Below are 53480 nucleotides of genomic sequence, written 5' to 3' on the forward strand. Positions count from 1 at the left end.
TGCTTTCTTTCCGGGCCCAGCTTCGCCATGGAGGTGGGGCGCGGGTTTCCCACCGCCGTCACCATCGCCTCGCACGACGCCGACGCGGCCGTGCGCGCGCGGGACGCCTTCCAGACCGCCCGCTTTCGCGTCTACACCAGCGCCGACGTGGCCGGGGTGGAACTGGGCGGGGCGGTGAAGAACGTCATCGCCATCGCGGCGGGGACGGTGGAGGGGATGGGGTTCGGCTTCAACACGCAGGCGGCGCTGATCACCCGAGGGCTGGCGGAAATCACGCGGCTGGGGCAGGCGATGGGCGCGGACCCGCGCACGCTGGCGGGGCTGGCGGGCATCGGCGACCTGATGCTCACCTGCATGGGCGGGCTCAGCCGCAACCGCACCGTGGGCGTGGAGCTGGGCAGGGGGCGGAAGCTGGACGACATCCTGGGCGGGATGGTGATGGTGGCCGAGGGGGTGAAGACGGCTCGCTCGGCGCGCGACCTGGCGCGGCGGATGAACATCGAGATGCCCATCGTAGAGGCCGTCTACTCCATGCTGTTCGAGGAGCTGGACCCGCGCCGCGCGGTGGAGCAGCTGATGCTGCGCGAGCCCAAGGCGGAGCACCACGGATGAAGCGCCCGCAGCGCGAGTTCTATTCGATCGGCGAGGTGTGCGAGCTGTTCGACGTGAAGCCCCACGTGCTGCGCTACTGGGAAACGCAGTTCCCCGCGCTGTCGCCGCCCAAGAACCGCTCCGGAAACCGCGTGTACCGCGCGCGCGACCTGGAGCTGATCGCCCTGATCCGCCACCTGGTGCACGACGAGCGCTACACGCTGGAAGGCGCCCGCAAGCGCATCGACGAGCTGCGCCAGGAAGGCGCCGCCTCCGAAGCCGCCTCGCGCGCGCTGGAGCGCTCGTTCGTGCGCTCGCTGCGGGCGGAGCTGGAGGAGATTTTGGAACTGCTTTGAACGGCAGTGCGTGAGTGCGTGAGTGCGTGAGTGCGTGAGTGCGTGAGTGCGTGAGTGCGTGAGTGCGTGAGTGCGTGAGTGCGTGAGTGCGTGAGTGCGTGAGTGCGTGAGTGCGTGAGTGCCATCCGCCCGCTCGATGTCATCCCGACGGAGCGGCCACGGGGAACCTGCCGTCATGTCGAAGCCCGCAGCGACCGAGGGATCCGCCACACACTTCGCTCTACGCGCAGTACGACGCCCGCGCGCGGCATCCGGGCTCTCGATCCGCAAACAGGAACGCTCGTTGCTCCGGGCGGGTATCCACAACCAGCATCACGACCCTGACTTCACCGAACGCGTGGACGATAGATGATGATGAACCACCTCCGCATCCCCCTGCTCGCGCTGACGGCCGCCCTCGCGGCGTGCGGCGGCCGCGGCGAGCCGTCGACCGCCAGGACGGAGTCGCCGAAGCAGGCCCCGGCCGACGGCCAGGTCCCTGCCGCGCGCATCCAGCGGCCGGCACCCGGCACCGGCCAGCCGGTGGACGTCACGAATCCCGCGCTTGCGGCGCCCCGCCGCGATGGCACGCCGCAGCCGGCAGCGGCCCCGGGCCAGCCCGTGCCGGGACAGGCGCCCGCGCCGGCTCCCGCGGCGGCGCGGAGTTCGGACCGCGCGGCCGAGATCCTGACGCGGGTGGAGCAGGCGGCCAACGGCATCCGCTCGCTGGAAGCGGACTTCACGCAGACGCTGAACGTGCCGCTGCTGGGAAGCAACCAGCGCAGCGTGGGCAAGCTGTACCAGCGCAAGCCCGACCGCTTCCTGATGCGTTTCAGCGATCCCGACGGCGACGTGATCGTTGCCGATGGGCGGTACTTCTGGCTGTACTATCCCAGCAGCGACCGCACGCAGGTCATCCGCACCAGCATCGCCGAGGGCGGGCAGAGCGTGGACCTGCAGCAGCAGTTCCTCAGCAACCCCAACCAGCGCTTCGTCGCCACGCTGGCGGGTGACGAGTCCGTCGCGGGCCGCTCGTCCTACGTGTTGACGCTGGTGCCCCGCGGCGCCTCGGCGTACAAGATCCTCAAGATCTGGGTGGACAAGGAGGATTACCTGGTCCGCCGCTTCGAGATGACCGAGGAGAACGAGTCCGTCCGCCGCGTGGAGCTGCGGAACGTGCGCACCAACCACGCGCTGGCGAACAGCCTCTTCACCTTCACGCCCCCCGCCGGCGCGCAGATCATCCAGCAGTGACGTGATCGGCGGATGGTGAACACGAGGCCCTCTCCCGATGTCGGGAGAGGGCCTCGTCGCGCTTGCTTGACCTGCACGTACGCCACGCCTGCCGACGGGCGAACGAATTCTCCCCTCTCCGCATGCGCAGCATGCGGGGAGGGGCCGGGGGAGGGGCCACGCGCGGCATGCGCCGGCAGTCCTTCGAAGCGCTCCCATGCCTCACTGAGACGTGTCTAAGGCTTCTATGACCGCTACCGCGCCCGGGTTTGTACGTGTCTGCGGTTAGATCCTTCGGCCCGCGGGGTGTCGTCACTGGGTGAGTGCGGTGCGCTTGGGCCTCAGGATGACAGGGTTGATTGCGCGCCCCACGCCAGGCGACCGGGTGCGTGGTTCTGCGCTCTCGCCCGGTTGCTTCACGCGCGGCATCCCCGCTTGCCTCGCCCGCGCCACCCGGCCTACATTGGCGCCGAGACAATGAACTGCTACGGGGCGACTTACGCATGGCCAAGACATCCAGCTTCGACATCACCTCCAGCGTAGACCTGCAGGAGGTGGACAACGCCGTGAACCAGGCGACCAAGGAAGTCGCGCAGCGCTACGACTTCAAGGGCGCCACGGTAGAGATCGACTTCAGCAAGAAGGACGGCACGCTCAAGCTGCTGGCCGACGACGAGTACAAGATGACGGCGCTGATCGACATCATCCAGAGCAAGCTGATCAAGCGCGGCGTGCCCATCCGCAACCTGGACTACGGCGACGTGGAGCAGGCGTTCGGCGGCAAGGCGCGCCAGACGATCACCCTGGTGCAGAGCATCAGCACCGAAAAGGGCAAGGAGATCGTCAAGTCCATCAAGGAAGCGGGCTTCAAGAAGGTGAACGCGCAGATCCAGGACGAGCAGGTGCGCGTGACGGCGCCTTCCATCGACGACCTGCAGGCCGTGATCGCCCACCTGAAGAAGCAGGACTTCGGGCTGGAGCTGGCGTTCGGCAACTACCGCTAGCCGGTGCCGGGGAGAAAGCGACGCGTGCCGTCCCGAGCTCGTGGGGACGGCACGCGTTCATCCACGGGGGATGGTCAGTTCAGGCCGTCGGTGTGGTCGCCCTGCGCGGAGTCCTGGCGCGCCTCGGCCTTCTCTTCGGCGGCCTCTTCGGTGTCGCCCGAGCGGGCCTCTTCGGCCGCTTCGTTGTTGTGGTCTTCGGCGTTGTCGTTGCAGGCCGTGGCGCCCAGCGAGAGCACGGCGAGCAGCGCGGCCATCCAGAATCGGTTCTTCATTCGTACCAGTCCAGGTAGGTTTTAGATGTCTGTAACCCCGGTGGCACGAGAAGGCAATTACGCGGCCAGCGCCGCCCTCTTCCGCCGCGCGTGCGAGGTGATCCCCGGCGGCGTCAATTCGCCGGTGCGCGCGTTCCGGGCGGTGGGCGGCGAGCCGTTCTTCGTCGATCGTGCGGCGGGGTCGCGCATCTGGGACGTGGACGGCAACGAGTACATCGACTACGTGCTGTCGTGGGGTCCCATGATCCTGGGGCACGCGCACCCCGCGGTCATCCAGGCGGTGACGGAGGCGGCCCAGCGCGGCACCTCGTATGGCGCGCCCACGGAGGCCGAGGTGCAGCTGGCCGAGGCGGTGCGGGAGTTCTTTCCGTCGATGGAGCGCGTCCGCCTGGTGAACAGCGGCACGGAGGCGACGATGAGCGCCGTGCGGCTGGCGCGTGGATTCACCGGCCGCGAGATGATGCTGAAGTTCGAGGGCCACTACCACGGCCACGGCGACTCGTTCCTGGTCAAAGCCGGGTCCGGCGTGGCTACGCTGGGCCTTCCCAACTCGCCCGGCGTTCCCGCGGACCTTTCCAAGCTGACGCTGACGGCGCCGTTCAACGACCTGGAGGCGGTGGAGACCGCCTTCCGTGCGCACCCGGGGAAGATCGCCTGCGTGATCCTGGAGCCCGTCGTGGGCAACGCGGGCTTCCTGCCGCCGGACGAGGGCTTTCTCCACGGGCTGCGGCGCATCACCGAGGAGCACGGCGCGCTGCTGATCTTCGACGAGGTGATGACGGGCTTTCGCGTGGCCCCCGGCGGCGCGCAGGAGCTGTTCGGCATCCGCCCGGACGTTACCACGCTGGGCAAGGTGATCGGCGGCGGGCTGCCCGTCGGGGCGTACGGCGGGCGGGCGGACGTGATGGCGCACGTGGCGCCGGTGGGACCCGTCTACCAGGCGGGGACGCTCTCGGGCAATCCCCTGGCGATGGCGGCGGGGCTGGCCCAGTTGAAGATCCTGCGCGACGAGAACCTGTATCCCGAGCTGGAGCGGAAGACGAAGCGGCTGGTGGAGGGGCTGCTGGCGAACGGCGCCGAGATGGGCGTGCCCATGTGCGGAGGCAGCTACGGCTCCATGTGGGGCGTATTCCTTGCGGCGGGGCCGGTACGCACCTTCGAGGACGCGAAGGGTTCCGACGTGGAGACGTTTCGCCGCTTCTTCCATGCGGCGCTGCAGCGGGGCGTGTTCTTCGCGCCCTCCGCGTTCGAGGCCGGGTTCCTGTCTACCGCCCACACCGATCAGGATGTCGAAGAAACCATCTCCCGCGCCCGTGACGCACTCCGCTTTGCGCTGGCGTAAGCTGGCGGGCGCCTTGGCGCTCGCCGTCCTGGGCGCCTGCGCGCCGCGCGGGCCCCGGGTGCCCACGGTACCCGTCGTGGTCATCCGCGACACGGTAACGACGCCCACCCGTCCGCCGCGCGACACGGTGGCCATCCCCGCGACGCCCACGGCGGACACGGCCGCGTTCCCCGAGTCCCTGCTGGCGCCGCGGGTGCGCGTGGGCCTGGTGGTCGACACGGCGCGCATCGAAATCACCTCCGCCGGCGCGTTCTCCGTGCTGACGGACGCGGGGCAGCAGGTCGCGAGCCTGGGCGCCGGTGCCACGGCCACGTTCGCCGACGCCGGGGGCACCATCACGCTGACCAGCCGCACGGGTGCGGGCGGGGGTGGGCCGGGCGGCGCCGGGCTTCGCGCGCCGCTGGTCATCCGTCCCGCCGCGCCGCACGGCACGCTGTCGGTGAAGGGCCAGGCGTACCGGGGGGAACTGGTGGTGCAGGACGCGCCGCGCGGCGGGCTGACTATCGTCAATCGCCTGGACATGGAGACGTACCTGCTCGGCGTGGTGCCGCGCGAAATCGGCAACGTGCAGGCCGACGTGTTCGAGGCGGTGAAGGCGCAGGCGGTGGCGGCCCGCACCTACGCCGCCATCTACATGGGGCGGCGGTCGGCGCAGGGGTTCGACGTGTACGCCACGGTGGAGGACCAGGTGTATGGCGGGCAGGCGGCGGAGTACCCGCTGGCCTCGCGCGCCGTGCGCGAAACCGCCGGCGAAATCATCACGTACAGCGGCCAGCCGATCACCGCCTACTACCACAGCACCTGCGCCGGGCAGACGGCAGCCATCCACGAGGTGTGGAACAACGCGCCCATCCCGTACCTGGTGGCGGTCCGCGACGTGGACCCGCGCACGGGCGAGGCATACGACAAGGTGAGCAGCCGCTTCCGCTGGACGGAGCGCTGGACGCACGAGCAGCTGGTGGGCATCCTGAACCGCACGATGGCGGATTCGCTGCGCGGCCGGCGCATCACCCGCATCGACGACATGCGGGTGCTGGAGCGCACCCCGTCCGACCGCATCCGCGCGATGCGCCTGGCGACGGACGCCGGCACCTTCACGCTGGGCAAGGACCGCATCCGGTGGATCCTGACGCCCGCGTCTCGCGCCGGCATCCTGAACAGCAGCAAGTTCGACGTGAGGCTGGTGCGCGAGGGCGGGCGCGTGACGGAGATCGTGGCGGAGGGTGGCGGCTGGGGCCACGGCATCGGCATGTGCCAGGTGGGCGCCATGGGCCGCGCCCGCGCCGGGCAGGATTACCGGACCATCCTGCGCGCCTACTATCCGGGCACGCAGATCGTCGATCAGTACTGAGCCGCGGCGCAACGGTGTCATCCTGAGGCCCAGCCGAACGACACTGGCCCGCAGCACAAACGACGCGGGCCGAAGGATCTAGCCGCGGACGGGTAACAAGCTTGGGCGCGGCAGCGGTCTGTGAAGCCGAGGCCTCGGCTGCCGTGGGGCCCTCACCCGGCCGCGCTGACACGCGTGCCACCCTCTCCCACAAACAGCGTGGGAGAGGGGGTACACTTCGGGGTTGGGTGCGTCAGGTTGGGCTGGTGCTCGGGCCGGCGCCCCCCATCCCCAACCCTTCCCCCGCAAACAGCCTCGCGGGAAGGGGGCCAGTCGGGCGCGCGAGGCCGGCCGGAGCGCATTCGAATTCTCCTCTCCCCCATGGGGTTTATGGGGGAGAGGCCGGGAGAGGGGGGCGGCCGCGGCATGCACCTGCACCAGCCGAAGCGCAATTCAGGTCTCCCCCTCCCCTGCAAAGCGGGAGACGGGGGCCGGGGGGAGGGGGCCCACCGCGGCATGCGCCGACCTCAGTCGCCCCGCAATCGAAGTTCCCCCCTCTCCCGCGCGGTTTTGCGGGGGAGGGGCCGGGGGAGGGGGAACCGCAACCACACGAACGACCACGAGATGCCCCGCAGCACATCGAACTGGATCGTCCTCGCGGCGGCGCTACTCGCGTGGCCCGCACACGCACAGGACGCGGCGGACTACGACTACGAGAACCTGGTCCTGACGGGCGTGGGGGCTCACGTCAGCGTGGTGTTCCCCTCGCGATCCGAGGCCACGCTCGGGTTCAACCTGCGCGCGGACCTGGGGCTGCTGGGCCCCAACCTGCGCATCGCGCCCGGCCTCACCTACTGGCAGTCGACCTTCCGCGCGGGTGAAGTGGACCGCATCGAGGAGCGGATCGAGGCGTCGTGCGAGCGGGGTGGCAGCCCGTGCTCGGGCATCGACCTGGGGACCATCCAGATCAGCGACCTTTCCCTCGATGTCGATGCTCACTACCTGTGGACCACCGCGGTGGGAATCGAGCCGTACGCCGGGGCGGGCGTGTCGCTGCACCTGCAGAACGGGAGCGGCGAGTTCATCGAGAACACGTTCGGCGAAGAACTGCTGGACCAGGTCGCGCCGGGGCTGAACCTGGTGGCCGGCGCGGAGATGCCGCTGGCCGGCAACCTGCGCGTGCTGGCCGAAGCCCGCGGCGTGCTGACCAGCAACCTGCGATCGTTCAGCGTGGGCGTGGGGGGCAGCTGGGCGTTTCCGTCGGACATGCGCCGCCCCGTGATGCCGCCACCCGCCACGCCGCCGACCTCCACCTCGATCATTCGCTGATGGCCATCTCCCGTCCCCCCGTCCGGCTGGCCGTGCTGGGCGCCGGCTCCGTCGCCCAAGTGGTGCACCTTCCCATCCTCACGCGCATGCGGGGCGTGGAGGTGGTCGCCGTGGCCGACCGCGACGCGCACACCGCGCGCACCATCGCCAGCCGGTTCGCGATCCCCACCGTATCCACCGAGGCCGAGCAGGTGCTCACCGACGACGTGGACGGCGTGGTGGTGTGCACCCCCAGCAACCGCCACGAGGAGCAGGTTCGCGCGGCGCTCCGGGCCGGCAAGTTCGTGCTCTGCGAGAAGCCCCTTGCGCTGACCGCCGACGGCGTGGCGCGCATCATGGACGAGGAAGGCGCGCAGGGGCGGCTGATGGTGGCCATGAACCAGCGCTACCGGCCGGACACCACGGCGCTTCGCCAGTTCGTCTCCGGCGGCGAGCTGGGCGACGTGTACTACCTGAAGACGGGGTGGCTGAACCGGTACCGTCCCAAGGGCCGCACCTGGCGGGAAAGGAAGTCGACGGCGGGCGGCGGCGCGTTCATGGACCTGGGGCTGCAGATGCTGGACCTGGCCCTGTGGACGCTCGGCTATCCCAAGCCCGAGCGCGTTTCGGCGCACATGCACTCGCCCGCGGGGAGCGAGGTGGAAGACTCGGCCGCGCTGGTGCTGCGGCTGGAGGGCGACCGGCTGATCAACCTGGACTGCACCTGGAACCTGCTGGCCCGCAAGGACCGCCAGTACCTTCACGTGATGGGCACCGCCGGGTCTGCCTCGCTGTCGCCGCTGGCGGTGTTCAAGGACATGCCGGCCGGGCTGGTGGAGGTGACGCCCCCCGTGCAGGCGTCGCGCGAGAACGCGTTCACCGCCAGCTATCGCAACGAGCTGCAGGCGTTCGTCGAGCTTGTGCGCGGAGACCGCAGGGTGGACGCGCCGGGGGAACACCTTGTGCTGATGCGGCTGGTGGAGGCCGCGTACCGCTCCGCGGCCGAACGGCGCGAAGTCGCGCTGTAGGGCCGCGTACGGGCGGCCTGAAGACATCCGGAACAGGGAGGACGAACAGAATGGCGGACCTGAAGGCGTTGATCGACGGATTGAACGAGGACCTCGCGGCCGAGTACCAGGCCGTGATCATGTATCGCACCTTCGCCGCCCTGGTGACGGGGCCGTGGCGGATGGACCTGCGGCCGTTCTTCGAGAACGAGATCCCCGACGAGCTGGGGCACGCCGCGTTCCTGGCCGACAAGATCGTGGCGCTGGGCGGCATTCCCACCACGCAGGCGCAGCCGGTGCCCATCCCCCGCGACAACCGCGAGATGCTGGCCGTGGCCCTGCAGGCCGAGGTGGATACGATCGAGCGCTACACCAAGCGCATCCAGCAGGCGGAAGAGGCGGGCGAGATCAGCATCAAGCTGCAGCTGGAAAACCTGCTGGTGGACGAAAGCCAGCACCGCGACGACATCCGCCGCATGCTGGAGGGGTGGAAGGAGTAGTGCGTGAGTGCGTGAGTGCGGACCGGCCCGGGTGGTGAACCCGGGCCGGTTCGTTTTTGGAGAACCCTGGTGGGGGAGCGGATGAATCCGCCGCAGCGACCGAGGAACGTCGGCTCGCGCGGCCCCGGCACCCCCTGAGCGGGTGAACCCGCGGCTGAGAAAGCGGAAAGCCCCGGCCCGGGCCGCCGGCGCGTCCCGTCCGGGGGCTTCAACCGCACGCACGCCGAAGCTGCCGTAGCGCGATCGAATTCTCCCCTCTCCCGCTTGCGGGAGAGGGGCCGGGGGTGAGGGCAGCCGAGGAATGCGCCGGCCTCGATCCAAAACGCACCAGGGCTCGTGCGGGTCCGTCTGCCCTCGCGCCGAAGCTCGCTGGGGGCGGGTTGCCCGAATCCGCCACATCCGCTAGTTTTGATGATTCTCCGGCTGCCCGTATCGCGCGAACCGTCGCGCGGGGGCGAGCCACTGTTTCAAGCCGACGAACCGACAGGTGGTGGCGATATGAAGGCCGACATTCATCCGACGTACAACACCGCGAAGGTGCACTGCGCCTGCGGCAACACCTTCGAGACCCGCTCCACCAAGGGCGACATCGGCGTCGAAGTGTGCAGCAACTGCCACCCGTACTACACGGGCAAGCAGAAGCTGATGGACACCGCGGGACGCGTGGAGCGCTTCCGGCAGCGCTACGCCACCGCCCAGTAAGCAGACGAAAGAGAGCCGGGGCCGCGCCCCGGCTCTCCGACTATCCAGCCCCGACGAGGCGCCTCCGCGGCCGTGCGAGGACGATCCCTCCCGCACTTCCGCACTGACGCACTCACGCACTCTCCATGGAAGACCGCATCTTCGACGCGCAGCGCAGGTACGACGACCTGTCCGTTCAGCTGGCCGACCTCTCCATTCACGCAGACCCCAAGCGGCTGCGCGAGGTGTCGCGCGAGCATTCGCGCCTGTCCGCAATCGTCGAGGCCGCCGCCCGGCTGCGGCGCGCCCGCGAAGAGCTGGAAGGCGCGCAGGCCATGCTGGCCGATGCCGCGGGCGATCCCGAGATGGCCGAGATGGCCCGCGCCGAGGCCGACCACCTCACCGTCGAGGTGCGGCGGCTGGAAGGCGAGCTGAAGCTTCTGCTCATTCCCCGCGACCCGCTGGACGACCGCGACGCCGTGGTCGAGGTGCGCGCCGGCACCGGCGGCGACGAGGCCGCCCTGTTCGCGGGCGAGCTGTTCCGCATGTACTCGCGCTTCGCCGACCGGCAGGGCTGGAAGCTGGAAGTGCTCAGCGTGTCGGAGGGTACGGCCGGCGGCTACAAGGAAGCCGTCTTCATCGTCCGCGGGGGCCACGCGTACGGCGACCTTCGCTACGAGTCCGGCGTGCACCGCGTGCAGCGCGTGCCCGCGACCGAAACGCAGGGGCGCATCCACACCTCCGCCGCCACCGTGGCCGTGCTGCCCGAGGCCGAAGAGGTGGACGTGCAGATCAACCCCAACGAGCTGAAGATCGACGTCTACCGCAGCTCGGGGCCCGGCGGGCAGTCGGTGAACACCACGGACTCCGCCGTGCGCATCACGCACCTGCCGACCGGCCTCGTCGTCACCTGCCAGGACGAGAAGTCGCAGCACAAGAACAAGGACAAGGCCATGGGCGTGCTGCGCTCGCGCCTGCTGGACATGCGCATCGCCGAACAGGAGTCCGCCCGCGCGCGCGACCGCAAGTCGCAGGTGGGCACCGGCGACCGCTCGGCCAAGATCCGCACCTACAACTATCCCCAGAGCCGCGTGACCGACCACCGCATCGGCTTCACCACGCACGCGCTGCAGCAGTTCCTGGACGGCGCCATCGACGAGGTGATCGAGAACCTGAAGCTGGCCTCGCAGGAAGAGCGCGAGGACCGCGCGGCCTGACCGGCGCCGGCGCGCCGCATTGACGCCGCGGGGGGAACACACGAGTTTGCGCGCCGCGGGCCCCGATGGGTCCGCGGCGCTTTTCCGTGCCGCACACCGAGGCGAACGGCCGTTGCAGACCGAGACCAAGCGCTGGACCCTCGTGGAGATGCTCCGCTGGACGGCGGAGTACCTGGGCGGCAAGGGCTTCCACAACCCCCGGCTGAACGCCGAGCTGCTGCTGGCCGGCATGCTGGGCCTCAAGCGGCTGGACCTGTACCTTCAGTACGACCGCCCGCTCAGCCCCGAGGAGCTGGCCGAGTTCAAGGCCCGGCTGCGCAGGCGTGCGCGCCGCGAGCCGTTGCAGTACATTGACGGAACCGCCGCGTTTCGTGACCTTGTGCTCAAGGTCGATCCCCGCGTGCTGATCCCGCGGCCGGAGACGGAGCGCCTCGTCCAGGAGGTGCTGGGCTGGATGGCCGGGCGCGAGGGGCTGGAGGCCATGGACCTGGGCACCGGATCCGGCGCCATCGCCCTGGCGCTGGCGACGGAAGGGCCGTTCGCCCGGGTGGTGGCCACGGACCTGCGCGAAGACACGCTGGCCGCGGCGCGCGCCAACCACGAGGCCGCAGCTCCGGACGCGCCGGTGCAGTTCCGCGCGGGCGACCTGTTCGAGCCGGTCCGCGGCGAGGTGTTCGACGTGATCGTCTCCAACCCGCCCTACATCGGCGAAGAGGAGCGGCCCGCCCTTGACGCCGAGGTGGTTGACTGGGAGCCGCGGGCGGCGCTCTTCGCCGGGGTGGGCGGGCTGGACGTCATCCGCCCCCTCGTGGCCCAGGCTCCCGGCCACCTGCGCCCCGGCGGGCTGCTGGCGCTGGAGATCGGGGCGGGGCAGGGTGCCGCCGTGGCGGAGCTGATCGAGCAGACGGGCGCCTTCGACACGGCGCGGGTAAAGCAGGACCTGGCGGGGCGCGACCGCTTCGTGCTCGCCGAGCGACTATGACAAGGGACGTTGGGATGGAACCGATCTGGGAACGGGCGCGCGAAGTAGGCAGGCAGATCGCGCACAGCAGCGAGTACGGCGCCATGAAGCGCGCCAGCGAAACCCTGCAGAACGACCGCGAGGCCGTGACGCGCCTCAACCGGCTCCAGCAGCTGGAGGCCGGGTTCGCGCGCGCCATGCAGGGCGGCAGCGAGCCCCCGCTCGAGGAGCAGGACGAGTACGAGCGGCTGGTGGGCGAGGTGCAGACCATCCCCGCGTACCAGGCGTTCGAGACGGCACGGGCCAACCTCGACCAGCTGATGGCGCGGGTGAACGAGGAGATCGAAAAGGGGATCCAGGCGGGCGAGCAGAGCCGTATCATCCTGACCTGACCTTACACTCCGCCCCATGAAGCTTCAGCCCAGCGCGCTGCGCGACCAGGGAACCCGGCTGCTGCAGCCGGTGATGGACCTGTTCGTCCGCACGGGGCTCACGCCCAACGGAGCCACCACCATCGGCTTCGTGGTGACGGCGGGGGCGGGGATCGCCTACTTCTTCGGGCACCTGCAGCTGGGCGGGCTCCTGGTGCTGCTGGGCGGGTTCTTCGACGTCGTCGACGGCTACATCGCGCGCCGGCGGTCGATGTCCACCACCTTCGGCTCGTTCTACGACTCCACCCTGGACCGCGTGTCGGAGGTGGTGGTGCTGATGGGGGTGATGTCGCTGTACGTGGGCGACCGGCCCACTTTGGGCGTGTGGTGGATGGTGTACGTGGTGGCGGCCGCGATCGCGGGGTCGCTGCTGGTTTCGTACACCCGCGCCCGCGCCGAGGGGCTGGGGATCGACTGCAAGGTGGGATTGATGCAGCGCGCGGAGCGAATCCTGCTACTTGGAATCGCCACGCTGTTCTTTGGAAGCTGGCGCAGCGGCGTGGTGCTCACCTGGGTGATGCTGGCCATGGCCGCGCTCACCAACCTGACGGCGCTGTACCGGGTCTACTGGGTATACAAGTACACCAACGCTGCTCCGGCGGCGCGGCCGTAGGCCAAAACACCAGTCTGAAAGGGTCTGTCCGACCGTGCGGAACGAACAGTACACGCCGCGGCCCGCCGAGGGGCGCCTGGGAATTTTGCTCCCCGGGCTGGGAGCCGTGTCCACCACCTTCATCGCGGGGGTGGAGCTGGTGCGCCGCGGCATGGCGCGCCCCATCGGCAGCCTCACGCAGCTGGGCACCATTCGCCTGGGCAAGCGCACGGAGCACCGCGCGCCGGCCATCTCCGAGTTCGTTCCCCTGGCCGGGCTGGACGACATCGTGTTCGGCGCCTGGGACCCGTTCCCGGCCAACGCGTACGAGAGCGCCATGGTGTGCGGCGTGCTCAACAAGCACGAGCACGTCGAGCCCATCTCCGACTTCCTGATGGGCATCGAGCCCATGCAGGCCGTCTTCGACCAGAGCTACGTCAAGAAGCTGCAGGGCACCAACATCAAGCCCGGCAGCAGCAAGCGCGACTGGGTGGAAAGCCTTCGCGACGACATCCGCTCGTTCAAGGCGCGCAACGACTGCGACCGCCTGGTGATGGTGTGGTGCGGCAGCACCGAGGTGTACATCGTCCCCGGCGCGGTGCACCAGACGCTGGAGGGCTTCGAGCGGGCCATCGACGAGAACCACGTCGAGATCGCCCCCTCCATGCTGTACGCCTACGCCGCGCTGATGGAAGGCGTGCCGTACGCCAACGGCGCCCCCAACCTGTCGGTCGACATCCCGGCGCTGCAGGAGCTGGCCGAGGAGCGGGGCGTGCCCATCGCCGGCAAGGATTTCAAGACCGGCCAGACGCTGCTGAAGACCATCATCGCGCCGGGCCTCAAGGCGCGGATGCTGGGGCTGGACGGCTGGTTCAGCACCAACATCCTGGGCAACCGCGACGGCGAGGTGCTGGACGACCCGCAGTCGTTCCGCACCAAGGAAGAAAGCAAGCTGTCGGTGCTGGAGCACATCCTTCAGCCCGTCACCTATCCGGAGCTGTACGGCAAGTTCAGCCACGTGGTGCGGATCAACTACTATCCCCCGCGCGGCGACGCCAAGGAGGGGTGGGACAACATCGACATCCGCGGGTGGCTGGACTACCCGATGCAGATCAAGGTCGATTTCCTGTGCCGCGACAGCATCCTGGCCGCGCCCATCGTGCTGGACCTGGCGCTTTTCCTGGACCTGGCGTCGCGGGCGGGGATGGGGGGTATCCAGGAGTGGCTCTCGTTCTACTTCAAGAGCCCCATGCACGGCGAGGGGCTGTACCCGGAGCACGACCTGTTCATCCAGCAGATGAAGCTGAAGAACACGCTGCGCTGGATGATGGGCGAAGACCAGATCACGCACCTGGGGCTGGACTACTACCTGGATGAGGCGGATACGCTCGCCGGGGTGTAGGGAAGTGCGTGAGTGCGTGAGTGCGTTAGTGCGGAAGTAGGGAACCCGGTCCTCGTTGGGGACCGGGTTCTCTCGTTCGGGCCGGGCTCGCTGGGGCGACTGAAGTCGCGGCAACAACGGCCCGAAGTCCGCCTTCGCGGACTGCATCCGCAGCTGCGTGCACGACCGTAGCCGAAGCGCGGTTCAGGTCTCCCCCTCCCCTGCGCAGCGGGGGACGGGGGCCGGGGGGAGGGGGCTCCCAGAGGCATGCGCCGGCACTCGGTCGAACCCCAACCGAAGTTCCCCCTCTCCGCACAGCAGTACCGTGCGGGGAGGGGCCGGGGGTGGGGCCGCCGGGGGAGGGGGACCCGCGCCTGCTTGTTGCATCGCTCCCCGCCCACGATCCCGACGATTTCGCGTGTGCTGACGATCGACCTGAGCAGCGACCCTCACCGAGCCCGATGCCGGACCTGCCGCTGACCCTGTACCGCGCCGACTGGGTGCTTCCCGTGTGCGCCGCGCCCATCCGTGACGGCGCCGTGCTGGTGGGCACCGACGGCCGCATCGCCGCGGTCGGCCCGCGGCTGGCCATCGAGCCGCCCGAGGGCGCGGTGATCGAAGACCTGGGGCCGGTGGCGCTGATGCCCGGGCTGGTGAACGTGCACGCCCATCCCGAGCTCGCCATGTACCGCGGCGCGCTCGAAGACCTGAACTTCCGCGACTGGATCCTTCGCCTGGTGGGCTCCAAGCGCGCCGCCCTCACCGAGGCCGACTTCCACGCCGCCGCGCGCTGGACCATGGTCGAGGCGGTGCGCTCCGGCATCACCACGCTGGCCGCCACCGAGTCGTCGGGCGCCTCCGCCGCCGTGCTGTGCGAGTCGGGGCTGCGCGGCGTCGTTTACCAGGAGGTGTTCGGGCCCGATCCCGCGCAGGCGGACGAGTCCATCGCCGGCCTGCGCGCGGCCGTCGACGGTCTTCGCGCCTACGAGTGCGACCGGGTGATGATCGGCGTTTCGCCGCACGCGCCGTACACCGTGTCCGACGCGCTCTTTGCCGCCACCGCCGACTTCGCGCTGGCCGAGGGGCTGCCGATGGCGGTGCACGCGTCGGAGTCGCGCATCGAACAGATGCTGGTGCAGGCTGGCGAGGGCGACTTCGCGCCCGGGCTGCGGGCGCGGGGCATCGCCACGCCGCCGCGCGGACGGACGACGGTGGAGATGCTGGACCGCCTGGGCGTCCTTCGCGCGCGCCCCCTGCTGATCCATTGCGTCCTCCTCGACGCGGACGACATCCGTCGCGTGGCGGATACGGGCTCCGCCGTGGCCCACTGCCCGGTGGCGAACGCCCGCTTGGGCCATGGGCTGGCGCCCTATCCGGAGATGATCGAGGCCAACGTCCGCGTGGGGCTGGGCACGGACTCCGTGGGCAGCAACAACCGGCTGGACCTGCTGGAAGAAGCCCGCATCGCCTCCATCCTGCACCGCGCGCGCGTCGCCCGGCCCGACGTGCTGTCCCCCGCAGACCTGCTGAAGCTGGTGACCATCGACGGGGCGCGGGCGCTGGGGCTGGATTGGGCGATCGGCACGCTGGAGCCCGGGAAGGCGGCGGACCTGTGCGCCGTTTCCCTCGCCGCGCCCCACGTGCAGCCCGTGCACGATCCGCTCGCGGCCGTCTTTCACGCCGCCCGCGGCTGCGACGTGGTGATGACCGTCGTGGACGGGCGCGTGCTGTACCGCGACGGGCAGCTTTCCACGCTGGACCCCGCCGGGCTGGAGCCGCTGCTGGCGGATGCCGCGCGGCGGCTGCGCGAGGTGATGACGTGAGCTCGCCGGCGGGCAGCCTGGATGCGCGGGCGCGGGAGGTACGCCGCGTCCTGAACATCATGCTGGCCGTCAGCCTGGTGCTCGTCGCGGCGAAGACGGCCGCGGGGGTGGCGACCGGCTCGCTTTCCATCCTGGGCGGCGCGTTCGATTCGGGGCTGGACGTGATGACCACCTTGGCGGCCATCGCCCTGGCGCGCGTGGCCGCGGCCGAGCCCGACGAGCAGCATCCGTACGGCCACGAGAAGTTCGAGGCGCTGGGCGCGCTGGCGATGGTGGCCTTCCTCTCCATCTCCGTCTTCGAGCTGGTGCAGAGCGCCGTCGGCCGTCTGCGCGAAGGTGGGCACGAGGACGTGGATTCGTGGCTGGGCGTCGCGGTGATGAGCGGTTCGCTCGTCCTCGGTCTCGCCGCCTCCTTGTTCGAGCGGCGGAAGGGCCGGGCGCTCAATTCCGAGCTGCTCCTGGCCGATGCCGCGCACCTTCGCGCCGACGTCTACGTGACGCTGGCGGTGCTCGCCGGGCTGATGCTGGTGAAGCTGGGATGGCGGTCGGGCGACGCGTGGACGGCGCTGCTGGTGGCCGTGCTGATCCTGCGCACCGGCTGGGAGATCCTGCGCGAAACGGTGCCGGTGCTGGTGGACGAGGCCGCGGTGGAATCCACCGAGATCCGCCGCATGGCCGAGGCGATGCACGGAGTGGAGGCCGCCTACGACGTGCGCAGCCGCGGCCGCCCCGGGGCGCGGTTCGCGGAGCTGACCATCGTGGTGCCTACTGAAATCGGCCTGGAGGCCGCGCACGACATCGCCGACCTGGTGGAGGAGGAGGTGCGTCGCCGGCTGGGCGCGCGGCGCGTGGTGGTGCACGTGGAGCCCCGGTCCGCCGCGCCGGAGCCGGCGCTGAACCCGGGTGCCCACGCGTGACCTCGCTTCCGCGCGCCACCGGCGACGAACTGATGGATGAACCCGGCCAGGATGCGGCGGAACTGGCCCGCAGCCTGGCGGACCTGCGGGGCGTCAACCGCTGGCTGGGAGGCACGCGCATCGTCCTTCACCACCTTTCGCGGCTGGTCGCGGACGATGCGGGTCGAACCTGGCGCATCCTGGACGTGGGCACCGGCTCGGCGGACATCCCCCTCGCCATCGCGCACTGGGCCCGAGCGCGGGGGATCACGGTGGAAGTAGTGGCGACGGACCTTCATCCGACGACGCTGGACGTGGCGCGCGCGCGGATCGCCGCGCATCCCAACCTGCGCGCCGAATCGGCGGACGCCTTGGACCTCCACTACGCGGATTCTTCGTTCGACATCGCCCTCTGCTCCACTGCCCTCCACCACTTCAACGAGCGCGACGAGGTGCTGCGCGTGCTGCGGGAGATGGATCGCGTGGCGCGCGTGGGCGGGATCGTGAACGATCTCCGGCGGTCGCGCCCGGCGCTCGTGGGAGCGAACCTGCTCGCCGCGACCGTCTGGCGCACGCACCCCGTGACGCGGCACGACGGGCCGCTCTCCGTCCGCCGCTCCTTTACGCCCGCGGAGCTGCGCGAGCTCGCGGCGGCGGCCGGGCTGCGCGGCGCGCGCGTGCACGCCCACTTGCCGTTCCGCGTGGCGCTCGTGTGGGAAGCGGGAGGATGAGTATGGGCGAGTGGGACGTGGTGGTCGTCGGCGCGGGGCCGGCGGGGAGCGCGACGGCGGCGCGGCTGGCCCGACGCGGGCACGCCGTCCTGCTGCTGGACCGCGCCGCGTTCCCCCGCCGCAAGCCTTGTGGCGAATGCGTGAACCCCGCGGGCGTCGCGGCCCTGCGCCGGCTGGGCGCGCTCGACGCGGTCCTTGCCGCCGGCCCCGCGCCGCTGGACGGGTGGCGCATCGCCGCGGACGACCACGCGTTCGAGGGTCGCTTTCCCAAGGGCGTGCGGGGACTCGGGATCGCCCGCGACGTGCTCGACACGATTCTGCTGGAACATGCGCGCGACGCAGGCGCGGAGGTCCGCACGGGGATGAAGGTGAGGGACCTGGTCCGGCGCTCGGGGCACGTCGCGGGCGTGGTGACGGACGCGGGTGAGATCCACGCGCGCATCGTCGTGGGCGCGGACGGGCTGCGCTCGGTGGTCCTGCGGCGGCTGGACCTGCTGCGGCGGGGGCCCAGGCTGCGGAAGCTTGCGCTTACGGCCCACGTGCGGGGGATCGCGGGGCTGCGCGGGCGCGGGGAGCTGCGGGCGCGCGGGTGTGGGTGCCTGGGCGTGGCGGAGGTCGGTGGAGGGCTGGCGAACGTGACCGTCGTGGCCAGCGGACACGAGATGCACGAGGTGGGCGGCGGGCGCGAGGCGTACTTCGATGCAGCGCTCCGTAGCTACGGCCTCCGCAGCGCACAGCGCGTGGACGAGGTGCTGGCGACGGGCCCGTTCGACTGGCCGGTGCGCCGGGCGGTAGCGGACGGCGCCCTGCTGGTCGGCGACGCGGCCGGCTACTTCGACCCGTTCACCGGCCAGGGAATCTACCGCGCCCTCCGAGGCGCCGAGCTGGCGGCTCCGGTGATCGACCACGCGCTCCGTAGCGGGGACGTCTCCGCGGCCGCCCTCGGCTCGTATGAACGAGCCCGCCGCCGCGCCTTCGGGCCGGGGGAGCGGCTTCAGCACGTGATCGAAGCGTTCATCGCGCGTCCGGAACTGCTCCGGTGGGCCGCGGACCGCTTCGCCCGGCGCCCCGCGCTCGGAAACGCCATCATCCGCGCGACGGGCGACGTCAATCCGATCCGCTCGCTCCTGCGCCCGTCGCTCCTCGCGCAGTTGGTGGCGTAGCAGGGTGCGGCGCGTCGTCAGCGGTCCGCGGTGCGCGGGAGCGGGTGTGCGAGAGCGGGTGAACCCGCCGCTAGGAAAGCGGAAAGCCCCGACTCGGGTCGCTAGCGCGTCCCGCTCGGGGCTTCACCTGCACGCGCGCCGTACCTGCCGAAGCGCGATCGAATTCTCCCTTTCCCCCGCTTGCGGGGGAGAGGGCCGGGGAGAGAGGGCTGCCAGGGGCATGCGCCGGGAGCGATCGAAACGCACCTCACCCGTCTCTCGTCAGTCCACGCGCTGTACCCACGGGAGCGCACCGGGCTAGCTCCCTTCCCCCGCGCTGTTTGCGGGGGAAGGACTGGGGATGGGGGGCGCCGCGGCATGCGCCAGGGCTCGTCAAAACGCCCCGTACCATCCCGATCTGCCTCGAATCGAAGCTCGCGAACAGAAACCAACTTCCGCCATCGACCCCCATGAAGCCCACTCTCCCCGTCTCGCTCCTGCTCCTCGCCGCCGCCTGCGCCCCGGTTCCCCCCGCGCCACCGATGCCGATGCCGAACACCAATGCCATGTCCAGCCTGGAATCCGAAGTTCGCGCGCTGGTCGCCGCGGCGGCGGGAGATACGGCGGAGGTTTCCGTTGCGTTCCTCGACCTGCAGACGGGCGACTCGCTGCTGGTGGATGCTCACGTCCGGATGCACGCGGCCAGCACCATGAAGGTGCCCGTGATGATGGAGCTGTTCCGCCGCCGCTCCGCGGGCGAGCTGGCGATCGACCGGGGCATGATGCTCCGCAACGCGTTTACCAGCATCGCCGATAGGCAGACCTACTCGCTCACCCCCGGCGACGACAGCGATCCCGCGCTGTACGAGCGGGTGGGCGGGGAGGTGACGGTCAGCGAGCTGATGGAGCGAATGATCACGCGGTCCAGCAACCTGGCCACCAACGCCCTGATCGCCCTCGCCGAGCCGGCGCGCATTGCGGAACTGATGGAGCGCATCGGCGCGCGCGACATGCACGTGCTGCGCGGGGTGGAGGACAACGCCGCGTACCAGCGGGGGATGAACAACTCGACCACGGCGTATGCGCTGATGCGGGTGATGCGAGCGGTCGCGGACCCGTCGGTGGTAGGGGAGGACGCCTCACGCGAGATGCAGGCGATCCTTCAGCGGCAGGAGTTCACGGAGATGATCCCGGCCGGACTCCCCGCAGGCACGCGCGTGGCCAACAAGACGGGCAACATCACGCGCATCGCGCACGATGCGGCCATCGTGTACCCGCCCGGCCGAGCGCCCTACGTTCTCGTGGTCCTCACCCGCGGCTTTGCCGACCAGAACGCCGCCGCCGCGGTCGGCCGCGACATCTCTGCCGCGGTCTGGGGCCACGTCGTGCGATAAGCAGGCATCGGAGACGCATCAAACCTCCCGCAGGTCGAAGCGCATGCTTACCGGGATGGATGAGGCGCCGCGGCGAGCGGCCGCTTCTTCGCGTGCTCGTTGCTCGACCTTGTTGATTACGAAGCCCTGCCGCTCGTACCACCCGACCAACTCGGGCCGGGCGTCCAGGACGACGTAGCGGCACGCGACCATCGCCGCCACAGCGGATTTGAAGTCGAGCGGGACGGAGATGTCGAGCCGGCGGCGTTCGGGGAGCATCATCGCGTGCATCCAGTCCGTCGTAAGTCCACGTGTGGCGGAAAAGGACTAAAGCAATCGGGCGAGCCGACCTTGGCTCGCCCGTTCACGATTTCGTTCCGGCTCGGTGTGCTTCGGTACATGCACGTTCTTCCCGTTCAAGGCGTTCGCGAACGGCGCGCATCATCCGGACGCGCTCGAAGGTTGCCCGGCGCTCCGGCGTATCGGCGGGTGGTTTGCTCATCTCGTCCATGAGCTCCATCCAGCCTTCGAGACTGAGGATCGTGGGTTCCATGCTCATTCGCATCTCAGATCGGTTCGGATGGAGCAGACGATGCCAACGATCCGCAGGCGTGTCAAGGGTGTCCAGAATCCGCTATCGTTGGTACATCCGATGCCGCTGCAACGCCTTGCAGATACTGCAATCCATACCCGGGCTCCGCCCGCCCCTGGCCCCAGCCGCCACGTCTGCGCATCTTCGCTCGCTGTCCCGTGACCTGATCCTCTCGACCGCGCCCGCTCGATGTCCGACCTGATCCTTACCGCCCGGCGCATTCACGTTTTGGGCACCCACGCGCCCGTGCAGGCGCTGCTCATCCGCGATGGGCGGATCGTCGTCGCGGGGACGGCGGACGAGGCGCGCGGGGCGGCGCTGCCGGGCGCGGCAACGGAGCACGTGGACGGCGTGGTGACGCCGGGGCTGACGGACGCGCACGTGCACCTGACCACGTGGGCGCTCGCCCGGCGGCGCGTGGACCTGAACGCCGCGCCGACGCTGGGCGACGGGGTCGCCGCCGTGGCGGAGGCCGCGCGTGCGGGCGAGGGATGGGTGCGGGGGCTGGGGTGGGACCGGCATCGCTGGGGCGCCCTGCCGACCAAGGAGCCGCTGGATCGGGTGTGCCCCGGCCGTCCCGTGTTCCTGCAGAGCCACGACCTGCACGGTATATGGGTCAACAGCGAGGCCCTGCGCCGCTGCGGCATCACCCGGGATACGCCGGACCCTGACGGCGGCGAGATCGTGCGCGACCCCGCCACGGGCGAGCCCACCGGCGTGCTGCTGGAAGAGGCGATGAAGCTCGTGTCCGCGCACCTCCCCGCCGATTCGCCGGAGGACGTGCGCGCCGCGCTGCTGGATGCCCAGCGCGAGTGCCATGCGCTGGGCCTCACCGGCGTGCACTCGGTGGAGGTGACCGGGCTCCAGGACTTCAGCGCGATGGAGCAGGATGGCGTGCTGCGCCTTCGCGTGCTGCAGGCCATTCAGCTCACCCAGCTGAAGAACGCCATCGGGGTGGGCCTCCGCAGCGGGTTCGGCGGAGAGTGGATCCGCATCGGCGGGCTGAAGATGTTCCTGGACGGGGCGCTGGGCTCGCGCACCGCCTGGATGCGCGAGCCGTACGAGGGCACGCCCGGCAACCTGGGCATCAGCACGCTGCCGCCCGACGAGTTCCGCGCTCACGTCCGCCGGGCCGCGGAGGCGGGGATCTCGTCTACGGTGCACGCCATCGGCGACGCGGCGGTGGAGCTGGCGATCGCCGTGCTGGGAGCGGCGCCTCGCATCGCCGCGATGCCGCACCGCATCGAGCACGTGCAGCTGTGTCCGCCCGACCTGTGGGAGCGGGCCGGGCGCTCGGGGCTGATCGGGTCGATGCAGCCAATCCACCTGATGACCGACATCCCCACCGCCGAGCGCAACTGGGGGCACGAGCGGTCGCGCGGCGCCTATCCGTTCTCGCACCTGCTGCGCGCGGGGATGACGCTGGCCTTCGGCTCGGACGTGCCGGTGGAATCGTGCGATCCTCGGCTGGGGCTGTTCTCCGCCGTCAATCGCGTGGGGTGGGGTGGAGAGCCGGCGGATGGATGGTGGCAGGAGAACGCCGTTACGCCGGAGCAGGCGCTGCGGGCCTACACCGAGGGTCCCGCCGCCGCCGCGGGGCTGGCGCACCGCACCGGCCGCCTGCTCCCCGGCTACGACGCCGACCTCGTGGCGTGGGACGTCGACCCGCTCGCGTGCACGCCGGACGAGGTGCGCGGGATGACCTGCCTGCTGACCATGGTGGCGGGCGAAACCGTCCACCGCGCCGCCTGACTTCGCCCGCATCGCATTGGGATCAACGACGCATGGATGCCGAAACGACCGTCCTCTACCGCCCTGTTGGCGTCGCGGAGCTGGAGTTGATCGAGCGGAGCGGACGGCGCGCGTTTCCGCCCCGCCTCGCGCACCAGCCGTTCTTCTATCCCATCGCCAACGAGGCGTACGCCGTGCAGATCGCGCGAGACTGGAACACGAAGGACGCGGCGTCGGGATATGCGGGCTTCGTGACGCGGTTCCAGGTGCGGAGCGAGTTCCTGGCTCGCTACCCGCTCCAGACCGCGGGCGCGGCGGTGCACCGGGAGTACTGGATTCCCGCGGAAGACATGCACGAGTTCAACCGCAGCATCATTGGAAGGATCGACGTGGTGGCGGAGTTCCGCGGCGAGGTGCCGGCGTGACGCCGGAAGGGCTGGCGCGCGCGGCGGAGATCCTTGCCCGGGCCGAGCGCGTGGTGGTGAGCAGCGGGGCGGGGATGTCCAAGGAGAGCGGCATCCCCACCTTTCGCGACGCCATGGAGGGGCTGTGGGCCAACTTCGACCCGCAGGAGCTGGCGACGGAGCAGGGATTTCGCCGCGACCCGCGCCGGGTGTGGGGCTGGTATGCGTGGCGGCGCCAGCGGATCGCGGAGGCGCGGCCCAACGCGGGACACTTCGCGGTCGCGGAGATGGCGACGGTCATCCCCTCGCTGGCGGTCGTGACGCAGAACGTCGACGGGCTGCACACCGACGCGGGATCGGCGGATGTCATCGAGGTGCACGGGAGCATCCGCCGCGTGAAGTGCCTGGACCGCGGGCACCTCTTCTCCGGCGACCTGCCTCCGTACGAGGACGGAGAGGAGCAGGACCCGCCCGCGTGCCCGGTCTGTGGCTCGCCGCTGCGCCCCGACGTGGTGTGGTTCGGCGAGATGCTGCCCGTCGCGGCCGTCGAACGCGCGTGGTCTCTCGCCGGCCGCTGCGATGCCATGCTGCTGATCGGCACCAGCGGCACCGTATGGCCCGCGGCCGAGCTGCCGCTGGTGGCGCGCCGGGCGGGAGCACGCATCATCGAGGTAAACCCCGTTCCCTCCGAGCTCACCCACGCCGCCGACGTGTTCCTGCAGGGCCCGGCCGGCCAAGTGGTCCCCACGCTCCTCGACGAAATCCGCCGCCGGAAGCTCCTGGGGGGCTGAGCTATCCGACTCGTCGGGAGGAGCATCAGCGATAGGCTAGACAGGACGTCTTCATAGACCGAGGGCTTAACAGGCCCCTCTGCATAGACTTAGCTACTGCCGTTTGTGAATTCGTCCGCGAATTCACAAACGGCGTGGGGCTGTGGGGGCCCGCCAAGGCTCATTGGCCCTACTCGTCACGAAGTCCTAACTGCTTGTCGTGCCACGTTGTGAACCGCTGCATAGTACCGTCGTACAGCGCCTTCGGCGCATCTACCGGCAATTGTAGTCTGGTCCGCACCTCGGCCGCGAACGACTTGTGGGACAGAGGATAGAGTTGGTGCTTCAGGATCAACACGAACCCGCCTTGTCTGATTACATCGAGTACCCAGATGCGAGGCATCGCACGCACGACAAAGAGTGGAATCACCTGCAAATGTGCGCAGATGTTCAGTTTGGTTCGAAATTCCTTGTCATCGATGTAGGGCAGCGTGTTCTTCACCTCCATGCCATAAACGCGGGCATCACGCTCAAACAAAAAATCAAGATTGTGTTCCGTCCTCGTCCATTCGCGACCATCAAAGCCCCTAGCCTCGCGCCCTCGCTGTACGAAGCCGAACCGTCCGAACCCATCACTCACCAGCAACTCGCCCGTGTTCCCTAGCGCGGCCGTGAATTCCGGATCAGAGTACCGCTCGACCAGCCGCTGGATCTCTTTGATCTCACGTCGATTATAACGATTGCTCCTGTGCCAGACGTAGTTGATCGGCGCGCCGTAGGAGAGGGTCCGCTTCTCCAAACGAATGGAACCCTCGTCAGCAAGGATCTTCAAAGCCCGGAGGGTGATCCAGTGAAAGTATGTTCCCTCGAATAGTACCTGCACCTGACGGGAACTGAAAACTTGCCTGTTGGTCTCGAAAAATATGCGCAACTCGGCTACCGCCTTCGCCTCGACATGGTCGGGCGGGCGGAACTCATCCCCAAACTCCTCATCCGCTCCAAAGTAGTCGTCGTAATCCATGCTGGAGAGTATAAGATGGCTCCAGTGCTCGCGGTAGGCTGAACATGTTCAGGGGGTACAGCGCTTCCGCTGGCGAAATTGTGGGCGTGCGTGGGACAATGCAGTGCCTTGGTCCCCCGGAGACTTCGAGGCAAGAAAGTGGGTTGGCTCGTACGATCCCCGCTTCGATCCTGATTGGGCGCGCCCGATTTACAACCATTGCCCGCCCGTGTGTACGCTCGCATGTTGCTGGGCAGAATTCCCGCGCGTCCACGCGCCTGTCCGATTGGTCCCCCCCGCCGCGGCTCTCCTATGTCCATCCATCACACGTTCATCCGCGCCGCTACGTGTGCGGCGCTGGCCCTGTGCGTCGCGCTGCCCGCCGCCGCGCAGCCGACGCTTCCGGTGGAGGTCTTCGCAGGGCGGATGGACTTCGGTTCGCGGACGGGGCTGCGCGACCAGGACCTGGCCGGCGTGCGGCTGGGGCTGGACATCCGCGACTACGCGGGGATCAGCGGCTTCTACTGGCGGGGCGTGGACCGCGAGAACAGCAAGGCCGCGCCCGTGCAGGCGTTCGGCGCCGAGGCGCAGCTGAACCTGAACTCCGGCCGCGGTCTGACGCCCTTCCTGGTAGGCGGCGTCGGCCGGATCGACTTCCTGGAGGGCTACGCCGATTCCACGGCGGCCATGCCGGAAGACATCAAAGCGCTGATCGCCGGGGGCGGCGCGCGGCTGGACCTGGGCCGCGTGGGCCTGGTGGGCGCGGTGCGCAGCTACCTCTTCGAATCGCGCGACGAAGATTCCGAGGACCTGCGCAGCAACCTGCTGTTCAGCGCCGGATTGTCGTTCCGCCTGGGCTCGTCCGGCCGCCGCGCCGCGGTGGCCGCCGCGCCCAACGTGATCCGGCAGACGCCCGACACGGTGTACGTGTCTCGCGAGGGCGCCGCGCAGCCCGCCCGTGGAGCGGCAGCGCGTGACGAGTCGGAGCGCTTCATCACCATCCCCATCCCCAAGGAGGGCGAGATCTACCTGCGCTACGGCCCGGCGGATTCGTCCGCGGTGAACCGGCGCCCGGCGGTCAACGGCCCGCCGATGACGGATGCGCAGGTGAACGACATCCGCCGCCAGGTGCTGGCGGACCTGGAGCCCGTGCTGCGCGGGCTGATGGCCGAGCAGCGCGAGCAGATGCGCGACCTGATCCGCGACGAGGTGGCGCGCGTGGGCGCCGCCGGGCTGTCGCCCGCCGAGGAGGCGCGGATGCTGGAGCTGGTGGAGGCCCGGCTGGCGCTGCGCCTGCGCGACGAGGTGGCGCGCGCCAGCGTGGAGCCGGGCGTAGCGCCCGCGCCCGCGCCGGCGGGGAGCGGCTTCGATCCGCGTCCGCGGGCGTGGTGGCCGTACGCGGGCGGCAACCTGGACCGGCCGCGCCAGTTCCTGCTGGGGATCCGCACGGACCTGGGCCCGCTGAGCGCCTCGCGCCCCGCGCTGCGCCTGGTGCCCGAGGCCGCCATCGGCTTCGGCGAGGCCACCAACTCGGTGATGATCGCCGGGCACTTCCAGTACGACCTCGACACGGTCAGCCTGAGCGGCACGTCGATCATCCCGTACGGCTACGCAGGCCCCGGCTTCCTGTTCCTGGGCGATCCGCCGCGTGGCCGCGCGAAGACGGAGGCCGTGCTGAACTTCGGGTACGGCATCGTGGTGCCGGTGCCCAACCGCGGCTCGACGCCGCGCGTGTTCATCGAGCACCAGGGCGTGGACCTGTTCGACCTGAACCGCCTGATCATCGGCCTGCGGCTGTAGCCGACAATCCGGCGACGAACAGGAGAGCGGAATGCGCGTGATCGGGCTGCTGGGCGGGATGAGCTGGGAGTCGACGGCCGAGTACTACCGCATCATCAACCAGGAGGTGCGGCGGCGGGTAGGCGGGCAGCATTCCGCGCGCATCGTAATGTACAGCGTGGATTTTAACGATGTCGCGCAGCTGCAGCACGCGGGCGACTGGGATGGCTGCACTGCACTGCTGGCGGACGGCGCACGGCGGCTGAAGGCGGGCGGAGCGGACTTCGCGCTGCTGTGCACCAACACCATGCACAAGGTGCTGCCGCAGGCGGAGTCCGAGGTCGATCTGCCCTTCGTCCACATCGCCGATGCTACGGCGGCGGCGATTCGGGCGGCGGGGAAGACGCGGGTGGCGCTGCTGGGTACGCGCTTCACGATGGAGCACGACTTCTACCACGCGCGCCTGGCGGATTCCGGGATCGAGACGCTGATCCCCGGCGAGGTGGATCGGGAGACGGTCCACCGGGTGATCTACGACGAGCTTGTGCAGGGCGTGATTTCCGGCGAGTCCCGCCGGGAGTACGTCCGCATCATCCGCGCGCTGGCGGATCGCGGGGCTGAGGGTGTGATCCTCGGCTGCACCGAGATCCCCCTCCTGGTCGGCCCGGACGATTCCCCGGTTCCCCTGTTCGACACGACGCGCATCCACGCGGAGGCCGCGGTGGACCGGGCGCTCGCGTAGACCTGGCAGAAAAGAAGCGGGGGCAGGGCACCAGGTGCCCTGCCCCCCGCTTCATCCATCCAGCCCCGTGATTACGGGGTGGGCGTCTCGGCGCCCTCGGGCGTGGTGTTGCCACCCGCCGAGTCCATCGGGGCGGCGGTCGTGCCGGCGGCGCCGGCCGCGGCACCGGTGGAATCCATCGGCATGGTCGACGGCATCGGCGTGGTCGCGGCCGGATCGGTCACCGGCATGGTGCTCTCGGTGGTCGTCGTGGTCGCCTCGGTCGAGGCCTCCTCGGCGGCTTCGTCGCCACCGCCGCAGGCGGCCAGGGCGGAGAGCGCGAGCACTGCAAGCAGGTTCTTCATGATGAGCCTCTTTCGGAGTTTCGGTTCGCCGGGTGCTTCCATCGCCCCGGTTCGGCTCTCCTTAAAGCACTCGCCGTGCCGCATCCCGATCCGCGATAAAATCCAGCAAACATGCGGATTTCTGCTGATCGGACCTCCCGCGGCGATCCGTTCGCGCCGGTTCCGAACACCGTACCGAACACGCGGGAGTGTTCACTGAACAATCCTTGTACAAGCTAGCGGACGTTCTTGTACATCATGTCGATCAGCTCGTCGTACATCTTTTCGGCACCGTCGCCGCCACCCGTGATGGCGCCGGCGGCGCAATGCTTCAGGTGGTTGCGCATCAGCTCGCGGCCCACGCTGCGCAGCGCCTCGTGCACGGAGGCGATCTGGGTCATGATGTCGGCGCAGTAGCGGTCTTCTTCCACCATCCGCTGAAGGCCGCGCACCTGGCCCTCGATGCGCCGCAGCCGCTTGAGGTTGCGGTCCTTGATGGCCCCGTCCACCGCGAGGGCGTGCCGATCGCCCTCCCCGCCCGTGCCGCACCCGCAGCCGCAGGTGGCGGCATCCGCCTCCATCGCTCCATCGCCGCTGTTCGTCGCCATCTCTCGTCCCGGTTCGCGCGTGGATGCGGCCTACAGCAGCGCCGCCAGTTTGTTCTCGATGGCCTGCCGCGGCACGGCCCCGATCACCTGGTCCACCACCTTGCCGTCGCGGAAGATCAAAAAGGTGGGGAGCGAGCGGATGTTGAAGCGCGTGCTCACCTGCAGGTTGGCGTCGGTATCCACCTTGGCCACCTTCACCCGCCCGGCGTAGTCGCCGGCGATCTGCTTCACCGCCGGGTCCATCATCCGGCACGGCGCGCACCACGCGGCGCCGAAGTCCACCAGCACCAGCCCCTGCGCACCCTCCACCTCGGCCGCGAAGGTCTGGTCCGTCACCTCCAGCACGCCCGCCTTCGTCGTATCAACGCTCATCTCCGCCTCCTTTGCCGGTGTCCGCGCCCCGGCTCCCATCGGCCCGGGCGATCCACCGAATGTAGTGTGTGGACCGGAATTGGTCCACATCATGTTGTACTCAGGCCAGCTTTACGCCACGCAGGCGCAGGCTGTTGGCCACCACGCTCACCGAGCTGAACGCCATCGCCGCGCTGGCCAGGATGGGGCTCAGCAGCAGCCCCCACACCGGGTACAGCAGCCCGGCGGCGATGGGGATGCCGACGACGTTGTAGATGAAGGCCCAGAACAGGTTCTGCTTCATGGTCCTCATCGTCCGGCGCGACAGGTGGATGGCCGCCGCCACGCCGCCCAGGTCGCCGCGCATCAGGGTGACGTCGCTGGCCTCCATCGCCACGTCCGTCCCCGTGCCGATGGCGATGCCCACGTCGGCCTGGGCCAGCGCGGGGGCGTCGTTGATGCCGTCGCCCACCATCGCCACCACGACGCCCGCCTCCTGCAGGCGCTTGATCTCGGCCACCTTGCCCTCGGGCAGCACCTCGGCCACCACGCGGTCGATGCCCGCCTGCCTGGCGACGGCCTCGGCGGTCGCGCGGTTGTCGCCGGTGAGCATCACCACCTGCAGCCCCATCCGCTTCATCCGCGTGATGGCGGCTCGCGACGACGGCTTGATGGGGTCCGCCACGGCGGCGAGGCCGGCGAGCTGCCCATCCACCGCCACGTACATCGGGGTCTTGCCCTCACCCGCCAGCCGCTGCGCCTCCTCGCGCAGCGGGTCGGCCATGACGGAGTAGTCCGACATCAGCAGCGCGTTTCCGATGGCCACCGCGCGCCCGTCCACCACGCCCAGCACCCCGCGGCCGGTGACGGACTGGAAGCTTTCCGCTTCCGAAAGCGGCAGCCCCAGCTCCTCCGCGCGGTTGACGATGGCATCCGCCAGCGGGTGCTCGGACGACGCCTCCACCGACGCCACCAGCCGCAGCAGCTCGCCCTCGCTCGCTACGGGCGATCCGGGCGCCAGCATCAGCTCCGTGACCGTGGGCCGCCCCTCGGTGACGGTTCCCGTCTTGTCGAGCACCACCGTGCGGACGTCGCGCGCCCGCTGCAGCGCCTCGCCGCCCTTGATCAGCACGCCGGCCTCGGCGCCCTTGCCCGTCGCCACCATCACCGCCGTGGGCACGGCGAGCCCCATGGCGCACGGGCAGGCGATGATCAGCACCGCCACCGCCGCGGCGAAGGCGCGCACCCCGGGTGCCGCATCAGCCGCCACGAACCAGACCACGAAGGTGGCGATGGCGATGGACAGGACCACGGGAACGAAGATGGCGCTGATGCGGTCCGCCAGCCGCTGGATGGGCGCCCGCGAGCCCTGCGCGTCGCGCATCAGCTTGACGATCTGCGAGAGCACGCTGTCCGCGCCCAGCGTGGTGGCCGTGTAGCGGAACGCGCCCGTGCGGTTGATGGTGCCGCCGATCACGCGGTCGCCCGCAGCCTTCTGCACCGGCAGCGACTCGCCGGTGAGCATCGACTCGTCCACCGCGCTCTGCCCGGAGGCCACCTGGCCGTCCACGGGAATGCGCTCGCCGGGCCGCACCAGCACCAGGTCGCCGTGCAGCACCTCGTCCACCGGCACGTCGGACTCGGCGCCGCCGCGGAGGACGCGCGCCGTCTTGGGCTGCAGGTTCGCCAGCGCACGGAGCGCGGACGAGGTCTGCCGCTTGGCGCGCGCCTCCATGGCGTTGCCCATCAGGATCAGCGCGATGATGAAGACCACCGCCTCGTAGTACACGTCCGGCTGCACGCCGCGGGCGATGAAGAAGCCCGGCGCCACCGTAGCCGCCACGGAGTAGACGAACGCCGCCCCCGTGCCGACCGCGATCAGCGTGTTCATGTCTGCCGAGTGGTGGCGGAAAGCGGCCCAGGCACGCGTGTAGAAGTGCCGCCCGGCCCACCCCATGATCCCCACTGTCAGCGCCAGCAGCCCGTACGCGATCACGCCGCGCGGAAGCTGGTACAGCCAGGGCAGGGCACCGGCGAGCGCGGGGTTCATCCACGCCATCGCCCAGCGCATGAACGGGTCTACCGTGGCCCCGTGCCCCGCGTGCACGTCCGCCGCCATCAGCGGCATGGAGGCGACCATCGCGATCATCGCCACGGCGAAACTGGCGAGCGCCTTGGTCCGCAGCTCGCGGAACTCCTCGTCCTGTGCGCGGTCCTGCGCCTCCTGCTCCGCAAACGCCGTCTGGTCGTCGCGGGCCAGGTCGGCGCCGTAGCCGGTGCCTCGGATCGTCTCCACCAGCGCCTGGGGCGAGGTGGCGCCCGGGTCGAAGTGAACCGTGGCGTTCTTCGTCATCAGGTTCACGGCCGCGGCCTGCACGCCGGGCTGCTTTTCCAGCGCCCGCTGCACGCGGCCGGAGCAGGCGGCGCACGTCATGCCGCTGACGGGAATCGTCACCTTGCCGGCCGCCGGCTGCATCGTCGCCATCGTCGGCGGCGTCCCCGCGTGCGTGTGGTGCTCGTGAGTGCTTTGCATGCTGTCTCTCACCCTTTCACTCGACCGTGAGCCTGCCGCGAAGCATGCTCATGCCGCAGGTGAACTCGTAGCTGCCCGCGCGCTCGGGCGTGATCTCGATCGCGGTCTGCTTGTGCGCCGGCAGGAACTTGCGGATGCCGAAGTCGGGAAAGACCACCTCCTCCGAGCACCCGGAAGTCTCCTGGCGATCGAAAACCAGCCGCACGGGCGACCCCTGCTTCACCTTCACGTGCGCGGGCTGGTAGCCGCCCTGCACGGTGATGGTCACCTGCTGCACCCCCGCCGCGCCGACCGCCGCCTCCGCCGTGGTGCGGCCCGCGAGAAAGAAGTACCAGTTGACCCAGGCGATGGCGGCAAGTCCGCCCACCACTACCATCCACTCGGTGGCGTTCATCACGCACCTCGCGGCTGATAGCCCTCGTCCGCGATGGCCGAGGCGATCGCATCCGTGGTGACCGCGCGCGGATCGTACCGCACCTCCGCCTCGCCCACGCGAACGCTCTCCACCTGCACCCCATCGATCCCCTCCAGCGCGCGCCTGACCGCTCCCACGCAGTGCCCGCAGCTCATCCCGTCGATTTTCAGCGTCAGCTTTTCCATCATCCCCTCCCGTGCAGAACTCCTCCGAATTACCCCCCACGGGTACCATTTTATATACCCCCATACCCTATGTCAAGGGCCGCTGCCGGGGAGAACGGAAACAGCCCCCGACGCCGCTGGCGCCGGGGGCTGCTCCTGTTCCTTGATCCCGATCTCCTATTTCCTGCCGTTCAGGCGATCCCCGCCGCCGTCTTGGCCCACTCCAGCCGGCGCCGCAGCTCCTTCTCGCTCATCGTGCCGATGGCCAGGTGCGCCGCATCGATGCTGTTGAAGTCGATGGGCGCGGTAACGGGCTCCGTGCCCGGCTCGTCGGCCAGGCGAAAGGCCAGCAGTGCGCCGTTGCGCAGGTGCGCCACTTTGGTGGGCAGGGCGACCGCTTCCCAGGTGCGGCCATGATCGTCGGTGATGCTCCTCATCCGGTCTATTCTCCAGGTCGTCGGCGATTCGTCAGCCGCGGTTGATGGCTTTCAGCAGGCCCTGGCCCACCGCCTCTACCTGCCAGGTGCGCACGCCGGGCACCTGCGCCAGCTCGTCGATGGTGCGGGGCTGCGCCCGGGCGATTTCCTCGAGCGTGGCGCGCGGGATCAGGAAGCCCGCGTCCAGGTTTAGCTGGTCGGCCAGGCGGGTGCGGGCGTCGCGCAGGGCCTCGAAGCGGGCCTCCTGCTCCGGGTCGCGTTCGAAGCGCTGTCCCCGCGGCCAGCGCGGAAGCTGGTCCTCCGGCACGTCCAGGCCGCGCTGCACGGCGGCCAGGATGTCGCGCCCGCGGCGTTGCGCCAGTCCCTCGGAAATGCCGGTGACGGACGGCAGGTCGCGCATGCTTCCCGGGGGCGAGGCGCTCATCTCCAGCAGCGCCTGGTTGCCCAGGATGCGGAAGGTGGCCTGGTCGCGCTCGCGGGCCACGCCCTCGCGCCACGCGTGAAGCTCGCGGAGGATGGCCAGGCCGCGCGGGGCCAGGTCGCGCGCGCCCTTGATGCGCATGAACGCTTCCTTGCCGTCTTCCGGCTCCGTCCAGCGCGTTCCCTCGCGGCGAAGGAACTCCTCCTGCGCCCAGTGCAGCCGGCCCATCTGCTCCAGCGCCGCCTTCAGGCGGTCGCGCAGGTCGGGAAGGTGCGCCGTGTCGGTGGCGGCGTACTGCTTCATCCCCTCCGACAGCGGGCGCTCGGCCCAGTCGGCGCGCTGGAACTCCTTGGGAAGCTTGATCCCCAGGTGCTTTTCGACGATGGTGCCCAGCCCCAGGGCGCGCTCGCCCAGGAAGGCGGCGGCGATCTGCGTGTCGAACAGCCCCGAAATGCCCATCCCGGCGTCTCGGTCAAGGATGCGCAGGTCGTAGTCGGCGTCGTGGAAGATCTTTTCGATCGAGGGATCTTCCAGCACCTCCTTCAGCGGCGACAGGTCCTCGACGGCGAGCGGATCCACCAGCCAGTTCTGCGTGCGCGACGAAACCTGCAGCAGGCTCAGCCGGTCGAAGTAGCGGTGGTAGCCGGCGGCTTCGGTGTCTACGCCCAGCAGCGGCTCCGCGCGCAGCGTCTGCGCCAGCTCGCGAAGTGCCTCGGGGGTGTCGATGGTCGTGTAGTCCATTCTCTCCGTTTCCCTGGAACCCGCAAAATCGCCCGCCGCGCGGGGCATCGCAAGGTCCGGGCTCCGGTGGCTGGACGGACCGGCGCGCGAGCGCCAGGTTATGCTGGCGCGCGGGACCGCGCGTTCTCGTAGCAAGATCCACACGGCACCATGACCATGCTTCTGTTGATCCAAGCGCAGCCCGCAGCCGACAATGCTGTCCTGGGACTGTACGGGATGGCGGTGATCGCCGCGTTCTTCATCGCCCTGCTGGGGAATTTTCATCTGCAGGCGGGGCAGGGGTGCCTGATCTTCGCCCTGATCTGGATGTGGATGGTGACGGGCACCAGCCTGGCGATGCGCGGGCATTTCGTGGCCTCCGCGGTCGTCGCGGGTGCCGGGTACTGGATGGCGCTGAAGTCGCACAAGCGGGCGCGTGAGGCCGAGGCGGAGGCGTGGCGCGCGAAGGAACGCGACGAATTGGAAGCGCGGCGGCAGAAGGACGAGGCACTGCGAAGGCAGCGCGCCATCGTTCCCGCGTCGGCGAAGCTGGTGGGCCTGGTGACGTACCGGGGCGGGCTTCCGGAACTGGAAGCCGGGCAGGTGGTGGAGCTGCTGGCCGCGGCGGAGAAGCTGTTCCTCGTGCCGGTGGACGTAGCGAAGCTGGCGGTGATGGTGGACGTCAGCCGGTCCACGCACCTGTGGGTCGCCGAGGCTACGGGAACCGTGGTGCTGGCGACCGACTCGGTGACAGGGTGGCCGCAGCAGGTGGAGTTCGGGCCGGCGGAGGGAGGAATCGCGAGTGCACGCGACCTCTACGCCCGCCTTGCCCGCGTGCTGCCCGCCCGCGCCCTGGCGAAGCCGGACCGCGCCCGGGCCGGCGCGATCCCCTGCCCGGGCTGCGGGGCCGCCATCGCCGCCGACGCACCCGCCTGCCGGTACTGCGGCCGACCGGCATGACCGCATCGGCCGGTCAGACGCCGCACATCAGAACACGCCGCCGTAGCCGCGCTTCCGCGCATCGGCCTTCAGCCACTGCCGTGCCCCGCCATTGTCCCGGTAGTACTTCGCATCTCCAGGCTCGCTGCCGACCATCACCACGCCGTCGTGGCTGATGTACACGTGTTCGGGGATGCCGGCGTCGCCGCCCGGGTTGTGGATCCGGAATCCGCGGAAACCCAGGATCCCCGGCGGCAGTTCCGCGGCAGCGGCTGGTGAAAGCGCGCGCAGTCGTTCGGCAAGTTCCACCGCGTCGGTTTCGCTCAGGACCCACCGGGGATTGGGGCGCCCGCTGAACGCATCCAGCTCCACGACAGCATCGGTGGCGCCCGCCTTGGGCTCGGCGGGCGCGGCGCAGCCCAGGGCGGACGCCATCAGGAGGGGAATGGCGAATCGAAGGCTCATCGGCGATACGTTGGAGGAGGGCGATGTGGATCGCACCCGTAAACGGCGGAGCGGGGCCGGTTCGGACAGGGGTGGATCAGCCCGGGTCATCGGCCGCGAGGATCGCCTCGATGAGCTCCTCGCCGCGGACACGGGTGCGGCCGCTGTTCATGGAGCGGCGCTCCTCCACGCGGCCGTCCGGGAGGCGCACCCGCACCAGCACGTGCGATGCAAAGGTCATCGCCGGGTTCCAGGTGGCGGTGCGGCCCTCGTCGGAGAGGCGCGCGGGAATGGGATCGGGCATGGGGATTGGACCGCGCCTTGCGCCACGGGTTACATTCGGTGGAAGCTGATGCGCCCGGCGGGCGCGCCTGACCAACACGAACAACCAACCGACTCAGATGGCCGACGTCACCTGCGGGCGCTGCGGAGAAACCAGGGCGGGAATGCCGTTCGCGCCGTTCAACAACGACCTGGGAAAGCGCATCCACGCCTCCATCTGCCAGGAGTGCTGGGCCCTGTGGCTGAAGCAGCAGACCATGCTCATCAACCACAACGGCCTGAACGTGCGCGACCCCGAGGCCAAGACGTTCCTGTACGACCAGACGGAAAAGTTCCTCTTCAGGAGCGGCGACGCCGAAGAGGTAGACACCAGCAAGCAGGGCACCATCCAGTGGTGAGCCCGGCGCGCTTGTGCGCGGCGCGCCATGCGGTTACCGTTGTGGCTGCACCCACGTGAACCAGCGAGACGCCATGACCGATCCCAAGACCTGCTGCTGCGACAAGTGCTGCTGTGAGGGCGACTGCTGCGCGGACTGCTGCTGCGAGCAGACCTGCTGCTGCTGACCTGAACGGCCGCACCGAAAATCGAAGAAGCCCCGCCATCCAGCGGGGCTTTTCGTTTTCGTCAGCCTGGCCGCGGTGCCGGGCGCTTCTGCGCGGCCGCGGCGAGGATGGCGTCGGCCAGGGGCTCCGAACCGAAGCGCACGGGGTCCGTCACCGGCAGTCCGGTCTCGTCCGCCGTACGCGCGATGGCGTCTCGCGCGGCGGCCTCGTCCATGTCGAACGTCACCAGCGAGATCCCGATCACCTTCGAGGGCCGCAGCGGCGCGATGGCGCTCTCGCAGATGGTGATCATCTCCGGCACCGTGGGGAGCGGCATCCACGCGTATACGCCGCCGCCGCCGTACGGGCAGGTGCGTGTGGGCTGGTGGCACAGGATCATCCCGTCGGGCATGGACCCGTGCAGCAGTCCCAGGGTGACGCCCGAGTAGCCCGGGTGCACCAGCGAGCCCTGGCCCTCCACCAGCACCACGTCGTTCCCCTCCGCGGCCCGCAGCACCAGCCGCTCCGCCGCGCCGCTGATGAAGTCGGCCACCACGGCATCGACGGCGATCCCCCATCCCTCGATCAGGATTCCCGTCTGCCCCGTGGCCGCGAAGCCCACCTTCGTGCCGCGGCGAGTAAGCGCGTCGCGGATGTGCAGCCCGGCGGTCATTTTGCCGATGTTGCAGTCGGTGCCCACGGTGAGCACGGTGTACGCATCCACGTTCCGCGCCCGCCCGCCGCTCACGGGCAGGTCCATCGGCGCCTTGCGCAGGTCGTGGATGGGAACGCCGCGCTCCGCCGCGAGGCCGGCGAGCTCCGGGTCGTCGGCGATGTGCGAGTGAAGCCCCGCGACGATCGGCAGCCCCGCCGCGATCGCCTGACGCAGCATGGGCCGCCACTCGGGCGGAAGCGCGCCCCCCTGCGGCGCAATGCCGATGAGCAGGGCCGTGGGACCCAGCGCCAGCCCCTCGTCCAGCGTTCCGACCACGGGAATGCCGCCCCCGAATCCAAGGACGTCCTGCACGGTCCTGCCGGCCAGGCGCGAGTCCATCACCCCCAGCACCCGGTCGGGAAGAAAGCGGACGGCACTGTTGGCCGTCTTGCTGGTCAGCGGCCCGAACTGCCCCTCGGCCACCACCAGGTAGCGGTACGTCGTGAGGTCGTGATTCATGGTGGGGAAGTGCGTGAGTGCTTGAAGTGCGTGAGTGCGTGAGTGCGTGAGTGCGTTAGTGCGTGAGTGCGTTAGTGCGTTTTTGATCCGGGCGCGCGCGAGCGGTGGTGCGCGAGGCGATCCCTTCCGCACTCACGCACTAACGCACTCACGCACTATCGTGGCGCCGAACCGGCCTCCTCGAGCATCGCCGGAATGCTCACCGGCGCCCCTTCCAGCCTCATGGCCGATTCCGGTACGCGGACCTCGGCCGGGGCATCGCGGACAAAGCGGCGGAAGCCCTTTCCTTCCAGCAGCCGGTGCACGTAGATCCGGCGGATGATCACCATCAGCGAGGCCAGCACCGGCACCGCCACCAGCAGGCCGATGGGGCCCAGCAGGTCGGCCATGATCAGCACGCTGAGGATGGTGAGCACGGGCGGCAGGTGCACGCGCCGCTCCATGATCAGCGGGTGCACGAAGTTGGCTTCGATCAGGTGCACCACCACCCCCAGCAGCACCACCAGCCACGCCTGCACCGCGCCCCCCGTCCCCAAAACGAACAGGGCGGGGAGCAGCGTCGACACCAGGCTGCCGAAGAACGGCACCATCACCACCACCCCCGTGAACACGCCGAACGCCAGCGCGAACGGCACGTTCAGCAGTTCCAGCCCGATCCACGTAAGCACGCCCAGGAACACCATGGCCAGGAACTGCCCGCCGATCCACGCGCGCAGCGACTTGCCGAGATCGGCCAAAATGTCGCGCACCAGCTCGCGGTGCACCGGCGGCGCGAGCAGAACCACGCCCTCGCGGTACAGCTCCGGGCGCAGCGCCATGTAGATCCCCATCACCATCACGCTGACCAGGTTGATGAGGAAGTGCAGCGTGTCGAACACCACGGGAAAGATGCCCGCCGCGAAGCGCCCCGCGTTGTTGGCCACGGTGGAAAGCTGCTCGTTCAGCCGCTCGGGCGGCAGCACCGTGGCCAGCAGGGGATACCGCTCCACCAGCTCGCGCAGGCTGGCCGTCCACACCTGGATCTGCCCGGGGAGCGCCGTGATCAGCGCCTGCGTCTGCCGGGCCACCGGCGGCAGCACCAGCCACCCGACGGCGAACGCCCACAGCCCCGTCAGCGCCAGCGCGACGAGCAGCCCCGCGGCCCGGGGCAGCCGCGCCCGCTCTTCCAGGAAGCCGATGATCGAGCCCAGGTACAGCGCGAACAGGGCCGCCACGAAGAACAGCAGCAGCACCTGTGCGACACTGTAGACGAAGAGCAGCAGCAGCACCGCCGCCACCGCCGCCGTGAGCACGGCGAAGGGCGAGGGCCGGGGAGCGTTCTGCTGTCGGTCGGCGGAGCTCATGCGATGGCTTGGGCGATCGGGTTCGAGTCAAGCGTAACCTACGCGCCGCCACCGTCAAGGAGAAGTGCGGCAGGCGTCGACAGGAAGGTCGTTGACATCGAAATCTGCGCCGAACAGATTCATCTTGGCCGATTGCGTTCGGACTTTCTGATTCCCACGGAACGAGGTAAGAGGATGGGTCGACATGCGTTCGGGCTGGCTCTCGCATCCGCCGCGTTCCTGGTCGTGACCGGCTGCGGGGATGGAGCCGCGGAAGCGGAACGGGCGTCGCCGTTGTCGGCGAGCAAGTCCGCCGCGCACGACCGCCGGGTCGCCTCCGCCCAGCTGCAGGAGCTTACCGGGCTTTCCCATCTGCCCTCACCCGCCGACGAGGGGGCAATCGGGGCAAGCCTCCGCCGGCACTATCCACGCGATCTGCTCGCGCAGCGGGTCCGCGGATCGGTGCTGGTGGACATCAGGCTCGATGACCGCGGCATCGTGCAGGACGTCCAGGCGGTTCAGCGCGCGTCGCTCCCCAATCCCGCCGATGAGGCCCGCATGGTCGTTCGTGAACGGGTCAACGGGGAGGTCGTCGAGCGGGAAGTTTCGCTGAACTACGACTCCCGCTTCGGTCCGGCGGCAGAAGCGGCCCTGCGCAACGTGCGCTTTCTGCCCGCGCTGCGCGACGGGCGAGCGGTACCGTTCACGCTGCGCATGACGGTGGAATTTTCCCCGCCCCAGGCCTGACAGGGACGCGCTGGACTCTAAACGCGTGAGCGAACGCAGAAGCGCGGGGCCGGCATCGCTGCCGGCCCCGCGTCTTTTTTGCTCCCCAGGTGGCGCTCAGCCGCGGTTGAGCGCGTCGATACGGGCAGCGAGGTCGGCGTCGGCGAGGTTGCCGCCGCCGTGCGCCTGGGTGGCGTCAGCGGTAGGGGGCGGCGCGTAGGCCGTGCGCTCGGCCGCCGTGTGCGCCCCCGCGTCGTCGTCCACCAACTCGGCGTCGTGCACCGACATGTCGTTCGGGTGGGCGGCGGGCTGGCCGGCGCCCAGGCGCGGGGCGCCCGAGCCCTGCGGCAGGGCCTGCTGCCCGGCGCCGGGGGGAAGCCCCAGCCCGGCCTTGGCCTTCAGCTCCAGCAGCCGGTACTCCACGTCGGCGCTGCCGCCGCCGGCCTCCAGCGCGCGGAACTGCCGCTCCAGCGGGTCGCCCGAGAGTTCTTCCGACACCTCGGCGGCGGCCAGCGCCAGGCGCTCGTTGTGCTCGATCTTCTGCGCCATCCGCTCGAACGTTTCGAACGCCGACGTGTCGGACAGGCCGGCCATGGTCTCGTGGATGCGGCGCTGCGCCTGCGCGCGCTTCTGCTTGGCGATCAGCAGGTTCTTCTTGCGCTGCGCCTCCTCGATCTTCACCTGCAGCTGCCGCAGCGCGTCCTTCACCTTTTCGGTGTCGGCCACCTGCCGCTGCCAGGTTTCGTGCATGCTCTGGGCGCGCTGCGCGTACTCCTGCTGGCGCGTCAGCGCCTGCCGGGCCAGGTCGTCGCCCCCGGATTGAACGGCCAGCATGGCGCGGCGCTCCCACTCCTGCGCCTGGCGGGCTTCGGCGTCCACCTGCGACTTGAGCTTGCGCTCTTCGGCGATGGCGAGCGCCACCTCCTGCTTGGCCCGGGTCTGCTGCTCGCGCATGTCGATGATGACCTGCTCGAGCATCTTCTCCGGGTTCTCCGCCTGGGCGATCAGGTCGTTCAGGTTCGACCGGACCAGCATCTTGAGCTTCGTGAAGATCCCCATCGTCCTAGCCGTTCTGGGTCCTTTGGGTGCGCCGGGCCGTGCGGGGCCGGGCGTGCGCCGGACGTGTTGGTCAGCGAAAAGAAAGCCGTCAGCAGTCGCGGAACGTGGCGAGCGACTCCAGGTGGGTCGCGATCGCCATCTGGAACGAGTCGACGGTGGCCTGGAACTCGTTGAAGTCCAGGTTTTCCAGCTCCATCGACTCGGTGAGGATCACGTCGTCCTGCTCCAGCCCGTAGGCTGCGTGCACCAGGTCGGTGGCGTTGGCCTCCAGCAGGCGGCGGTACAGCTCGGTGCACTTCTGCCCATCGCGCGGCGCGTCGAGCACCTTCAGGCGGAACACCAGCAGCGGCGGCGCATGGCTGATCACCAGCGGCGCGCCTCCGTCGGGCTCGCCGGGGTAGGCCAGCCACATGCCATCGTCTACTTCCTCGTACCCCATTTCCATGCGGTTCAGGAAGTTCACCACGTCCTCGCGGGTCACCATCAGGGGCTCTCCGATTGGGGTTCGTTCGCGGGCGGCGGAAGCTGGCCGGCGGATGGGCCGTCGCCCTTGGACAGCAGGCGCACCATGAACGACTGCTCCTCGCTCAGGCGCCGCACCTCGGACTGCAGGGTATCCATCTCCTCGCGAAGCCGGCGGATCTGCGCGTCACGCCCCGCCAGCTCGTGTCCGTCGCCGCCGGGCCAGGCCGCCACGACCCAGCGGGCCACCAGGCCGGCGACCAGGATGGTCAGGAGTACGGAAAACGGGATCATCATCATTCGATTCACCTGACCGGATACGCGCCGCCCCGGGACAAAGTTTCACCGTGGAGCGGCCGTGTCCAGCGGGCGAAGGGGCCCCTCCCGGGGTGAGGGCCCCTAGCTGCTGGCCCCGGACGGGCGCTTGGTGGGACGGATCTGCACCAGCCGCTGCGCCGAGGGCGTGGCGGCCAGCCCGCCCATCGCGGTTTCGCGATAGGCCGACGGCATCCGGCGGCCCACCTCGCCCATCACGTCGATCACCTCGTCGGCCGACACCGGGAAATCCAGGTTGGCGAGCGCCATCTCGGCCGCGGCGATGGCCTGCATGGCGGCGCTGGCGTTCCGGTAGATGCAGGGGATTTCCACCAGGCCGCCGATCGGATCGCAGATCAGCCCCAGCATTCCCTGCAGGCAGAGCGCGATGGAGGTGGAGATCTGCTCGTGCGTTCCCCCGTGCAGCCAGGTGACCGCCGCCGCCCCCATCGCCGCCGCCGTGCCGGTCTCGGCCTGGCAGCCGCCCTCGGCGCCCGCCAGCGAGGCGCGCTGGGCGATCACCCCGCCCACGCCGCCCGCCACCAGCATGGCGTCGATCAGCCGGTCCTCGCCCATGCCGCCCTCCGCGAACTCGTCCACCGAGATCAGGATGGCCGGCAGCACGCCCGCCGCGCCCGCCGTGGGCGCGGCCACGATCAGACCCATCGCGGCGTTCACCTCCAGCGTGGAGATGGCGCGGGCCAGGATGGTGGTCACGCGGGGGCCCAGGATGCGCGGGCCGTCGTCCCACAGCCGCTTGGAGCGCCCGCCGGTGAGCCCCGAGGCCGAGCGGACCTTGCCCTCCAGCCCCTCGGCGATGGCGCCCCGCATTACGCCCAAGGTCTGCCCGATGCGCGCGCGGATCTTCTCCGGCGCGATCCCCATTTCGGCGGACTCCCTGTCCAGCACCACCTGGGGGAGCGGGCGGCCGCTCTGCTCGGCGTCGCGGATCAGCGATTCGATGGATTTGTGCATGAACGGCTACGCGGTACAGGGTTTCGTCTGCCCGCACGTCTGCAAAAACCGCGGCAGCCGTTCCCGGCGGGCGTCACCCGCTCCGCGTCCTGTTTTCACGCGATCTTCGGTACCACGCGCGCCCAGCGCAGCCAGGGGAAGGAGCGGATGGCCCCCACGGCGGGCTCGCTGACGGGCTCGTCGGCCTCGATGGTCATCAGCGCATCCTGGTGCCGGCCGGTGCGGTCCACGCGCATGGTGGCCAGGTTCACGTGGTGGCCGGCCAGGACGGTGGCGACGGCGGCGATGGTCCCCGGCTCGTCGTGCGCCAGCAGCACCAGCGTGTGGTACGAGCCGCCCAGCGCCACGGGAAACCCGTCGATCTCCGAAACCTCCACGCGCCCCCCGCCCAGCGACGCGCCGCGGATCACCAGCTGCTCGCCCCCCAGCGTTACGTTGAAGATGGCGGTGTTGGGGTGCGCCTCGTCGCCCAGGTCGATTTCCTCGAACTCCCACTGGAGTCCCGCCGCTTTGGCCTCGTCGTAGGCTTCTCGCAGCCGCAGGTCGTCGGGCGCCAGGCCGATCAGCCCGCCGACGATGGCGCGATGCGTTCCGTGCCCTTCGCCGGTGGCGGCGAACGAGCCGTGAAGCTGAATGCGGACGGATTCGGGCATGCCGCCCGCGACGGCGCGCGCGATCAGCCCCAGCCGGCAGGCGCCGGCCGTGTGCGACGAAGACGGCCCCACCATCGTCGGCCCCAGGATGTCGAAGAGAGATACCATGCCCGCCAAGATAAGGACAGGATGTAAAGCGTGCCAGACGATACGGTTTGCGCCACCGTCCGGACTGATTTTTTCTGACCACTGGACCGGACGCTCAGGGCATGTTAGCGTAGGTGGCAACCGGACGACCCGAACGGAGCCGAGCCCATGCCGATTACGATCAACGATCCCGAACTGGAGCAGTTCATCCGCGAGCTGGCGGAAGAAAAAGAAGTCGACGACGTCGAGGCGATCCGCGCCTTGGTGCTGAAGCATCGAGAGGTCCAGCGGAAAAAGGCCATCGTGATGGACTGGCTTCAGAGCGACGTGTGGCCGTACATCCCGCCGGAGCACCTGGGCAAGCAGATGACGCGCGAAGAAAAGGCATGCATCCTCGGATACGGTCCCGAATGATCGTGGACACGTCGGCGGCGGTCGCCATCATGCTGCGCGAGCCGCATTTCGAGGAATTGGCCGACCGCCTGCTGGAAGAGGCGGACGTCGGGATGGGCACGCCCAGCCTGGCGGAGTGCGGGATCGTGCTCGCTTCGCGCCCGCACCCGGACTGGCGGACGTTGATCGACGAGTTCAAGGCCCGCTTCGAACTGGAGGACGTCCCGTTCTCATCCCATCACTGGGTGATTGCCGTGGAGGCGTATGAGCAGTTCGGGAAGGGGAGGCACCCCGCGCGGCTGAACTTCGGTGACTGCCTGAGCTATGCGGTTGCGCGCGTGGAGAACCGGCCACTGCTGTTCGTGGGCAACGACTTTCCCCTGACGGACCTCTGGAAAGCCTGAAGGCTCGCCCACGGGTGGGCAGACGGGCCTTCGATCCCGTGAGAGATGTCCAAGAGAGATGCCATGCCCGCTCTGGGCCATGTTGGCGTAAGGAGCGACCAAACGATGCGAACGGAGCTGAGCCATGCCGATCACCATCGACAACCCCGAGCTGGAACGCCTGATCCAGGAGATCGCGGCCGAACTGCAGCTGGATGAGGCCGATGCTCTCACCTCGATCATCCACGATCACGCCGACTACCTGAAGCGCAGAGGCGCGGTGATGAACTGGCTTCAGAACGACGTCTGGCCCAAGATCCCTTGCGAGGTCCGTGGCAAGCGGGTCACGCGGGAGGAAAAAGCAGAGCTGCTGGGCTACGGTAAAGGATGATCGTAGACAGCTCGGCCGCAATCGCGGTCATCCTCAACGAGGACGGTTCCGATCACCTTGTTAAGCTCCTGATGCTGGAGAAACAGGTTGGGATCGGAACTCCCAGCCTCACCGAAACCGGGATGGTGCTCTCCCGCCGCTTGGGGCCAGATTGGGAGAGGCTGATTGCGGAGTTCAGGGATACGTTTCGGGTTGCGGAGATCCCGTTCCTTGCCACGCACTGGATTGTCGCGGTGGAAGCGTTCGACCAGTTCGGCAAGGGCCGGCACCCCGCTAAGCTCAACTTTGGCGATTGCCTGAGCTACGCGGTCGCGCGGGTGGAGAATCGACCACTGCTGTTCGTGGGCAACGACTTTGGGCTGACGGATATCTGGATACCGTGAGTCCCGTCCGCGCGGGTGCGGACGGGACTTCGATCCTTGGACGTGAGGAGCGTCAGCGCGTCTCGGCCTCGACGAAGCGCGCGCCGGTGAGCTTCCAGTTCAGTCAGTCGCGGCGCATGATCAGCGCGATGCGCTCGTCGCCCGACTCGCGGTCCACGTAGCGCACCTCGAAGCGGCCCAACCCGTCGTATCCCCTCTCCATCTTCAATCCCTCGGGGAGGCCCCGGCGCTCGGCGCCGTCTTCGTTGCGCCCGGTCGGCAGGCGGCCGCTGGTGAGCGCGGCGACCCCCGACGGGGTGACGGCCAGGTCCACCACCGGGTTCACCACCCGTCCGGCGAGGATCCCGCCAAGGGCGCCCACACCCGGCAGCCGCGTGCGGTTGGAAAGCTCGCGCGAAACCGCCGTCTTCGCGTTCTCCTTGACGCTGGTGCGCAGGGCGGGGAAGTCGACCAGCTCGTTCATGGCTTCGATGTCCCCGCGGGAACCCGGCGGGTTCGGATCAGTCCTGCTGATCGTCGTTATGCCAGCTGGGGCCGGCGCGCAGCTCGCTCTCGGCCAAGGTGTCGCGGCTTACCTCGGCCAGGCGGCTGCCGCGGCGTTCGCGGACGATGTAGATGTACGCCTGCGCATCCTGCAGCCACGCCTGCTCCTCGGAACGGACGGGCACGAGCGCACCATCTACCACGCCGATCCGGGCGGCCGTCCAGATGCGCCCGCCGTGGCCGCCGCGGTTGAAGGTCGTCAGCGCCTCCGCGGCCGTGTCCACCTGCAGCGTCTCGCGGTTGCCCAGCGACTCGTAGCGCCCGGTCGCCGTTTCGAACCGCCAGTAGTGGGACCGCGAAGTGCCGGCGGCGAGCTCGGTGACGAGCGCCAGGTCGGCGTGGCCGTCGAAGTCCAGGTCCGGCGTGGAGACGCGGTCGGCACCGAGGCCAGCCGTTCCCCCGTTCGGTGAGGGTTTCAGCGTCTGCACGTGCCGGCTTCCGCGGCGCACGTGGATGCTGTCCACGATGCCGCCCTCGCGCTCGTGGAGCACCACCTGGTACGTCGGGTGGTTGGGATGGATGTTGATCGTCCGCGGGGCGGGCGATCCCGTGCCGGGTTCCGACGTGAGCTTCGGCGCGTTCTCCGCTGGCGCGCGGCCTTCGCTGCCCAGCCGCGCCGCCGGATTGTCGTTTCCGCAGGCCGCGAGCGCGCACGCCAGCGACAGGATCGCCACCGAGCGCTTCATCGCTTCTCCTCCTCCGGGAGGCTGGCGGCGAAGTCCGTGAGCACGCGCCAGTACTCATCTCCCGCCACCCACAGCAGGTCGTTGTGCCCCGCGCCCTGAACCCAGTAGTGCCGCTTGGGAGAGGGCGCGCGCTGGTACAGGCGCTGTCCGTGGACGAACGCGATCACCTCGTCCTCCGTGCCGTGGATCACCAGCACGGGGGCGCGGACCTTCGGCAGCTTGCTCCAGGTGCGGAATCGGTCGAAGGGCACCAGCGGAACGTCGCTGACGGCGCCGTGGATGGTGGTGAACGTGCTTTCCAGCACAAGTGCCGCCACCGGCCGCCTGCTGGCGAGGTCCGCTGCCACGGCGCCACCCAATGAGCGGCCATGCGCGATGATCCGTTCCGGCGGCACGCGTTCCGTGCGCGTGAGATGGTCGTACGCCGCGTCGATGTCGGCGTACGTGGCGCGCTCCGACGGCCGCCCGGTGCTCAGGCCGTAGCCGCTGTAGTCGTATGCCAGCACGCTGAACCCCGCAGCCGCCATCTCGCGGAAGAAGTCCAGATTGTGCCAGATGCTCTCCGCGTTCCCGTGGCTGAACAGCACGGTGTACCGCGCCGAGGGGTTGCGCACGTGCACCGCGGAGACGGTTCCGCCGTCCGGACGCGGGATGGACACCACGTCGGGCGATGACGGATACCGGCCGGCGGGTGGCTGAAAGATCAGCCGCTCGGCGTAGAACCAGACGAGCGCGGCGAAGAGCGCGTAGGCGGCCAGGACCAGGATGACGAAGCGGATCAGCACGCGGAGTCGTGGAGCGGGTGCGGCCGAGGCCATCCGGTGGACACCACGTCGGGCGATGACGGATACCGGCCGGCGGGTGGCTGAAAGATCAGCCGCTCGGCGTAGAACCAGACGAGCGCGGCGAAGAGCGCGTAGGCGGCCAGGACCAGGACGACGAAGCGGATCAGCACGCGGAGTCGTGGAGCGGGTGCGGCCGGGGCCATCCGGTCAGGCCGGGACGGTGCCCGCCGGGAGCGGCACCGGGGGCGCCTCCGGTTCCGCGCCGAAGCGCGCGAGCTGGCGTTCCACGAACGCCGACGTGCGGGTGCGCAGCGGCTCGAACGCCAGGCCCAGCGCCACGCCCGTGACGATGCCTCCGGTACGCGCGCTGAGCCCCAGGCGCGCGCCCAGCCACTCCTGCATCACCTGCTCGGAAACGGCGAAGAGCACGACGGCCAGCAGCCCCAGCACGCCCGAGACGGCGGTGCGGCGCAGGGCCAGCGACGGGTCCAGCGCGCCGGAGCCGAACAGGGCGATGGCCAGGCACGCCAGCAGGCCGAGGAACGCGGCCACCAGCGCCAGCGCGTACCAGTGCGGCTGGGCGGCCTGGTACCCCGTGGCGTTCTGCAGCAGCTTCAGCGCCGAGGCGAGCACCGCGACGGCCGTGGCGAAGAGGAAGCCTTCCAGCACCCAGAAGACCTGCCGCCGCCCCGCGGCGTCGGCCCGGCGGTAATTGGTTCGCAGGTTCGCCGCGCTCAGCGTCACGGCGGCCAGCATGGCGGCCAGCGCCAGGTACTTGGAGAAGACCACGAGGTCGATCTCGTCGCCGCGCAGGCCGGTGACGATGGAGATCGCCTGCGGCACCACGATCACCACGCCGCAGAACCAGGCCGCCGCGCGCCGCAGCCGGGCCGGGTCCATGGCCCACGCCTGCGCGCCCGCGACCATGCGGCCGGCGCGCGAGGCCCCGGGCCGAAGGTCCCGCAGCGAGAGGGGGCGCGGGAAGATGCTGGAAAAGCGGATCATCACCGCCATTCCGGCGACCGCGGCCAGCGGCATCCCCGTGTCCAGCACCGACACAGCCCAGTCCGGAAGCCCGGACCGCTTCAGCATCATCCAGGTCCCTTCCGTTCCCAGCGCATACGAAAGCAGCCCCAGGAACACGGCCAGTACCCGGGCGTCGTCGCGCGCCCAACTGCGCCACGCGAGCACCAGGGCCAGTCCCGCGGCGGACAGCGGCGCCAGCACCAGCAGCAGCACCAGGCCGATGACGCCGGGTGTCAGCGAAGCCTTGCCCGCGCGCAACGCCACGGCGAACTCCAGGGGCGGCACCAGGTTGGCCACGATGGTCACGATCGCGAGAGCGCAGACGAACGCGCGGAGCACGGGACGGGTGCTGGACATCGGGCGGGGGAGGACGGGGAAGGAACAGCGGGCAGGATGGACGGAAAACAAAAGTAGCGGCGAGGCGGCCGGCGCGAAACCGTGCAGATCCGTGGGTGGAGCGCGCGTGCTACGACGTGCGCTCCATCTCCGACGCGATCTCGCCGCCCAGAAGGACGACGAGCGAGGTTACGTACATCCACAGCAGCAGGACGGTGACCGTGCCCAGCAGCCCATAGGTGGCGCTGTACGAGCCGAAGTTGGTGACGTACAGGCGGAACGCCAGCGAGGCGATCACGAAGATCACCGCGACGAGGGCGGACGCCTTGAGCAGCGTCTTCTTGCAGCCGGACTGGTCCTTGAGGGGAAGCACGTAGTAGATCAGCCAGAAGGTGGCGGTGATCAGCGCAAAGCCCAGCGGCACCTGCGCCACCGCCCACGCCATGCGGCCCGCCTCGCCCAGGCCGAGCGACCGGGCGATCCCGCCGCCGCCCACCAGCACGGCGCTGCCCCCCAGGAACAGCAGGGCGCACGCCGCCAGCATCCCCACGGCGACGAGCTTCTTGCGGATCCACGACCGCTGGGCGACCACGCCGTAGCACTCGTTCAGCGTGTCTTCGAGCGCGGTGAAGACGTTGCTGCCCGCCCACAGCGCCAGCAGCAGGCCGATGGAGAGCGGGCCGGGTGCGTTGCGGTGGACGACGTCGTTCACGAATCCCGAGACCAGGTCCGACGCCTCGGCCGGGAGGGAAGTCGTGAGCCGCTGCGTCATCCAGTCGCCCGTTTCCTGCCCGCCGAAGAAGCCCGTCAGCCCGAACATGACCATCGCCGAGGGCGGAAGCGAAAGGAAGAAGTAGTACGCGACCTTGGCCGCCTGGTTGCTGATGTCGTCGGCCATGAACTCGTGGATCACGCGCTTCCACAGCGGGGCCGTGACGGGCAGTGGCTCCTGGTGCCTGCGCCCGCGCTGCACGTCTTCGGCGGTGGCGCGAGGATTCGGCTTCTGCGGGGGCTCGGGGGCGGAGCGGTGGCGCGTGTCCATCGCGTGTTTCCGCGGCTGGGGAGGCAAGAGCGACGCGCGGCGGCGCGGGCAACCATCATGCCGGTTGCCTGCGCGCTTTGTCCGTAGCAGATTGCACGCAAATACGTCCCTGCCTCTACGCGCCGGAGGGGAGGATGAGAAGAATTTCGCAGACGGCGGCGGGCGTCGTGCTCTTCCGGAACGGGGGAAGCGAGCGGCGCTACCTGCTGATGCGTTCGGCGCTCACCAGGCGTCCCATATGGGAGTTTCCCAAGGGCGGAGTGGAGTCCGGGGAAACGGAAGAACAGGCCGCGGTTCGCGAGCTGTGGGAAGAGGCGGGGATCGGGGAAACCCAGATCTCGCTGCTCCGCGGCTTTCGCGAGGAAGAGCGGTACGTCTTTACGCAGGGGAAGGGCGAAGCGCGAACGCTGATCGTGAAGAAGGTGGTGTACTTCCTGGCGGAAACCCAGGAAGAGCGCGTGGTGATTTCACGCGAAGCAGAGGACTATCGCTGGGCCACGTACGACGAGGCCCTGCGGCTGATCCGCTTTCCCGGCAAGCGCTACGTGCTGGAACTGGCGGAAGCGCGGTTGAAGGACGGGTAGGGTCCCCCTCCCCCGGCCCCTCCCCCGCAAACGGCGCGGGAGAGGGGGGAACTTCGGCCCCACCCCCGGCCCCTCCCCGCACGGTACTGCTGTGCGGAGAGGGGAGAACTTCGGGTGGGGTTCGATGGGGTGCCTCGCATGCCTCTGGGAGCCCCCTCCCCCCGGCCCCCGTCCCCCGCTGCGCAGGGGAGGGGGAGACGTGAACCGAACTTCGGCCGGCTTGGCGCACTCGGCTTCGCGTCGCAGTCCGCGAAGGCGGACTTCGTGACTTTCCAGCTGCGGTTTCAACCGCCGGGACGGAGGCCGAGGTCCACGCATTGATGACCGCTGCCGCGCCCACGCTCGTACGTGTCCTCGGTTAGATCCTTCGGCCCGCGTGGGGTGTGCCGCGGGCGAGGGTCGCTCGCTTGGGCCTCAGGATGACAGAGTGGCGTGCATGCTTCCGCACTCACGCACTCACGCACTTCCCCTCACACCCCGGCCGGCAGCCGCACCGTGAACACGCTTCCCTCGCCGGGGGCGCTGCGCACCGCGATCGTGCCGCCGTGGCGCTCGGCGACCATGCGGGCGATCGCCAGGCCCAGCCCCGTGCCGCCACTGCGGTTGCGCGCCGCGTCTTCGCGGTAGAAGCGGTCGAACACGCGGGGCAGCGCCTCGGCAGAGATGCCGCTGCCGGTGTCGGCGACCTGCACCTCCACCCATTCCCGCCCATCCGCCGGTTCTTCCGTCGCCGCGACCGAGCGCGCGGTGATCGTCACCGCACCGGCTTCCGTGAACTTGACCGCGTTCGACACCAGGTTCAGGAACAGCCGCCGCAGCGCGCCCGCGTCGCCGCGCAGGGGGAGGGCGTCGGGGGCGTCCAGCCGCACCTCCACCGGCTTGGCCGCGGCCAGCGCCTCGCCCACGTCCTGCACGTCGCGAAGCACCTCCGCCAGGTCGGCAACCTCGTCGGGGCCGGCTTCCACCTGCTCGCCGCGCGCCAGCGTCAGCAGGTCTTCCACCAGGTGAAGCATCTCGCGCGTTTCGTCCACCACCTCTTCCAGCGTGTCGCGTAGCTCCTCGGCGGTGCGGGGGCGGGCGAGGGCGACCTCCGCCGTGCCGCGGATGGCGGTAAGGGGCGTGCGCAGCTCGTGGCTGGCATCGGCCGTGAAGCTGCGCAGGGCCTCGACGGCGCGCTGAAGGCGCTCGAGCATGCCGTTGTAGGCCAGGGCCAGCTCGCGAAGCTCGGTCGGGCGCTCCGGCTCGTCCACGCGCCGCGCCAGCCCGCCGATGCCGATCTCGCGCGAGGCCGTCACCAGCCGGTTGAGGGGCTGCAGGATGCGGTCGCTCACCGTTCGCCCCGCCAGGGCCGCCAGCAGCGTCGTCACGGGAATCAGCACCAGGGCGATCAGGACGAACGAGCGTAGGGCGTGCTGCTCGACGGCGCCGGTGCGGGCCACGTAGATCTCCACCGTTTCGCCGGTGACCAGGCGCGAGCGGCGGCGCAGCGTTTCTACCGCGCCCTCCGTGGGAGGCAGCCGCTGCTCGTGCGTGGCCACGCGGGGAATGCCGGGTGCGATGAAGCGCTCGGCGGTCGCGGCGGTCTGGCGCAGCGACTCGGTGCCCGCACTCCTCAGCGAGCGCCGCAGGATGCCGTAGGCGGCGCCCGCGAACAGGGTGAGCGCCACCAGCAGGATCAGCGAGTAGCCTGCGACGATCTCGCGCCGGAGCGAGCGTGGGCGGTTCACTCCGGCTCCCCGGCCGGGGGCTTGATGGCGTACCCCACCCCGCGGACCGTCTGGATCAGTCCCCGGTCGCGGTCTTCCAGCTTGGTCCTCAGCGAGTTGATGCACACGTCCACGATGTTGGTGCCGGGATCGAATCGGATTCCCCACACGTGCTCCATCATCGCCGCGCGGCTCAGGGGACGGCCCGCGTTGCGAAGCAGGTATTCCAGGACCGCGTACTCGCGCGGCGTGAGCTCCACCGGCTTTCCGCCGCGCCGCACCTCGCGCGTGGCGGGATCCATCTCCACGTCCCCCGCCTTGAGCAGCGCCGAGGCGCCCGGGCTCGCCCCCCGCCGCAGCAGCGCGCGGAGTCGCGCCGTCAGTTCCGAGAACTCGAACGGCTTGGTCAGGTAGTCGTCGGCACCGGCGTCGAGCCCCACCACCTTGTCCTCGGTGCGGTCGCGCGCCGTGAGCATCAGCACGGGAAGGCGTACCTCGCCCTCGCGCAGGTCGCGGACGAGCTGGATTCCGGAGCGCCCCGGGATCATCACGTCCACTACGGCGGCGTCGAACCCCTGTGTGGTCGCCTTCTCCCATGCCGTGTCGCCATCCGCCGCCATCTCCACCACGTACCCCTCCTCGCGCAGGCCCTTCTGCAGGAAGCCGGCGATCCGTGGATTGTCTTCTACGATCAGAATCCTCATCGGTGCCCTGGATTAAGAGGCGTTAAGAACGGGCTAATCGTCCGCTAATCCCCTGCAGGAACGGGGGTTCGCACGATCGGGTATTCCTTGCCGGCACGACGGCGGCCCCGTGGTCCCTGGCCGCCCCACGTTTTCGGATCAGGAGATAAGTGACGATGAACGCAACGCTTCGCAAGCTCGGGATGCCCGCGCTGCTGGTCGCGGGCACCGCAACGGCCATGACGGCGGCCGACATGGTGAAGGACCCGCTGCCGGACCTGGGTGCCCAGGCGGCCGGGCCTGCGGTGGCGCCCCCGGGTGCCATCGCGTCGGCCGAGGGGCTGTCGGGCGCCTTCCGCGCCGCCACCCGCGCCGCCCTTCCCGCGGTGGTGCACGTCCGGGTGGCCTCGGCGGCGCGCGCCGTGTCGTCGCAGCAGGTGCCGCCCGAGTTCCGGGGGACGCCGTTCGAAGACATGTTCCGCCGCCAGGGCGGGCAGGCGCCCCGCGCCGGCAGCGGTTCGGGCTTCATCATCTCGGCGGACGGCTACATCATCACCAACAACCACGTGGTCGAGGGGATGGACCGCGTGATGGTGGTGCTGGCCGACAAGCGCGAGTTCGAAGCGCGCGTGGTGGGGCGCGACCCCAACACCGACGTCGCGGTGCTGAAGGTGGAGGCGCGCGGGCTGCCCGTGGCGCGGCTGGGCGACGCCGACGTGCTGGAGATCGGCGACTGGGTGCTGGCGCTGGGCTATCCGCTGGACCTGGGGCAGACCACCACGGCCGGCATCGTGAGCGCCAAGGGGCGCAGCCTGGGCATCATGGGCCGCAACGGCGCCGAGGCCCCGCTGGAGCACTTCATCCAGACCGACGCGGCCATCAACCCCGGCAACAGCGGGGGGCCGCTGGTAGACCTGCAGGGGCGGGTGATCGGCGTCAACAGCGCCATCGCTTCGCCGACGGGCTTCTACTCGGGCTACGGGTTCGCGGTGCCCGTCAACCTGGCGCGCCGCGTGGCCGAGGACCTGATGCGCGACGGCCGCGTGCACCGGCCGATGATCGGCGTGGAGATCCGCGACGTGTCGCCGGCCGACGCCGAGGTGTTCGGACTTCCCTCGCCGGACGGCGCGGTGGTCTCGGCCGAGCCACGCGGCCCCGCGGCGGCGGCCGGCCTGAAGCTGGGCGACGTGATCGTGGCCGTGGAGGGCAAGGCCGTGAAGAACGCCGGCGACCTGATGGAGACGGTGATGGAGCGGCGCCCGGGCGACCGGGTGACGCTGGACGTGGTTCGCTACGGCGACCGCCGCCGGGTGGCGGTGCGGCTGGAGGAGTTCTCCAACCCGCGTGCCGCCCGCAGCCGGGCCGAGCCCGCGGCGGAGGACGTGGCCGCGCCGGCGGAGACCACCGGCAGGCTGGGCTTCCGCGCGGAGGCGGTGACGCCGGAAATTGCCCGCGAGCTGGGGATGGAGCGCGCGGCGGGGGTGGTGATTTCCGAAGTGGACCCGGCGAGCCCGGCGGCGGGGGTGCTGGGCCGCGGGATGGTGGTGCGGCGCTTCAACGGGCGTCAGGTGGGCACGGTGCAGGAGCTGCGCGCCGCGTCGGAGGCGGTGCGGGCGGGGCAGGTGGTGTCGTTGGAGGTGCGGCTGCCGGACGGCCGCGAGACCATCGTCAACTTCCGCGCGCGCAGCTGATCGTGTAGGTGCGCAGGACAGCAAACGGCGGCCGCTCCGCATCCCGCGGGGTGGCCGCCGCTGTTGGGGCGGGACCTACCGCCCCTGCACCAGCCGATACACGTGGATGACGGGGACGTCATTCTCCGTCCGCGCAATGCCGTACAGCCGGTCGCCGCGCACGTGGCGCAGTTCGAACCCGGCGGGGAGCGAAAGCCGCAGGGCGATATCTCCCGCTTGGTCGAACACCGTCCACACGTGTGCATGCCCCTTCCCCGCGGTGTTGCGGATCCACAGAGCGCCATCCGTCGAAAACACCGCCTGAGTGGCGACGGAAATGCGTGGCGGCGGCTCGACGACCAAGCCGCGAGGCAGGTCGGGCGACTCCGCGTAGAGGCTTCGCCGGATGCGCTGCACGTCGCCAGCCGCGACGGGTCGGCTTCGCGACGGCAGAAGCCGGGTCCGGAACAGCGTAAGGCCGCCGCGGTCCGCCCGGTACCAGCGCACCTCGCCCGAATAGCCGTCGGCTGTCGCCACCAAGCTGTCGCCCAGCACCGCGTGCGCGCCGCCGCGGCCCACGTGCGAGTCGATGCCGCCGAAGGGAACCAGCCCGTCGCGGGGATGAAAGGTGGACACCCCGGAATGCAGCCTCAACAGCGTATCGGGCGGGCTCCCCTGCCGGATCGTCAGCACGGCGACGTATGGCGAGCCTACGCGGGTGCTGCCCGACCCAGATACCCCCATCCTG

The 53480-nt window shown here is 69.9% G+C and carries 64 protein-coding genes (2 of these 64 running past the window's edge); 34 read left to right on the forward strand and 30 right to left on the reverse strand.

What is annotated here, in order from left to right; all coding sequences use genetic code 11:
* The 4 genes from VGB24_RS08900 to VGB24_RS08915 form a co-directional block, all read left to right on the forward strand.
* Positions 1 to 612, forward strand: the 3' portion of a protein-coding gene (locus tag VGB24_RS08900) for an NAD(P)H-dependent glycerol-3-phosphate dehydrogenase (protein WP_331072593.1). The gene continues 399 nt to the left of window position 1, outside the view; the window shows 612 of its 1011 coding nt (coding positions 400-1011); its start codon lies off the left edge, out of view; the stop codon is at positions 610 to 612.
* The gene (locus VGB24_RS08905) at positions 609 to 947 is read left to right on the forward strand and encodes a MerR family transcriptional regulator (protein WP_331023655.1); all 339 of its coding nucleotides are present in this window, start codon (positions 609 to 611) and stop codon (positions 945 to 947) included. The genes VGB24_RS08900 and VGB24_RS08905 overlap by 4 nt, the downstream gene beginning before the upstream one ends.
* Before the next feature lie 348 nt (positions 948 to 1295).
* Positions 1296 to 2180, forward strand: coding sequence for an outer membrane lipoprotein chaperone LolA (lolA, locus tag VGB24_RS08910; protein ID WP_331072594.1), 885 nt, complete (start codon positions 1296 to 1298; stop codon positions 2178 to 2180).
* A gap of 482 nt (positions 2181 to 2662) precedes the next feature.
* Positions 2663 to 3163: a YajQ family cyclic di-GMP-binding protein gene (locus tag VGB24_RS08915; protein WP_331072595.1), complete on the forward strand. Its 501-nt coding sequence runs from the start codon at positions 2663 to 2665 to the stop codon at positions 3161 to 3163.
* 74 nt (positions 3164 to 3237) lie between these two features.
* Here VGB24_RS08915 and VGB24_RS08920 read toward each other — a convergent pair whose 3' ends face one another.
* A complete protein-coding gene (locus VGB24_RS08920) occupies positions 3238 to 3435 on the reverse strand; it encodes a hypothetical protein (protein ID WP_331072596.1) in 198 nt (65 codons plus the stop codon).
* A 25-nt stretch (positions 3436 to 3460) separates the two neighbouring features.
* Between VGB24_RS08920 and hemL the strand changes: the two genes are divergently transcribed.
* From hemL to VGB24_RS09000, 16 genes are all read left to right on the forward strand, one after another.
* Entirely contained in the window at positions 3461 to 4777 is a 1317-nt protein-coding gene (hemL, locus tag VGB24_RS08925) for a glutamate-1-semialdehyde 2,1-aminomutase (RefSeq protein WP_331072597.1), read from the forward strand.
* Positions 4764 to 6128 (forward strand): SpoIID/LytB domain-containing protein, encoded by a 1365-nt coding sequence (locus tag VGB24_RS08930; protein WP_331072598.1) that lies wholly within the window; start codon positions 4764 to 4766, stop codon positions 6126 to 6128. The genes hemL and VGB24_RS08930 overlap by 14 nt, the downstream gene beginning before the upstream one ends.
* Positions 6129 to 6731: 603 nt before the next feature.
* The gene (locus VGB24_RS08935; RefSeq protein WP_331072599.1) at positions 6732 to 7436 is read left to right on the forward strand and encodes a hypothetical protein; all 705 of its coding nucleotides are present in this window, start codon (positions 6732 to 6734) and stop codon (positions 7434 to 7436) included.
* Entirely contained in the window at positions 7436 to 8443 is a 1008-nt protein-coding gene (locus VGB24_RS08940; protein ID WP_331072600.1) for a Gfo/Idh/MocA family oxidoreductase, read from the forward strand. Before VGB24_RS08935 ends, VGB24_RS08940 begins: the two co-directional genes overlap by 1 nt.
* A gap of 50 nt (positions 8444 to 8493) precedes the next feature.
* Positions 8494 to 8922, forward strand: coding sequence for a ferritin-like domain-containing protein (locus VGB24_RS08945; RefSeq protein ID WP_331072601.1), 429 nt, complete (start codon positions 8494 to 8496; stop codon positions 8920 to 8922).
* 498 nt (positions 8923 to 9420) lie between these two features.
* Entirely contained in the window at positions 9421 to 9624 is a 204-nt protein-coding gene (gene rpmE / locus VGB24_RS08950) for a 50S ribosomal protein L31 (RefSeq protein ID WP_331072602.1), read from the forward strand.
* Between the two features lie 125 nt (positions 9625 to 9749).
* Positions 9750 to 10820 carry a peptide chain release factor 1 gene (gene prfA, locus VGB24_RS08955; protein ID WP_331072603.1) on the forward strand — a complete coding sequence of 357 codons (1071 nt, stop codon included), beginning with the start codon at positions 9750 to 9752 and terminating at the stop codon, positions 10818 to 10820.
* Positions 10821 to 10932: 112 nt separating this feature from the next.
* Positions 10933 to 11802 carry a peptide chain release factor N(5)-glutamine methyltransferase gene (gene prmC / locus VGB24_RS08960; protein ID WP_331072604.1) on the forward strand — a complete coding sequence of 290 codons (870 nt, stop codon included), beginning with the start codon at positions 10933 to 10935 and terminating at the stop codon, positions 11800 to 11802.
* Between the two features lie 14 nt (positions 11803 to 11816).
* Entirely contained in the window at positions 11817 to 12173 is a 357-nt protein-coding gene (locus VGB24_RS08965; protein ID WP_331072605.1) for a YlbF family regulator, read from the forward strand.
* Between the two features lie 16 nt (positions 12174 to 12189).
* Positions 12190 to 12825, forward strand: coding sequence for a CDP-alcohol phosphatidyltransferase family protein (locus tag VGB24_RS08970; protein WP_331072606.1), 636 nt, complete (start codon positions 12190 to 12192; stop codon positions 12823 to 12825).
* 34 nt (positions 12826 to 12859) lie between these two features.
* The gene (locus VGB24_RS08975) at positions 12860 to 14206 is read left to right on the forward strand and encodes an inositol-3-phosphate synthase (RefSeq protein ID WP_331072607.1); all 1347 of its coding nucleotides are present in this window, start codon (positions 12860 to 12862) and stop codon (positions 14204 to 14206) included.
* A 440-nt stretch (positions 14207 to 14646) separates the two neighbouring features.
* Complete coding sequence (locus VGB24_RS08980) at positions 14647 to 16008, forward strand: amidohydrolase family protein (protein ID WP_331072608.1); 1362 nt, start codon at positions 14647 to 14649, stop codon at positions 16006 to 16008.
* Positions 16005 to 16925 carry a cation diffusion facilitator family transporter gene (locus VGB24_RS08985; protein WP_331072609.1) on the forward strand — a complete coding sequence of 307 codons (921 nt, stop codon included), beginning with the start codon at positions 16005 to 16007 and terminating at the stop codon, positions 16923 to 16925. Before VGB24_RS08980 ends, VGB24_RS08985 begins: the two co-directional genes overlap by 4 nt.
* Positions 16922 to 17635 carry a methyltransferase domain-containing protein gene (locus VGB24_RS08990; RefSeq protein ID WP_331072610.1) on the forward strand — a complete coding sequence of 238 codons (714 nt, stop codon included), beginning with the start codon at positions 16922 to 16924 and terminating at the stop codon, positions 17633 to 17635. Before VGB24_RS08985 ends, VGB24_RS08990 begins: the two co-directional genes overlap by 4 nt.
* Complete coding sequence (locus tag VGB24_RS08995) at positions 17632 to 18798, forward strand: NAD(P)/FAD-dependent oxidoreductase (RefSeq protein WP_331072611.1); 1167 nt, start codon at positions 17632 to 17634, stop codon at positions 18796 to 18798. The genes VGB24_RS08990 and VGB24_RS08995 overlap by 4 nt, the downstream gene beginning before the upstream one ends.
* Before the next feature lie 449 nt (positions 18799 to 19247).
* Complete coding sequence (locus tag VGB24_RS09000; protein WP_331072612.1) at positions 19248 to 20171, forward strand: serine hydrolase; 924 nt, start codon at positions 19248 to 19250, stop codon at positions 20169 to 20171.
* A gap of 18 nt (positions 20172 to 20189) precedes the next feature.
* Here the strand turns inward: VGB24_RS09000 and VGB24_RS09005 are convergent, their stop codons facing one another.
* Together VGB24_RS09005 and VGB24_RS09010 are read right to left on the reverse strand one after the other, a co-directional pair.
* Positions 20190 to 20432, reverse strand: a complete 243-nt coding sequence (locus tag VGB24_RS09005) for a hypothetical protein (protein ID WP_331072613.1) — start codon at positions 20430 to 20432, stop codon at positions 20190 to 20192.
* 82 nt (positions 20433 to 20514) lie between these two features.
* Positions 20515 to 20709, reverse strand: a complete 195-nt coding sequence (locus VGB24_RS09010; protein ID WP_331072614.1) for a hypothetical protein — start codon at positions 20707 to 20709, stop codon at positions 20515 to 20517.
* A gap of 222 nt (positions 20710 to 20931) precedes the next feature.
* On the opposite strand from VGB24_RS09010, the gene VGB24_RS09015 reads away from it, so the two are divergent.
* Genes VGB24_RS09015 through VGB24_RS09025 form a run of 3 tightly spaced genes read left to right on the forward strand, consistent with a single transcriptional unit; the run spans position 20932 to position 23668 of the window.
* Positions 20932 to 22494 carry an amidohydrolase gene (locus VGB24_RS09015; protein ID WP_331072615.1) on the forward strand — a complete coding sequence of 521 codons (1563 nt, stop codon included), beginning with the start codon at positions 20932 to 20934 and terminating at the stop codon, positions 22492 to 22494.
* Positions 22495 to 22526: 32 nt separating this feature from the next.
* Positions 22527 to 22898 (forward strand): hypothetical protein, encoded by a 372-nt coding sequence (locus VGB24_RS09020; RefSeq protein ID WP_331072616.1) that lies wholly within the window; start codon positions 22527 to 22529, stop codon positions 22896 to 22898.
* Positions 22895 to 23668, forward strand: a complete 774-nt coding sequence (locus tag VGB24_RS09025) for an NAD-dependent deacylase (protein ID WP_331072617.1) — start codon at positions 22895 to 22897, stop codon at positions 23666 to 23668. Before VGB24_RS09020 ends, VGB24_RS09025 begins: the two co-directional genes overlap by 4 nt.
* 169 nt (positions 23669 to 23837) lie before the next feature.
* Here the strand turns inward: VGB24_RS09025 and VGB24_RS09030 are convergent, their stop codons facing one another.
* Positions 23838 to 24668 (reverse strand): hypothetical protein, encoded by an 831-nt coding sequence (locus tag VGB24_RS09030; RefSeq protein ID WP_331072618.1) that lies wholly within the window; start codon positions 24666 to 24668, stop codon positions 23838 to 23840.
* A 291-nt stretch (positions 24669 to 24959) separates the two neighbouring features.
* Here VGB24_RS09030 and VGB24_RS09035 point away from each other — a divergent pair, with 291 nt between their 5' ends.
* Together VGB24_RS09035 and VGB24_RS09040 are read left to right on the forward strand one after the other, a co-directional pair.
* The gene (locus VGB24_RS09035; protein ID WP_331072619.1) at positions 24960 to 26447 is read left to right on the forward strand and encodes a hypothetical protein; all 1488 of its coding nucleotides are present in this window, start codon (positions 24960 to 24962) and stop codon (positions 26445 to 26447) included.
* A 31-nt stretch (positions 26448 to 26478) separates the two neighbouring features.
* Positions 26479 to 27168, forward strand: a complete 690-nt coding sequence (locus tag VGB24_RS09040) for an aspartate/glutamate racemase family protein (protein WP_331072620.1) — start codon at positions 26479 to 26481, stop codon at positions 27166 to 27168.
* Between the two features lie 71 nt (positions 27169 to 27239).
* Here VGB24_RS09040 and VGB24_RS09045 read toward each other — a convergent pair whose 3' ends face one another.
* The 8 genes from VGB24_RS09045 to VGB24_RS09080 form a co-directional block, all read right to left on the reverse strand.
* Positions 27240 to 27512: a hypothetical protein gene (locus VGB24_RS09045; RefSeq protein WP_331072621.1), complete on the reverse strand. Its 273-nt coding sequence runs from the start codon at positions 27510 to 27512 to the stop codon at positions 27240 to 27242.
* 215 nt (positions 27513 to 27727) lie between these two features.
* A complete protein-coding gene (locus VGB24_RS09050; protein ID WP_331072622.1) occupies positions 27728 to 28099 on the reverse strand; it encodes a metal-sensitive transcriptional regulator in 372 nt (123 codons plus the stop codon).
* A gap of 30 nt (positions 28100 to 28129) precedes the next feature.
* Positions 28130 to 28471, reverse strand: coding sequence for a thioredoxin (gene trxA, locus VGB24_RS09055; protein WP_331072623.1), 342 nt, complete (start codon positions 28469 to 28471; stop codon positions 28130 to 28132).
* A 100-nt stretch (positions 28472 to 28571) separates the two neighbouring features.
* Positions 28572 to 30983: a heavy metal translocating P-type ATPase gene (locus tag VGB24_RS09060; RefSeq protein ID WP_331072624.1), complete on the reverse strand. Its 2412-nt coding sequence runs from the start codon at positions 30981 to 30983 to the stop codon at positions 28572 to 28574.
* A gap of 16 nt (positions 30984 to 30999) precedes the next feature.
* Positions 31000 to 31377 (reverse strand): cupredoxin domain-containing protein, encoded by a 378-nt coding sequence (locus VGB24_RS09065; RefSeq protein WP_331072625.1) that lies wholly within the window; start codon positions 31375 to 31377, stop codon positions 31000 to 31002.
* Positions 31377 to 31586 carry a heavy-metal-associated domain-containing protein gene (locus VGB24_RS09070; RefSeq protein ID WP_331072626.1) on the reverse strand — a complete coding sequence of 70 codons (210 nt, stop codon included), beginning with the start codon at positions 31584 to 31586 and terminating at the stop codon, positions 31377 to 31379. Before VGB24_RS09070 ends, VGB24_RS09065 begins: the two co-directional genes overlap by 1 nt.
* Before the next feature lie 167 nt (positions 31587 to 31753).
* A complete protein-coding gene (locus tag VGB24_RS09075) occupies positions 31754 to 31999 on the reverse strand; it encodes a hypothetical protein (RefSeq protein WP_331072627.1) in 246 nt (81 codons plus the stop codon).
* A 31-nt stretch (positions 32000 to 32030) separates the two neighbouring features.
* Positions 32031 to 33161 carry a ribonuclease D gene (locus tag VGB24_RS09080; protein ID WP_331072628.1) on the reverse strand — a complete coding sequence of 377 codons (1131 nt, stop codon included), beginning with the start codon at positions 33159 to 33161 and terminating at the stop codon, positions 32031 to 32033.
* Positions 33162 to 33311: 150 nt separating this feature from the next.
* On the opposite strand from VGB24_RS09080, the gene VGB24_RS09085 reads away from it, so the two are divergent.
* Complete coding sequence (locus VGB24_RS09085; RefSeq protein ID WP_331072629.1) at positions 33312 to 34100, forward strand: hypothetical protein; 789 nt, start codon at positions 33312 to 33314, stop codon at positions 34098 to 34100.
* Positions 34101 to 34127: 27 nt separating this feature from the next.
* Here VGB24_RS09085 and VGB24_RS09090 read toward each other — a convergent pair whose 3' ends face one another.
* Positions 34128 to 34544, reverse strand: coding sequence for a hypothetical protein (locus tag VGB24_RS09090; protein WP_331072630.1), 417 nt, complete (start codon positions 34542 to 34544; stop codon positions 34128 to 34130).
* A gap of 76 nt (positions 34545 to 34620) precedes the next feature.
* Positions 34621 to 34827, reverse strand: a complete 207-nt coding sequence (locus tag VGB24_RS09095) for a hypothetical protein (RefSeq protein ID WP_331072631.1) — start codon at positions 34825 to 34827, stop codon at positions 34621 to 34623.
* A 97-nt stretch (positions 34828 to 34924) separates the two neighbouring features.
* On the opposite strand from VGB24_RS09095, the gene VGB24_RS09100 reads away from it, so the two are divergent.
* Positions 34925 to 35203, forward strand: coding sequence for an oxidative damage protection protein (locus VGB24_RS09100; RefSeq protein ID WP_331072632.1), 279 nt, complete (start codon positions 34925 to 34927; stop codon positions 35201 to 35203).
* Between the two features lie 227 nt (positions 35204 to 35430).
* Here the strand turns inward: VGB24_RS09100 and VGB24_RS09105 are convergent, their stop codons facing one another.
* Positions 35431 to 36522 (reverse strand): DUF1611 domain-containing protein, encoded by a 1092-nt coding sequence (locus tag VGB24_RS09105; RefSeq protein ID WP_331072633.1) that lies wholly within the window; start codon positions 36520 to 36522, stop codon positions 35431 to 35433.
* A 155-nt stretch (positions 36523 to 36677) separates the two neighbouring features.
* Positions 36678 to 37865: an AI-2E family transporter gene (locus tag VGB24_RS09110; RefSeq protein WP_331072634.1), complete on the reverse strand. Its 1188-nt coding sequence runs from the start codon at positions 37863 to 37865 to the stop codon at positions 36678 to 36680.
* Positions 37866 to 37868: 3 nt separating this feature from the next.
* Between VGB24_RS09110 and VGB24_RS09115 the strand changes: the two genes are divergently transcribed.
* Positions 37869 to 38591, forward strand: a complete 723-nt coding sequence (locus tag VGB24_RS09115; protein WP_331072635.1) for a hypothetical protein — start codon at positions 37869 to 37871, stop codon at positions 38589 to 38591.
* Positions 38592 to 38687: 96 nt separating this feature from the next.
* On the opposite strand, the gene VGB24_RS09120 is transcribed toward VGB24_RS09115, so the two are convergent.
* The 5 genes from VGB24_RS09120 to sdaAB form a co-directional block, all read right to left on the reverse strand.
* A complete protein-coding gene (locus VGB24_RS09120; protein ID WP_331072636.1) occupies positions 38688 to 39629 on the reverse strand; it encodes a PspA/IM30 family protein in 942 nt (313 codons plus the stop codon).
* Between the two features lie 88 nt (positions 39630 to 39717).
* Entirely contained in the window at positions 39718 to 40113 is a 396-nt protein-coding gene (locus VGB24_RS09125; RefSeq protein ID WP_331072637.1) for a hypothetical protein, read from the reverse strand.
* Positions 40113 to 40391, reverse strand: coding sequence for a hypothetical protein (locus VGB24_RS09130; protein WP_331072638.1), 279 nt, complete (start codon positions 40389 to 40391; stop codon positions 40113 to 40115). The genes VGB24_RS09125 and VGB24_RS09130 overlap by 1 nt, the downstream gene beginning before the upstream one ends.
* A gap of 99 nt (positions 40392 to 40490) precedes the next feature.
* Positions 40491 to 41381, reverse strand: a complete 891-nt coding sequence (sdaAA, locus tag VGB24_RS09135; RefSeq protein WP_331072639.1) for an L-serine ammonia-lyase, iron-sulfur-dependent, subunit alpha — start codon at positions 41379 to 41381, stop codon at positions 40491 to 40493.
* 95 nt (positions 41382 to 41476) lie between these two features.
* A complete protein-coding gene (gene sdaAB, locus VGB24_RS09140; protein WP_331072640.1) occupies positions 41477 to 42142 on the reverse strand; it encodes an L-serine ammonia-lyase, iron-sulfur-dependent subunit beta in 666 nt (221 codons plus the stop codon).
* A gap of 147 nt (positions 42143 to 42289) precedes the next feature.
* Between sdaAB and VGB24_RS09145 the strand changes: the two genes are divergently transcribed.
* The 4 genes from VGB24_RS09145 (at position 42290) to VGB24_RS09160 (ending at position 43671) form a co-directional block, all read left to right on the forward strand.
* Positions 42290 to 42535, forward strand: coding sequence for a hypothetical protein (locus VGB24_RS09145; protein ID WP_331072641.1), 246 nt, complete (start codon positions 42290 to 42292; stop codon positions 42533 to 42535).
* Positions 42532 to 42918, forward strand: coding sequence for a type II toxin-antitoxin system VapC family toxin (locus VGB24_RS09150; protein WP_331072642.1), 387 nt, complete (start codon positions 42532 to 42534; stop codon positions 42916 to 42918). Before VGB24_RS09145 ends, VGB24_RS09150 begins: the two co-directional genes overlap by 4 nt.
* A 124-nt stretch (positions 42919 to 43042) precedes the next feature.
* On the forward strand, positions 43043 to 43288 hold the full coding sequence (locus VGB24_RS09155) for a hypothetical protein (RefSeq protein ID WP_331072643.1): 246 nt from the start codon (positions 43043 to 43045) through the stop codon (positions 43286 to 43288).
* On the forward strand, positions 43285 to 43671 hold the full coding sequence (locus VGB24_RS09160; RefSeq protein ID WP_331072644.1) for a type II toxin-antitoxin system VapC family toxin: 387 nt from the start codon (positions 43285 to 43287) through the stop codon (positions 43669 to 43671). The genes VGB24_RS09155 and VGB24_RS09160 overlap by 4 nt, the downstream gene beginning before the upstream one ends.
* A 103-nt stretch (positions 43672 to 43774) precedes the next feature.
* Here the strand turns inward: VGB24_RS09160 and VGB24_RS09165 are convergent, their stop codons facing one another.
* The 6 genes from VGB24_RS09165 to VGB24_RS09190 all read right to left on the reverse strand — a co-directional run bounded on the left by VGB24_RS09165 (position 43775) and on the right by VGB24_RS09190 (position 48089).
* Positions 43775 to 44194, reverse strand: coding sequence for a DUF2939 domain-containing protein (locus tag VGB24_RS09165; protein ID WP_331072678.1), 420 nt, complete (start codon positions 44192 to 44194; stop codon positions 43775 to 43777).
* The gene (locus VGB24_RS09170; RefSeq protein WP_331072645.1) at positions 44172 to 44900 is read right to left on the reverse strand and encodes a hypothetical protein; all 729 of its coding nucleotides are present in this window, start codon (positions 44898 to 44900) and stop codon (positions 44172 to 44174) included. Before VGB24_RS09170 ends, VGB24_RS09165 begins: the two co-directional genes overlap by 23 nt.
* A complete protein-coding gene (locus VGB24_RS09175; protein WP_331072646.1) occupies positions 44897 to 45685 on the reverse strand; it encodes an alpha/beta hydrolase in 789 nt (262 codons plus the stop codon). Before VGB24_RS09175 ends, VGB24_RS09170 begins: the two co-directional genes overlap by 4 nt.
* A complete protein-coding gene (locus tag VGB24_RS09180; RefSeq protein WP_331072647.1) occupies positions 45679 to 45855 on the reverse strand; it encodes a hypothetical protein in 177 nt (58 codons plus the stop codon). The genes VGB24_RS09175 and VGB24_RS09180 overlap by 7 nt, the downstream gene beginning before the upstream one ends.
* A gap of 37 nt (positions 45856 to 45892) precedes the next feature.
* The gene (locus tag VGB24_RS09185) at positions 45893 to 47068 is read right to left on the reverse strand and encodes a hypothetical protein (protein WP_331072648.1); all 1176 of its coding nucleotides are present in this window, start codon (positions 47066 to 47068) and stop codon (positions 45893 to 45895) included.
* Between the two features lie 109 nt (positions 47069 to 47177).
* Positions 47178 to 48089: a YihY/virulence factor BrkB family protein gene (locus tag VGB24_RS09190; RefSeq protein ID WP_331072649.1), complete on the reverse strand. Its 912-nt coding sequence runs from the start codon at positions 48087 to 48089 to the stop codon at positions 47178 to 47180.
* A gap of 134 nt (positions 48090 to 48223) precedes the next feature.
* On the opposite strand from VGB24_RS09190, the gene VGB24_RS09195 reads away from it, so the two are divergent.
* Positions 48224 to 48673 carry a bis(5'-nucleosyl)-tetraphosphatase gene (locus tag VGB24_RS09195; RefSeq protein WP_331072650.1) on the forward strand — a complete coding sequence of 150 codons (450 nt, stop codon included), beginning with the start codon at positions 48224 to 48226 and terminating at the stop codon, positions 48671 to 48673.
* Positions 48674 to 49143: 470 nt separating this feature from the next.
* Here VGB24_RS09195 and VGB24_RS09200 read toward each other — a convergent pair whose 3' ends face one another.
* A complete protein-coding gene (locus VGB24_RS09200) occupies positions 49144 to 50400 on the reverse strand; it encodes a sensor histidine kinase (RefSeq protein ID WP_331072651.1) in 1257 nt (418 codons plus the stop codon).
* Positions 50397 to 51083 carry a response regulator transcription factor gene (locus tag VGB24_RS09205; RefSeq protein WP_331072652.1) on the reverse strand — a complete coding sequence of 229 codons (687 nt, stop codon included), beginning with the start codon at positions 51081 to 51083 and terminating at the stop codon, positions 50397 to 50399. The genes VGB24_RS09200 and VGB24_RS09205 overlap by 4 nt, the downstream gene beginning before the upstream one ends.
* 155 nt (positions 51084 to 51238) lie before the next feature.
* On the opposite strand from VGB24_RS09205, the gene VGB24_RS09210 reads away from it, so the two are divergent.
* Positions 51239 to 52753, forward strand: a complete 1515-nt coding sequence (locus VGB24_RS09210) for a trypsin-like peptidase domain-containing protein (protein WP_331072653.1) — start codon at positions 51239 to 51241, stop codon at positions 52751 to 52753.
* 75 nt (positions 52754 to 52828) lie between these two features.
* On the opposite strand, the gene VGB24_RS09215 is transcribed toward VGB24_RS09210, so the two are convergent.
* A protein-coding gene (locus VGB24_RS09215) for a 6-bladed beta-propeller (RefSeq protein WP_331072654.1) crosses the window boundary here: on the reverse strand, positions 52829 to 53480 show its 3' portion. Its footprint extends 497 nt past the window's final position; 652 of the gene's 1149 nt are visible here — the last part of the coding sequence; its start codon lies beyond the right edge, outside the window — the gene reads right to left on this strand; it ends in the stop codon at positions 52829 to 52831.

This window comes from Longimicrobium sp. (assembly GCF_036399935.1).
Taxonomy (GTDB): Bacteria; Gemmatimonadota; Gemmatimonadetes; order Longimicrobiales; family Longimicrobiaceae; genus Longimicrobium.

Bases quoted from the DNA above. Each gene is read 5' to 3' on its own strand.
- VGB24_RS08905 (WP_331023655.1), top strand. From the start codon at position 609: ATGAAGCGCCCGCAGCGCGAGTTCTATTCGATCGGCGAGGTGTGCGAG.
- lolA (WP_331072594.1), top strand. From the start codon at position 1,296: ATGATGATGAACCACCTCCGCATCCCCCTGCTCGCGCTGACGGCCGCC.
- VGB24_RS08915 (WP_331072595.1), top strand. From the start codon at position 2,663: ATGGCCAAGACATCCAGCTTCGACATCACCTCCAGCGTAGACCTGCAG.
- VGB24_RS08920 (WP_331072596.1), bottom strand. From the start codon at position 3,435: ATGAAGAACCGATTCTGGATGGCCGCGCTGCTCGCCGTGCTCTCGCTG.
- hemL (WP_331072597.1), top strand. From the start codon at position 3,461: ATGTCTGTAACCCCGGTGGCACGAGAAGGCAATTACGCGGCCAGCGCC.
- VGB24_RS08935 (WP_331072599.1), top strand. From the start codon at position 6,732: ATGCCCCGCAGCACATCGAACTGGATCGTCCTCGCGGCGGCGCTACTC.
- VGB24_RS08940 (WP_331072600.1), top strand. From the start codon at position 7,436: ATGGCCATCTCCCGTCCCCCCGTCCGGCTGGCCGTGCTGGGCGCCGGC.
- VGB24_RS08945 (WP_331072601.1), top strand. From the start codon at position 8,494: ATGGCGGACCTGAAGGCGTTGATCGACGGATTGAACGAGGACCTCGCG.
- rpmE (WP_331072602.1), top strand. From the start codon at position 9,421: ATGAAGGCCGACATTCATCCGACGTACAACACCGCGAAGGTGCACTGC.
- prfA (WP_331072603.1), top strand. From the start codon at position 9,750: ATGGAAGACCGCATCTTCGACGCGCAGCGCAGGTACGACGACCTGTCC.
- VGB24_RS08965 (WP_331072605.1), top strand. From the start codon at position 11,817: ATGGAACCGATCTGGGAACGGGCGCGCGAAGTAGGCAGGCAGATCGCG.
- VGB24_RS08970 (WP_331072606.1), top strand. From the start codon at position 12,190: ATGAAGCTTCAGCCCAGCGCGCTGCGCGACCAGGGAACCCGGCTGCTG.
- VGB24_RS08980 (WP_331072608.1), top strand. From the start codon at position 14,647: ATGCCGGACCTGCCGCTGACCCTGTACCGCGCCGACTGGGTGCTTCCC.
- VGB24_RS08995 (WP_331072611.1), top strand. From the start codon at position 17,632: ATGAGTATGGGCGAGTGGGACGTGGTGGTCGTCGGCGCGGGGCCGGCG.
- VGB24_RS09000 (WP_331072612.1), top strand. From the start codon at position 19,248: ATGAAGCCCACTCTCCCCGTCTCGCTCCTGCTCCTCGCCGCCGCCTGC.
- VGB24_RS09005 (WP_331072613.1), bottom strand. From the start codon at position 20,432: ATGATGCTCCCCGAACGCCGCCGGCTCGACATCTCCGTCCCGCTCGAC.
- VGB24_RS09010 (WP_331072614.1), bottom strand. From the start codon at position 20,709: ATGAGCATGGAACCCACGATCCTCAGTCTCGAAGGCTGGATGGAGCTC.
- VGB24_RS09015 (WP_331072615.1), top strand. From the start codon at position 20,932: ATGTCCGACCTGATCCTTACCGCCCGGCGCATTCACGTTTTGGGCACC.
- VGB24_RS09020 (WP_331072616.1), top strand. From the start codon at position 22,527: ATGGATGCCGAAACGACCGTCCTCTACCGCCCTGTTGGCGTCGCGGAG.
- VGB24_RS09030 (WP_331072618.1), bottom strand. From the start codon at position 24,668: ATGGATTACGACGACTACTTTGGAGCGGATGAGGAGTTTGGGGATGAG.
- VGB24_RS09035 (WP_331072619.1), top strand. From the start codon at position 24,960: ATGTCCATCCATCACACGTTCATCCGCGCCGCTACGTGTGCGGCGCTG.
- VGB24_RS09040 (WP_331072620.1), top strand. From the start codon at position 26,479: ATGCGCGTGATCGGGCTGCTGGGCGGGATGAGCTGGGAGTCGACGGCC.
- VGB24_RS09045 (WP_331072621.1), bottom strand. From the start codon at position 27,512: ATGAAGAACCTGCTTGCAGTGCTCGCGCTCTCCGCCCTGGCCGCCTGC.
- VGB24_RS09050 (WP_331072622.1), bottom strand. From the start codon at position 28,099: ATGGCGACGAACAGCGGCGATGGAGCGATGGAGGCGGATGCCGCCACC.
- trxA (WP_331072623.1), bottom strand. From the start codon at position 28,471: ATGAGCGTTGATACGACGAAGGCGGGCGTGCTGGAGGTGACGGACCAG.
- VGB24_RS09060 (WP_331072624.1), bottom strand. From the start codon at position 30,983: ATGCAAAGCACTCACGAGCACCACACGCACGCGGGGACGCCGCCGACG.
- VGB24_RS09065 (WP_331072625.1), bottom strand. From the start codon at position 31,377: ATGAACGCCACCGAGTGGATGGTAGTGGTGGGCGGACTTGCCGCCATC.
- VGB24_RS09070 (WP_331072626.1), bottom strand. From the start codon at position 31,586: ATGATGGAAAAGCTGACGCTGAAAATCGACGGGATGAGCTGCGGGCAC.
- VGB24_RS09075 (WP_331072627.1), bottom strand. From the start codon at position 31,999: ATGAGGAGCATCACCGACGATCATGGCCGCACCTGGGAAGCGGTCGCC.
- VGB24_RS09080 (WP_331072628.1), bottom strand. From the start codon at position 33,161: ATGGACTACACGACCATCGACACCCCCGAGGCACTTCGCGAGCTGGCG.
- VGB24_RS09085 (WP_331072629.1), top strand. From the start codon at position 33,312: ATGACCATGCTTCTGTTGATCCAAGCGCAGCCCGCAGCCGACAATGCT.
- VGB24_RS09090 (WP_331072630.1), bottom strand. From the start codon at position 34,544: ATGAGCCTTCGATTCGCCATTCCCCTCCTGATGGCGTCCGCCCTGGGC.
- VGB24_RS09095 (WP_331072631.1), bottom strand. From the start codon at position 34,827: ATGCCCGATCCCATTCCCGCGCGCCTCTCCGACGAGGGCCGCACCGCC.
- VGB24_RS09100 (WP_331072632.1), top strand. From the start codon at position 34,925: ATGGCCGACGTCACCTGCGGGCGCTGCGGAGAAACCAGGGCGGGAATG.
- VGB24_RS09105 (WP_331072633.1), bottom strand. From the start codon at position 36,522: ATGAATCACGACCTCACGACGTACCGCTACCTGGTGGTGGCCGAGGGG.
- VGB24_RS09110 (WP_331072634.1), bottom strand. From the start codon at position 37,865: ATGAGCTCCGCCGACCGACAGCAGAACGCTCCCCGGCCCTCGCCCTTC.
- VGB24_RS09115 (WP_331072635.1), top strand. From the start codon at position 37,869: ATGGCTTGGGCGATCGGGTTCGAGTCAAGCGTAACCTACGCGCCGCCA.
- VGB24_RS09120 (WP_331072636.1), bottom strand. From the start codon at position 39,629: ATGGGGATCTTCACGAAGCTCAAGATGCTGGTCCGGTCGAACCTGAAC.
- VGB24_RS09125 (WP_331072637.1), bottom strand. From the start codon at position 40,113: ATGGTGACCCGCGAGGACGTGGTGAACTTCCTGAACCGCATGGAAATG.
- VGB24_RS09130 (WP_331072638.1), bottom strand. From the start codon at position 40,391: ATGATGATGATCCCGTTTTCCGTACTCCTGACCATCCTGGTCGCCGGC.
- sdaAA (WP_331072639.1), bottom strand. From the start codon at position 41,381: ATGCACAAATCCATCGAATCGCTGATCCGCGACGCCGAGCAGAGCGGC.
- sdaAB (WP_331072640.1), bottom strand. From the start codon at position 42,142: ATGGTATCTCTCTTCGACATCCTGGGGCCGACGATGGTGGGGCCGTCT.
- VGB24_RS09145 (WP_331072641.1), top strand. From the start codon at position 42,290: ATGCCGATTACGATCAACGATCCCGAACTGGAGCAGTTCATCCGCGAG.
- VGB24_RS09150 (WP_331072642.1), top strand. From the start codon at position 42,532: ATGATCGTGGACACGTCGGCGGCGGTCGCCATCATGCTGCGCGAGCCG.
- VGB24_RS09155 (WP_331072643.1), top strand. From the start codon at position 43,043: ATGCCGATCACCATCGACAACCCCGAGCTGGAACGCCTGATCCAGGAG.
- VGB24_RS09160 (WP_331072644.1), top strand. From the start codon at position 43,285: ATGATCGTAGACAGCTCGGCCGCAATCGCGGTCATCCTCAACGAGGAC.
- VGB24_RS09170 (WP_331072645.1), bottom strand. From the start codon at position 44,900: ATGAAGCGCTCGGTGGCGATCCTGTCGCTGGCGTGCGCGCTCGCGGCC.
- VGB24_RS09185 (WP_331072648.1), bottom strand. From the start codon at position 47,068: ATGTCCAGCACCCGTCCCGTGCTCCGCGCGTTCGTCTGCGCTCTCGCG.
- VGB24_RS09190 (WP_331072649.1), bottom strand. From the start codon at position 48,089: ATGGACACGCGCCACCGCTCCGCCCCCGAGCCCCCGCAGAAGCCGAAT.
- VGB24_RS09195 (WP_331072650.1), top strand. From the start codon at position 48,224: ATGAGAAGAATTTCGCAGACGGCGGCGGGCGTCGTGCTCTTCCGGAAC.
- VGB24_RS09205 (WP_331072652.1), bottom strand. From the start codon at position 51,083: ATGAGGATTCTGATCGTAGAAGACAATCCACGGATCGCCGGCTTCCTG.
- VGB24_RS09210 (WP_331072653.1), top strand. From the start codon at position 51,239: ATGAACGCAACGCTTCGCAAGCTCGGGATGCCCGCGCTGCTGGTCGCG.